This is a genomic window from Arthrobacter sp. 01T428 (assembly GCF_056398685.1).
Genome location: NZ_JBFTPW010000026.1, coordinates 1 through 55,811 on the forward strand (window position 1 = coordinate 1; position 55,811 = coordinate 55,811).

Genomic DNA, 55,811 nt, shown 5'->3' on the forward strand with positions numbered 1-55,811 from the left:
AAAAAAGAAGGCCTGCACACCGTCTGCGAGGAAGCCGGCTGCCCGAACATCTTCGAGTGCTGGGAAGACAAGGAAGCGACCTTCCTGATCGGCGGCTCCGAATGCACCCGCCGCTGCGACTTCTGCCAGATCGACACCGGCAAACCCTCTCCCGTTGACATGTTCGAACCCACCAAGGTCGCCCGCTCCGTCCAGGCCATGAACCTGCGCTACGCCACCGTGACCGGCGTCGCTCGCGACGACCTGGCAGACGAAGGCGTCTGGCTCTACGCCGAAACCGTCCGCAAGATCCACGAACTGAACCCCGGCACCGGCGTCGAACTGCTCATCCCCGACTTCTCCGGCAAACCCGACCACATCAGCGCGATCTGCGACTCCGCCCCCGAAGTCTTCGCGCACAACGTCGAAACCGTGCCCCGGATCTTCAAGCGCATCCGCCCCGCGTTCCGCTACGACCGCTCCCTGGACGTCATCACCCAGGGCCGGGCCCACGGCATGGTCACCAAATCCAACCTGATCCTGGGCATGGGCGAAACCCGGGAAGAGATCTCCGAAGCCCTGACCGACCTGCACGCCGCGGGCTGCGACCTGATCACCATCACCCAGTACCTGCGCCCCTCCGAACGGCACCTGCCCGTGGACCGCTGGGTCAAACCCCAGGAATTCGTCGAGCTCGCCACCGAAGCCGAGGAAATCGGCTTCCTCGGCGTCATGTCCGGCCCGCTGGTCCGCTCCTCCTACCGCGCCGGTCGCCTCTGGGCCACCGCGATGCGCAAAAAAGGCCGCGAGATCCCCGCTCATCTGGCCCACATCGCCGAAGGCATCCAGGACTCCGGCACCACCCGCCAGGAAGCCCGCACCCTCCTCGCACACCACGCCACGGCCTGATCGGCAAGGAGCCAGCATGTTCCCCACCCGGATTGAAATCATTCCCTCAGCCGGAATCGTTGAGAAAGTCCAGGCGGCGGTGCCGCTTTCCACAACGCTCACCGTTACCTGCCTGCCCCATCACGGCATCGAGCGGACCATGGAGGCTTCCGTCAAGCTCAGCCTCCTCGGCTACACCGTGATTCCGCACCTCTCGGCACGCGGGCTGGAGCACCGTGCGCAACTCTCCGGTATCCTCCGGGACTGCGAGGCCGCCGGGATTAGGGAGGTCTTCGCCATCGGTGGCGACGGGCCGCAAGGTTCCGGCCCCTACCGATCGAGCCTCCCCCTCTTGGCAGACATCGCCGAGTACTCCGGCGGAAGCATCACGGCGGGCATCGCAGGTTACCCCGAGGGACATCCTTCCATGAGCGGCCTCGACTTGCTGGATGCCCTGCTGGCCAAACAACATCTGGCCACGCACGTTGTCACGCAAATGTGCTTCTCCGCCCCGACGATCCTCGACTACGCAGCACTCCTGCGCCGGGAAGGCGTCGAGCTGCCGGTGTGGGCAGGCGTGGCCGGGGCCGTTCCCCGGACCAAACTGCTGGCCCTGGCAGCCCAGATCGGCGTCGGGACGTCCCTGAAGTTCCTCAGCAATAAAGGAACCCTTGCCCGGAAGCTTCTAGGCGGGGACAAGTACTCACCGGAAGGCCTCGTTTCCGAGATCATGGCGCACCCGGATGGCATCTCGGGAATCCATCTTTACAGCTTCAACCGACTGGACATGCCCATCTGGGAACGAAGCGACCTCCCCGATCCTGAGGCCAGCGAGGCAGCATCCGCGTAATCTGGCACCGCCTAGGTCCTGGGGACCCCTAGCTCCCCGGGACCGAAATCGCCGCGACCGTCTTTTGGTTGTCATCGCGCAGTTCCACGCCCGAAATCCCGGCGAGCTGGACCGGCGTCGCACCCGTGACCTTGATGTGGCCACTGGACGTCGCGGTCCATCCGCACGCCATTTCCTCCGTGCCGTCGCGGCCCTTGACCCACAGGTACATCGTGCCTTGCGCCGGCATGCTGCGGCCTTCCAGCTGAAGCTCGGTCCCCCACGCCTTCCTGACGAGCCCCACGGTGAGCTGCAGGCCATTGTCTGTCTGCACGGAGTAACTGGCGTCAGGCTTGGGTGGCTGGTTCAACACGGGCCCTGCCAGTATGCCCAAGCCAAGGCACGCCGCGGCGACGGCACCCACCAGGGCCGCCCACCGGCGTCGGGATTTCCGCCGCCGTGCCGCCATCTTCAGGAGGATCGGCTGCGGGAGCGTTTCCGCGAAAGCCCCTGTAAGTGGGCGGGCGTCGGAAGGGGCAGCGGTAGAGGGCTCGACGGCGGGGCGCCCGGCGGCGAGCGCGACGGCGTCGGGCACGGGGACGGCGTCGAGGAGGGCAGGGAGGCTCTCCAGCTCGCCCAACTCGAGCCGGCAGTCAGCGCAGCTCGCCAAGTGCTCCTCGAAAATCCGGGCCTCGGCAGGCTCGAGTCCGCCGAGCAAGTAGGCGCCCAGCAATTGGTGAAGTCCGGTTTCGTTCACCGCTGCACCCCCATTTCGTCGAGAATCGTGCGGAGCGCCCTCACGGCGTAGAAGGCCCGGGACTTCACTGTGCCGCTGGGGATGTTGAGCCTCAACGCGGCCTCGTTCACCGTGAAACGTTCATAATGCAGTGCTACCAGGACCTCCCGGTGTTCGGTGCTGAGCCTCAGGAGCGCCTCCTCCATGAGAACCCGGTTGAGGAGCTCGTCCACCCGTTCGGTGGCCTCCTCCGGATCCGCCATGTCGCGTTCGGCAGCCTCTGCCGGGCGCCGCTGGGCCTTGCGGTAGTTGTCGATGATGACGTTGCGGGCAGTGCGGAACAAATAGCTGCGCAGGCTGCCCGTGATCTGCGGGGCGTGCTGCCACACGCGAAGGATGGTTTCCTGGACTACGTCCTCAGCCAAGTGCGCGTCCGGCGTGCAGCTCAGCACGAAGCGGCGCAGGGCCGTGCCGTGGTCGCGGTAGATCGCGGCCACTACATCCTCGTCGAGCGGCATCGGCGCCTCCTTGGTGCTCGGCTTCCCCTTCTCCTGCGATACGACGTGCCCGCCACGAAAAAGGTTCAAGCCCCCTGAACCATTCTTCACCCGACGGCGTCGTACGGGTTAGCTTCCGGCACGTCCACGGCCGGTCGACCCGAAGGAGCAAACCATGAAGAAGCAACTCGGCACCGGGCTCGGCATCCTTGCTCTGGCCATCGCCCTCACTGGCTGTGGAGGAAGCCCCGGCGCGTCGTCATCTTCGAGCGCCACCAGTCCCAGCCCCGCGGCGTCGAGTTCAAGCGCTCCGGCGTCGAGCACTCCTGCTGGCGCGGCGGAACTGAAGACGGCGTCGTCGAGCGTCGGCGAGAGAGTGGTCGCGGCGAACGGCAAGAGCGTCTACGTCTTCGCGAAGGACGTCAAGGATTCCGGCAAGAGCGCCTGCACCGGCGGCTGTGCCACCAACTGGCCGGCAGTGACAACGACGTCGGCCAAACCGACGGTTGACGGGGTGACCGGAACCATCGGCACCATCCCCACGGCAGACGGCAAGATGCAGATCACCATCAACGGGATGCCCATCTACTTCTACTCCAAGGATGAAGACTCCAGTGACACCTACGGACAAGGCGTGGGTGGCGTGTGGTTCATGGTCAGCCCGTCCGGTTCCATGTTGACCCCGAGCAGCACCCCAAGCAGCACCCCAAGCAGCAGCACCCCAAGCGGGAGCAGCATGGGCTACTGAAACCGTCGCTCACGTTTGCACCCCAAACGGCAAACGCTCGCTCAGATCTTTCCGGACCGGCCGGAAGATCTGAGCGAGCGTTTGTCCAAAAGGCCTCAAAAGTGAGCGGGCGTCCGCCCCAGATGCCCTAAAAGTGAGCGGGCGTCTTAGGCGTCTTAGGCGTCTTAGGCGTCTTCGAACGCTTCAGCGTCCTCGAACTCCACCGCGGCGATGATTTCCTTCGTCTCGGGGTGGATCATGAAGGCTTCGTCGTCCTCTTCGATCATGATGTAGTTGCCGTGGTCCGTGGCAAAGTGCCAGGCGAGGATCGTCTCGCCGTCGTGCTCGTAGTTGGGATCGCCCATGGTGATCTTCTCCAGCCGGTAGCCGGCAACATCGCACAGTTCGCGGATGATGAGCTCGAATTCGGGGGCGTTCTCGAGTTCGGCTTCGGCCGCCTCGGCCTGGCGCTCTTCGAGGTTCGGGATGAGGGCTACACGGTCGGCGATGTGTGCCTCGAGCTGCTCCTCGTCGAGGTAGAGCACACCGTCCTGGCTGCGGAGCCACGCTGCGTTGAGTTCGATGATGTCTTCGGTCTCCAGGAGGGATTCGAATTCGCCGTCGAGGGCCTCGAGCTCGGCAACGGCTTCCGGTGCCACCTCGGACTCGTCAAGGTCGCCGTCCAGGTAGGCCTCGGCGTCCTCCTCGGACAGCGCGTCGAAAGCTGCTGCGGTGCGGTTGAACAGCTCGAGGTGGCCCTTGGCGCCCATTCCTTCAAGGCCTTCGCGGACAAACGCATCCACCTCTTCGCGCTCCGGGACCGTGAAGACGTACTGGGCGAAACCGCCCGCGAGTGCCTGTGTCAGGTAGTAGTCCACAAAGTAGCTGCGCAGGGCGTTGGTAGCGATTTCCTCGTGGTTGAGGAGCTCCTCGTACATCTCGTTGACCACGGTGACGTTCGCGTCCACAACTTCTGCGTTGTCGGCCTCGATGCTGTCCTTCGTCAGAACGACGGGGTTCTCATTGCTGGTCATGGGATTTCCTCACTGCTGGGAAGCTTGTGCTGCTCCGGACCCTTTCAACGTACGCGGGGGCGGTTGTCGGGCAAGCTAGGCAGAGGTGAACGTCGGGCAAAGTTTCAGGGCTGCTGCGTGGGCCCTAGGATTCATAGATAGCCTCCTGCCGAAAGTAGCCTTAACGAATGCCTTCCCACTCAGACGATTCCTGGGAACTGGCGATTCAGACACCCGCCATTAACGACCGCTCCCTCGCGGCCGGCCTCGCCTATGCCATGGGAAGCCGGGTCAGCGGCATCACCTTCGACTCCGCCACGGGCCTGATGATGGGCAAGGTCAGGGGCAGCGGCCCGTCACCGTATTCGACGTCGGCCAAGCTGGTCCGCAAGCCCGGAGGCTGGAGCTGCACCGTGGGCGTGTGCAGTTGCCCCGTCCGCAAGGACTGCAAACACGTGGCCGCCCTTCTCTTCGCCGCCGAAGACCATCCCGCAGTGCGGGCACAGCTGCTCAGCGCGCCCGCGTTCGGACAGACGGCCCAAACGGGGGGAATCGTGCAGCGGCCGGCCTGGGAACAGGCGCTCAGCAAGCTCATCGCCACCCCGGGGACCGCACCGCAAGGCCAGGGCCTCCCCTTGGCACTGGCCTTCGAAGTGGAAGAACCGGCCCCGCACTTCTCCTACACAGGCCGGCGCGATCCTCTCCGCAGCGTGCGCCAGCTCAAGGCCCGCCCAGTGATGATGGGAGCCAAGGGCAAGTGGATCCGGGGCGACGTCTCCTGGACCAACCTGAACTACCTCGGCTACAAGCGCGAATTCAACGAAGCCCATATCGACTGGATGCAGAACTTCCTCGCCGCGCATTCCACCGCGGACTACCGGCAGCTCACTTCCAGCATGTGGATGCTGCTCAACGAATTCGCCGGCAAGAACCTGTGGAGCCTGCTCGCCGAAGCCTCGAAGGTCGGGGTTTCGCTCATCCACTCCGGCGGGACCGAGCCGGTCCGCATTGCCGCGGAGCCCGCCGTCGTCGGGCTTGACCTTAGCCGGCCCGACGACGGACTGCAGCTGTCGCCGTCGGTGACCTTGGGCGGGGACGCCCTTGATCCGGCGGCCTTGGGCTTGATCGGCCGCCCGGCGCATGGATTGTTCTTCACGGGTCCCGGCGAGGGGCACTTGCCCGGCGTTTCGGCCCCCGCTAACCTCATCACGCTGGCCCCTTTGGAGGGCGGCGAGTCGCAGGAACTCCTCGATTTCGTCATGGGCGCGTCCCGGCTCCAGATCCCGGCGAAGGACGAAGAACGATTCCTCACGGCGTTCTATCCGAAACTCAAGCAGTCCACGCGGGTCACGGCAGCGGACCATTCCGTCGAGTTGCCGGTCCTCGCCGTGCCCACGCTGTCCTTGCTGGCGAACTACGGCTCCGACCACCGCGTGCGGCTGCACTGGGAATGGCACTATAAAGCCGGCAAGCTCGTGACTGCCCAACCCCTCTGGCGGCACCCTGACGACCACGGCTATCGCGACGACGCCGAAGAAGCCCGGATCCTGGAGACCCTGGGCCGGCCTTGGGAGGTGGTTGCCGCGCTGGGCGAATCGTCGAGCGGCGGATGGGGGGCTCCACGCCTCGCGGCCTCGGTGGCGCTGGATGGGCTGGACACCCTGGCCTTCACCGAGGAGGTGCTGCCCCGGCTCCGCGAGCTGCCCGACGTCGTCGTGGACACCTCCGGCGAGATCGCCGACTACCGCGAGGCCACCGAGGCTCCCGTCGTCTCCATTTCGACCAAGGCAACCGACAGCCGCGACTGGTTCGATCTTGGCATCGTCATCACGCTCGAGGGCGAACCCGTGTCCTTCGCGGCCGTGTTTTCCGCCCTCGCGGCCGGCCAGAGCCGGATGTTGCTGCCGAGCGGCGCCTACTTCTCGCTGGACCTGCCCGAACTGCACCAACTCCGCGCGCTGATCGACGAGGCCAGGTCCTTGCAGGACAACCCGGACCGGCACGGCACCCTGCAGATCAGCCGTTTCCAGGCCGGGCTCTGGGATGAGCTCGCGCAATTGGGGATCGTCGACGAGCAGGCGGCAGCATGGCGGGAGGCCGTGGGCGGATTGCTCGACGACGGCGTGACCGGGCTGCCGCTGCCGGGCTCGCTCGATGCCGAGCTGCGCCCGTACCAGTTGGAGGGATTCAACTGGCTGAGTTTCCTCTACCGCCACAGCCTGGGTGGCGTCCTGGCCGACGACATGGGCCTCGGCAAGACAGTGCAGGCGATTGCCTTGATGTGCGCGGCGAAGGAGCAGGCTGAGTCCGGCGCCGGAGGCACCGCGGGCGGCAGCGCCCCCTTCCTGGTGGTGGCGCCCACCAGCGTCGTGGGTAACTGGGCCGCGGAAGTGCAGCGCTTCGCGCCCGGTTTGAGCATAAAGACCGTGGGAGAGACCTTCGCCAAGAGCGGCGCGGATCCGCAGGAATCCATGGCGGGCATCGACGTCGTCATCACCTCGTACGCGCTGTTCCGGATCGACTACGAAGCCTACGCCGCCAAGGAATGGGCCGGACTGATGCTCGATGAAGCCCAGTTCGTCAAGAACCACCAGTCCAAGGCCTACCAGTGCGCCCGGAAACTCCCGGCATCCTTCAAGCTGGCCATCACGGGAACCCCGCTTGAGAACAACCTCATGGAGTTCTGGGCGCTGACCTCGATCGTCGCACCGGGACTTTTCTCCAGCCCGCGCCGCTTCGCGGAGTACTACCAAAAGCCGGTCGAAAAGAACGGCGACAAGGCCCAGCTCGCCAAGCTCCGCCGTCGGGTCCGTCCCCTGATGATGCGCCGCACCAAAGAGCAAGTCATCAAGGACCTGCCGCCCAAGCAGGAACAGGTGCTCGAAGTGGTGCTCAACCCGCGGCACCAGAAGGTGTACCAGACCCACTTGCAGCGGGAGCGTCAGAAGATCCTTGGGCTCATCGACGATGTCAATAAGAACCGCTTCACCATTTTCCAGTCGCTCACCCTGCTGAGGCAGCTGAGCCTGGACGTCTCCCTGGTGGACGAGTCCTTGTCAGCCGTGCGCTCGTCCAAGTTGGATGTGCTGTTCGAACAGCTGGAGGACATCGTCGCCGAGGGGCACCGGGCGCTCATCTTCAGCCAGTTCACGGGGTTCCTGGGCAAGGTCCGGGAGCGGCTCGACGCGGAGGACATCGAGTATTGCTACCTCGACGGCAGCACCCGGAACCGGGCCGACGTCGTGAGCGAATTCAAGAACGGCGCAGCGCCCGTGTTCCTCATTTCCTTGAAGGCCGGCGGGTTCGGCCTGAACCTGACCGAGGCCGACTACGTGTTCCTGCTGGACCCGTGGTGGAACCCAGCTTCCGAAGCACAGGCCGTGGACCGCACCCACAGGATCGGGCAGGCGAGGAACGTCATGGTCTACCGATTGGTGGCCAAGGACACCATCGAGGAAAAGGTCATGGCGCTCAAGACCAAGAAGTCGCAGCTGTTCGCGGATGTCATGGAAGGCGACGCCCTGGCCGGTGGCGCGCTGACGGCGGAGGACCTGGCCGGGCTATTTGCGGAGTAGGGCCGCGCCTGCGGCGGAGAAACGACCACGGCAAAATCGACGTCGCCGCTAGCATGTATTCAAATTTTGACGATCGTTACAAACACGGCATCCCACCGACTCTAGGTCATGAAACACGCTCAAGGCAATGACTTTCCGGATGTTTACGAAGTGCCCGCGCCGGCATCAAAACTTCTTTCTTGGTATGCCAAGTGGCGTCAATCCGCCATCCGCTGCCCATTTTGTGCCACGAAGACTCCTGTATTTAAAGGAAACTCTCCAAATCCCCGTTGACGGCAAATTCCAGCTTGGTATACCGTGAGCGAAATCGACGCCCGGTTGACGGGGCGCCATGACGAGGAGGGAAAATTCTCAATGGTTGAGCTGGAATCACATGCCACCCCCAAGGGCTTGGGCTGCGACGCCTGCGGCTACGATGGCGCGGTTGCGGAAGACTCAGGGCTCTTTGGCGGCAAGCGAAGCGTGCCGAAAGGACAGGCTGCAGGCCTCGCTGAACGGGTCCGGCACGACTCTGCCAGTGCGCAGCAACGAGGCCTCGGACCAGACGGACAGCGTGACCAGAACCGCCCGCTAGTCCTCGCGGCAAGTTGGGTTCTTGCCCATCAGCAAGGCGAGTTGGTCCTTCTGCGCGATCACGAAGTAGTTGTGCGCGGCGACCGCATCGAGGCGGTCCGCCCTTGGACCGGTACCACCGACGAGCGAATCGACCTGCAAGGGCAGCTTCTGGTCCCGGGCTTGATTTCAATGCACAGCCACGTGGCGGGCGGCGCCGCCACGCGTGGGTATGTCGAGGGCAACCTCACTCCCATGAGCAAAGGCGCCATTTTGCGCCAGGGCAGGCAATTCCTCAATGCCATGGTGTTGCTCGAGGATCTTCCGGACGAAGACCTCGACACCATGACTGCCCTGAACCTGGCAGAAATCCTCCGCGGTGGCTGCACCACCCAGGTTGAAATGTCCAAGGGCTTGAGATCGATGCAGTCCTACGTCCGCGTCGCACGGCAATTCGGAATCCGCGGCTACCCTTCCGGGGCCGTGCCGGGGATGAGGCGGATCCTACCGATCTGGAAACGCGGTGACGACGACCAAAAGTTGTTCAATTCGGTGCCCGAGACACTGGCCGAAATCCAGGAAAACCTCGCCTACGCTCGGACCATCAACGGCGTCGACGACGGCCGCATCCTGCCAATGATGGCGCCAGCGACAAACGCGGTGCACACCCCGGAAACGTTCGCCGCAATGAAGGCTGCAGCCGAAGAGCTGCACGGCCTCCACATTCACCTGCAGGCAGGGTACGGCCGGGCGCCGCAGCCGGACAAAGCTGCAATGAACCGCTTATGGGGCCAGGACGAGATCCCGTGGCTGCACAGCCTTGGCCTCTTCGACGGCTCGGTACGGGTTTTTGGAGCCCACCTTCTCGGAATCGACTTTGAGCGCGATCTTCCGCTGTTGGCCAATCCCAGTTTCACTTTCGCCAACTGTCCTTCAGGCACCGGCGCAGGTGTCACACCCGCACAGTGGCCCTGGCCGGAAGTTCTCGGAGCAGGCGTCAACTCCGGCATCGGCCTGGATACGCACTCGAACGACTACATCGAAAACCTCAAGATGGCTGTTATCTACGGTCGGATCAGGGCGGATTTCCTCGGCGATTCAACCCCGGTACCCATGGTCCGGCCGTCCATCTGGACAGCCGTGGAAGCCGCGACGCTGGGAGGCGCCCGGGGCCTGGGACGTGAAGACCTTGGCCGGATCGCAGTCGGCGCGAAAGCTGACCTGACCAGCATCGATGTCAGCGGTCTGTTGGTTGGGGTAGGGACGGTTCCGCGGGAACCGCTCAATCACCTGATGTACGCAAACGGACTCTCCGTCAAGAACGTCATGACGGACGGTCACTGGCAAGTCCGCAACGGCGCACTCGCGGTGGTTGACGAGGCCAGGCTTGTCCGCGAGGCAGGCAAGGTAGTCCAGCGCATCTGGGACCAGATGGCCGCCGACGGCGTCTTCGTCGAGGAACCTCGCAGCGACCTGATCCCAGCTGCCGCCTCGTAGCGTCTCCGGGCACCCCCAACGCATTTCTCCCCAGCCCGCTTGTCCGGGCTGATCTTCCTTTCATCTTTTGCCCGCGTTTGTTCCCGTTCATCACAAGTAGGAGAAAAATCAATGAAGAACTTTGCTCCCCGGGTACCAAGTCTCTGGAGAAAAGTCGCGATCGCCGCGGTTCTTGCCTCTACCCTCGCCGGCACTGCCGCCTGCGGAGGTTCAGGCCAGGCCTCATCGCCCCAAACGAACAGCGCCGATACTTCCCTCACGGCCCTGGTGCCAGCTGACATCAAGGCCAAAGGCACCATCACGGTCGGAACCCAGCCGGATTTCGAACCGGCCAACTTCACCCCCATCGGCGAAAACGGCGTCAAGGGGTTCAACATCGACCTCATGGATGCCATGGCCGCCAAGCTCGGCCTGAAGATCAGTTACCAGAAAGTGCCCTTCGACCAGCTGCTGGTCGGCGTCCAGACCGGCAAGTTCGATGCCTCCATCGCCGGAATGACCGACCGGAAGGCCCGGCAGGAGAATGTCGACTTTGTCGACTACCAGGTTGCGGGCACGGTCTTTATGGTGGCCAAGGGAAACCCGAAGAAGATCACGGGTGAGCCCGACGGCGGTTGCGGCATCAAGATCGGCGGAGTCAAGGGCAACGACGACGAGCGCTTGGTGGGGATCATGGCCAAAGCCTGCACTGCTGCAGGAAAGCCTGCACCCGAGCTCGTTACCTTCCCGACTGGCAGCGACAAGAACCTGGCGTTGACTTCAGGCCGCGTGGACGCCATGTTTTGGCCGGACATGGCCGTATCGGTCATCAACCGGGAAACCCAGGGGAAGCTCGAATCAGTGCCGGTGAACTTCGAGCCCAAGGTCTTCCTCGGCATGATCTTCAATAAGCAGAACCCGCAATTGCGGGATGCCTTCCTGAAGGCAACGGAGGCCATGCACGCTGACGGCAGCTACGACGCAATCCTGAAGAAGTGGGATGTCACTGTGATCGACCTGCCAAAGCCAGGCGTCAATCTCGCAACGTCTTAGTCATTACCGGAGTGCGGTCTTCCACGACGGACCGCACTCCGGATTCCAGTTCCGCAAAGAAGGACACCACATGCGTACGAAAACAACACTCCCGCCGTCGGGTGATCTCCGCCATGATCGTTGACGGCCAGGTGGCACCGACGCACGACAACGTCGGGAAGCCTCCCTTCACAGTTCTTGATCCAACACACGTGCAGGACGGCCAGGTGGCCGGAATCCAGGCCAAGCGCCGGAAGCCCTACGGGCAGATGGCGAGCGGGGCAGTCATTGTGGCGATTGCCGCGCTCTTCATCTGGTCCCAGGCGGCAAATGAGAATCTGGACTGGTCCAGCGTCGGCGAGTTCATGTTCCACCCTGTCATCTTCAAAGGCATCGCAGTCACGCTGGAACTTTCGGTCTTCAGCATGTTGATCTCGGTGGTCCTGGCTTTCGGCGTGGCCCTCATGTGCCAGAGCCGGAACCGGCTCGCGGCGATTGTTGGCCGGGTCTACGTGTGGTTCTTCCGCGGGGTGCCGCTCCTGGTCCAGATCCTCATCTGGTTCAACCTGGCGGTGCTCTTCCCGAAGATCCTCGGCGCCGACACCAACCAGCTGATCTCTGGATTCACCGCGGGTCTCTGCGCACTGTCCCTGGCCGAATCGGGCTACATGGCTGAAATCATCCGTGGCGGCATTCTGTCAGTCAGCAAGGGGCAGACGGACGCCGGCCTCAGCATCGGCTTGACTCGGGGACAGGCTTTGCGAAGGATCGTGCTACCGCAGACCATCCGGGTCATCATTCCTCCGACGGGAAATCAGTTCATCGGCCTCCTCAAGGCCAGCTCCTTGGTTTCTGCCATCGGGGGAAGCGATCTGTTGACGCAGACCCAGCTCATCTATGGCCAGAATTTCAAAATTGTGCCGCTGCTCATTGTGGCCACGGTCTGGTACCTCATCCTTGTCAGCGTCGCCAGCATCGGCCAGTATTTCCTGGAACAAAAGTTCAACCCCGACGGCGCCGCAGCCGGCGGGTCGTTCCGGGAACTCATCCGCAGGAATCTCCTGTTGCGAAACCGCTCCGATCTTTCCCGAAAGGCAGCCCAGCCATGACCATTGCTCCAGCACAGGTACCACTCATGGTGATCGACGGCGTCCACAAATGGCTTGGCAAGAACCACATCCTTCGCGGCGTGAACATCGCCGTGGCATCCGGTGAAATCGTTTGTGTCCTTGGCCCTTCAGGCTCCGGAAAGAGCACGCTACTTCGCTGCATCAACGGTCTGGAGGCCATTGAGTCCGGGACCGTTGAAATCGGCGGAGACCGCGTCGGATACAAGGTTCACAAAGGACAGTTGTTCGAACGCACCGAACGGGAATCGGCCAGAATGCGACGGCGGATAGGGATGGTGTTCCAGCACTTCAACCTTTTCACGCACATGACAGCACTGGAGAACGTCAGTTATGGCCCGCGACGGGTGCTCGGGCTGTCCAAAGCCGAGGCCAGGGAGCAAGGACTGGACGCCTTGGGGAAGGTCGGTCTGAAAGACAAGGCCGGGTCCTACCCGGCGCAACTTTCCGGCGGTCAGCAGCAGCGCGTTGCCATCGCCCGGTCCCTGGCCATGAAACCCGAGGTGATGCTCTTTGACGAACCCACCAGCGCACTGGACCCTGAGTTGGTCGGCGATGTCCTTCAGGTCATGAAACGCGTTGCCGAAGAGGGCATGACCATGGTTGTGGTCACCCACGAGATCGGGTTCGCCCGCGAAGTCGCCGACCGGGTGATATTCATGGACGAAGGACGGGTCATCGAATCCGGACCGGCAGCACATGTCCTGGACAATCCTTCCCACGAACGCACCGCCAATTTCCTGCGACACGTCAGATGACGCGGACTGCTTCCGCGTACATCCACATCCGGGACCGGATCATCAGCGGCGAGCTGACGCCGGGAACATGGCTTCGAGAACGGGAACTCTCTGCTGAATTGAATGTGTCACGGGTCCCAGTGCGGGAGGCGCTCCTGCAACTTGAGGCAGATGGCTTCACCACGACGGGTCCGCGTCACGGAGCGGTCGTCAGGCAAATGACGATCCAGGATGTCGATGAAGTCTTTGACATCCGGCTCAGCATCGAGGTTTCAGCCGCGAGCATTGCTGCCCACCAGGTGGGGGCGGGGGCCAGCCCCGATCGCCTGCTGTCGGTCCTCGCTGACGCTGAGGCTCTCGTATCCAACCACGACGAGGACCTCAGGGCCAGCACCAACGTGGCCATCCACGACGAGATCTTCAGCCTGACAGGCAACGAACTCCTGACCACCGTGATCCGCCCGGTCGCGAACCGCATGCGGTGGCTCTTCGGAAACGTCGTCCAGCAGGATCCCGAGCAACTTTGCCGGGAACACCGCGCACTGTGCCAGGCGATCTGCGCCGGGCAAGCCGAGCTCGCCTCCGCGCTGGCCATTGCCCACATCGAACACAGCCGCGGACCCGCCATTTCGCAGTTGGAGGGGAAGCTTCCCCTCCGCCGTTCTCCAGCTGTCGTGGACGGCCGGACGCCGGGCGGCCGCCGGGAGCGCTGAGGGCGTCCGGCGGTTTCCCGCTTCCTGTATCACCCCCTCGGCATATCGGGATCCTAACGGCCGTCATTTGATGTATACAATTGAACGCGGCCAGAGCAATACAGCGTCGCCGAAGGGGGAACCGTGGAGGGCACCGAAGCACAGTCAGAGACGCACGCAAGCATCGATAGAACTGTGGAATGGGTGGACACCGACGCGTCGGGCCATCAACACAACTCCGCAATCATGCGCTGGGTCGAGGCCGCCGAGGCAGAGCTTTTCCGCAACCTGGCGCTTCCGGAGTACTTCCCGAGTGCTCCTCGAGTGCAACAAGTGGTCAATTACACGGCCAAGCTGTGGTTTGGCCAACGAGTGACGGCAACCGTGAAGATCCAGAAGCTCGGGCGAACCTCCATGACCCTTGCCTTCGAGGTCTATGGCCACGCACATCCAAACTCGCCGGGCGGACTGGCTGCACATGGGACATCGACCACTGCCCACGTGCCAGCGGGCTCAGCTTCAGCCCAGCCGTGGCCGGAACGGATCCGGCAGGCGGCTGGCGTAGCGGTCCCGAACAGTCCGGGGCTCTGAACCATGATGGACATGCCCGCTCCCCCGGTACGTCACCAGCAGCTGATCGTCACGATCTATGGTCTTTATGGCCGCAGTTCGGGCGATGCCCTCCCCGTCTCTGTGCTGATTTCAATGCTGGGCGACCTGGGCTATGACGCGCCCGGGGTTCGTTCCTCCGTCTCGCGGCTGAAGGCCAAGGGTGTCCTGAAAAGTGTTCGCCTGGACGGCGTCGCCAAATACGAACTATCCGACACCGTCATTGACGTCTTCCGCGAGGGCGATCGAAGGATCTTCGCAGCCGATCGCTCCACCGAGCTGGAAGCCTGGGTCCTCGCGGTGTTTTCCGTCCCCGAATCAATGCGGAACCGTCGGCACCAACTACGCTCCGAGCTGTCCGGGCTCGGTTTTGGATCCGTGGCCTCAGGGGTATGGATCGCGCCGGCCCGAATCCTTGAACAGGCCCGTGAGCGGCTTGCATCGCGGGGTCTCATCCAGTTTGTGGACTTCTTCCGGGGCGACTATCTGTTTGAGGGCCCCATGCCCCCGAAGGTGGCCGAATGGTGGGATTTGAAGGCCATCGACGAGCAATTCGCCGAATTCCTGGACCTCTACGAAGGCGCCGGAAATCTTTGGGCCGGACTGGTCGGGGATGATCCCGAGGCCGCCTTGGCCAACTCGACCGCGGAACTGCGCCGGGATGCTTTCCGCTACTACATTCCCATGCTGACTCTGTGGCGCCGCTTCCCGTACCGGGACCCTAACCTGCCGCTGGAATTCCTCCCGAAGGACTGGCGCGGACCTGCGGTTCGCGAGACGTTCCAGGCGGTTCATCGCCTGGCCGCACCCCTAGCCGCGGCCCACGCGCACGAACTCATCCACGGCAATGCGGATCTGGTGGCACCCTAACGCGTTGCCCGGCCTACCAGGGAGCGATCGGATGGACCCCGATATGCCGCCCGTCCTTGTCGCACAGGTGACCCATCCGCTTTGGCGTATCCAGAGCGACCATCCGTTCGGTCACGTTCATGGTTGGCATCCGTGAACCCAAAGCCGTCTCCAAGCGCTGGATTTCTCCGAGGTTGCGTACCCAGAAAGTCGCATAGACATTGGCCTCGCCTGTCACTGCGGCGACCAGGCGGCATGCCGGCCAGGCCGCGAGCTGTTCACAGATGAAATCGACGTCCTTGGCCGGCGCCTTGGCGAGCAACGAGGCCTGGATGGGCCACCCGGCCAGCGACCGTGCAATATCGCAACGGAAAGTCACCCCACCCGAGGCCACCAGTCTTTCGACCCGCCGGCGCGCGGTTGCCGTGCTGCAATCCGTCGCCTACGCCAGCTCAATCCACGTAAGCCGGCCGTTTCTGACGAGCAGATCGAGCAAGCTGCGATCCAGCATGTCCAGTCGCGTCGTGTAGTTGGCCGGATTCGCTGACATGGTGCCGGTGTTGATAATCCTCGGACTGAAGACGCAGATGGTGCCCGCCACCTTCGACACCATCCTGCCCGGGCTCAGCAGCGGTAAGTATGACCTGGGAATCTCCGGATTCATAGAAACGACGGAACGCAAGAAGAACGCCGATTTTGTCAGCTACGAACAGGGCGGCACCTCGATCGCGGTTCCGCTCGGAAATCCAAAGAAACTGTCCACGGAGTGGACGACGCTCTGCGGGAAGAAGATCGCAGCCGGCAAGGGCACTATCCAGGGACTGACCATACTGCCCGACTTTGCCGCGAAGTGCGTGGCCGCGGGCCAGCCCGCCATCGACGCGCAGCTGTTCCCCTCCATGAATGACGCCAATCTCGCCCTGAGGTCCGGCCGCGTGGATGGCGTCATGTCGGAGAGCGCATCCATGAGCTGCCAGGCCAAGCTGGCCGGAGACCCCTTCGAGCTTGTTCCCGGCGCGAATCTTAGCCCGGGAATCGCCGGGGCCGCTCTGCCCAAGAATTCCCCGCTCACAGCCGCCGTGCGGGCCGCAATGACCAAGCTGGTCGACAGCCCGGCGTATAGCGCGATCACCAGCAAGTGGAGCTTGCCGGAAAACCACAAGGTCACGGCAGGCCAAGTTGCAGGCAACTAGTCGAAAAGGCCCGGATGCCATCATGATGGGCAATGCCGCACCGGTCCTGGACGAACCAAGAATCGTCAGGACGAAACACATCGGGCGTTGGACAGGGGCTTTGCTCTGTGCAACGCTGGCCGGCCTCCTTCTCCAGTCCGCCCTGACCAATCCACGCTTCGGCTGGGACCAGGTGGCCCTGTTCTTCCGCGACGGCGCGATTGTCCAGGGCATCGGCGTGACCTTGGAACTGACGGTAATCTGCATGGTCCTGGGCGTTGGACTCGGGATCGTGCTGGCCGTCATGCGGATCTCCTCAAACCCCGTGATCAGCTGGATCGCCAGGGCCTACCAGGGCTTCTTCCGTGGCACCCCGGTACTCGTGCAGCTGCTGTTCTGGTTCAACCTGGCCGCCCTGTACCCTTCCATTTCCTTTGGAATTCCAGGTGTTGCCCTGAACGCCAACGAACTAATCACCCCGATGGCGGCGGCGATCCTCGGGCTGGCCCTGAATGAAGCGGCCTACATGTCCGAAATCGTCAGGTCCGGCATCCTCTCCGTTGACCCCGGACAATCCGAAGCCGCGGGCGCCCTGGGCCTGACCCGTCTCCAGGCGATGCAACGCATCATCCTCCCCCAAGCCATGCGGGTCATCATCCCTCCGACAGGCAACGAGGCCATCGGAATGCTGAAGGCAACGTCCCTGGTAAGCGTCATTGCCGTGCCCGAGCTGCTCTACTCATCCCAGATCATCTACTCCAAGAACTTCCAAGTCATCCCGCTGCTCCTCGTGGCAAGCATTTGGTACATCATCATCACGACCATCTGCAACGTCGGCCAGGGCTACCTGGAACGCCGCTCTTCCAGAGGAGCAACCCGCACGGTCCATGTAGGGACACTCACCCGGATCCGCCGGCTCTTCCAGGGAACCCCGGCCCCCGCAGCTCAAAAGGAACCCCGACCATGACATCGCAGACATTGCACGCCCAGGCCGTTCCCATGGTCCGGGCAGAAGGACTCGTGAAGAACTTCGGTCATCTGGAAGTCCTCAAGGGCATCGACGTCGAGGTCCAGAAAGGCGAAATCGTCTGCCTTATCGGGGCCTCAGGCTCCGGGAAAAGCACCTTCCTACGTTGCATCAACCAGCTGGAAAAGGCCAACGGCGGCCGGCTGTGGGTCGAGGACCAGAGGGTCGGATACAAACTCAAGGGCAACAAGCTGCACGAGCAGACGGACGCCGAAGTCTGCCGGGACCGCGCCCACATCGGAATGGTCTTTCAACACTTCAACCTCTTCCCGCGCCTGACCGTGATGGAAAACCTGCTCGAAGCGCCGCGGAGAGTACTCAAACAACGCGACGCCGACATCAAGGAACGGGCCCTGGGGCTCCTTCGCCAGGTCGGCCTTGAAGACAAGGCCTCCTCCTACCCCCGGCAGCTCTCAGGCGGCCAGCAGCAACGCGTGGCGATCGCCAGGGCACTATGCATGGAACCCAAGCTCATGCTCTTTGACGAGCCGACCTCGGCCCTGGACCCGGAACTGGTCGGAGACGTCTTCATGCACCAAGGCCGGATCATCGAAGACGGCCCGGCCCGCGAAGTCCTCGGGAACCCCCGCCACGAACGTACCCAGGCGTTCCTCGCCTCGGTGCGCTGAGGAGCGGAACCAGCGATATCACTGGCCTACTTATAGGCCTGCCCACCACAAAAGCTCATCTCACGTCCAAGGGAATCACGTATCAATGCACACCAAAAACCACATTTCCGAGGGCAAGCTCGGCCCGTACAGCCATCAGGAGGCACCCCAAGCATACGGCGGGGAAACAGCGTCAATCGCGCTGAAAAGGACCGCAAGAGACGCACTACACCGGGCACAGCGCGACATCGTCGGACTAAGCCATCAGTTGCATGCGAACCCGGAGCTGGCGTTCGCTGAATACGAATCGGCGCGGGCCATCACGGATCTTCTTGAGCGGCACGGATTCGACATAGAACGCGGCATAGCGGATCTCGAAACCGCGTTCGTCGCAACCTCGGGTCATGGCGAATTGGTCGTGGCATTCTGCGCTGAGATGGATGCGCTGCCTGAAGTCGGCCATGCTTGCGGGCACAACGTGATTGCCGCCGCCTCCGTCGCGGCAGCAATCGCCCTAGCCGAGGTCGCTGACAGCGTTGGGGTGTGCGTGAAGGTTTTCGGCACTCCGGCGGAGGAAGCCGGAGGCGGAAAAATCATCATGCTGGAAGCCGGCGCGTTCGATGGCATACATGCGGCCATGATGGTCCATCCCGCTACCAAGGAGTACGCGGATCACCACACGCGGGCCGTAGTCGGGCTTCGCGCAAGCTACACGGGACGCACGGCTCATTCGGCTGCGGCACCCCACGAAGGAATCAACGCCGGCGATGCCGCCACCGTGGCCCAAGTTGCGATCGGTTTGCTCCGTCAGCAGCTTCTGCCGGGGGCGCTCGTGCACGGCATTGTGACCAAGGGAGGTGAAGCGGCCAACAGCATCCCGGGCGCCGCTGAATTGCTCTACGATGCGCGCGCCAACAGCGTCAAGGAGCTGGCCGAGGTCAAAAAGCAGCTCATTGTCTGTTTCGAAGCGGGAGCTGTCGCGACCGGCGCCAGCCTGCACATCACTGAGGAAACAAGGGAGTTTTCCGGGTTCCGGAACGATCAGCCGATGGTCGGTTTTTACCAAGCGAACGCGGAGTCCCTTGGACGCCGCTTTGATGACGAGCCCTTGGAAAAGCGCTTGTCGGAAGCCGCCTCGACCGACATGGCCAACGTCTCACTGGCAATACCGTCAATTCATCCAGTGATCAGGGTGGAAGCCCACGGAGCGTCAAATCACCAGCCGGAGTTTGCCCGCTGGTGCGCCAGCGAGGACGCCGACAAAGCAGCGTTGGAAGGCGGGGCAGCGATGGCGTGGACAGCGATAGACCTTGCCCTGGACACCACGGAACGACGACGGCTCATCACCGTCGGAGAATCTTCCGGTCCGGGCGCCGAAGCAGCGGACTTCTAGCGTTACCTGCCTGAAGGCGTCGGGATTGCCGTCCCGACGCCTTCTCGTCGGCCGATGTCGCCGTCGTCGGTGAACTCAATGACGACGGCCGGACACTCGCCGACACCGTCGCCTCGATCTTGGGCCCGGGCCCCATGGCATGCGTGGAGTTGCGGAGCTCCTGGGAATCAGTCAACAAACGGTCAAATCCCACCTGCACAGGGTCCGCCAGCGCTACGCCGCCTCGGGAATCGACGTGGGCAATGTCCTCAGCCTCCAGGACCGGCTCCGCAAAGACGGTTGGCTGGCCTAACGCCTAGCGCCCAGGGATGACGGCGATGCCTTGGATCTCAATGAGGGCTTCCTTCTGCCATAGCCGCGTGACGCCGATTCCGGCCATGGCGGGGTACTGGGATCCGGCCATTTCACGCCAGATCCTTCCGATCTCGCGGCCGTTGGCCGTGTAGTCGTCAACGTCGGTCAGGTAGATGGTCACGTTGACGAGGTCCTCGGGCTGGCCGCCGGCCTCGCGCAACGTAGTGAGGACGTTCGAAAACGCCTGGGTGAACTGCTCCACGATGCCGCCGGGAACGATGTTCATGTCTTTGTCCAGGGCGGTCTGCCCACCCAGGAACAAGGTGTTTCCGGCGAGCATGCCGTGCGCAAACCCGGATGGCTTGGGGAGCGACTCCGGGTTGATCGTCTTGTGGCTCATGCTGTTCCTCCTCGTTGTGGCAACTGCGAAAACTTTTGGAAAGCCTCTGTGCAGATCATTCCTGCCGTGCTACGTTGAGCATATGTGACGATCGTAAAAAAGTCGACATATGTATTTCGGGAAGCAGTATTTTGAGAAGCAGCAATGGAAGGACAAAAACGCATGAAACTCGCCACCCTGCGGACGGCCGGTGGAGGCACAACGGCGGCACTCGCCACGGGCGCCAACTCTTACCTCGCGCTGCCGGTCACCGACGTCGGGGCGCTTCTTGCCCAGCCGCAGTGGCGAACCATCGTGGAGAAAGCCGTGGCCGCCGGAGGCAACGCCATCGCTGACCCCGACTTCGCTCCGCTGCTTCCGCGGGCAGGCAAAGTCATCTGCTGCGGACTGAACTATGGCGACCACATCCAGGAGATGGGCCGCGATCTTCCCGAATACCCCACGCTCTTCGCCAAGTACGCGGACACCCTCACGGGCCCGGCCGACACCATCCACATCCACGGCAGCAGCCGCGTCGACTGGGAGGCCGAGTTGGCCGTCGTCGTCGGCTCCGAACTCTTCGGCGCGGACGAAGACGAAGCGCGGAAGGCTATTGCCGGATACACAATCGCCAACGACGTCTCCATGCGGGATTGGCAGAACCGCACGCTGCAGTGGTTCCAGGGCAAGGCGTTCGACCGAACGACACCGGTGGGGCCAGTCATGCTGACCGCGGACGAGGCCGACGGCGACTTCGAGGTCCGCGGCTACGTCAACGGCGAACTCGTGCAGCACGGCAACACCAGCACCTTGGTGTTCGGCCCGGCACGCCTGCTCTCCTACATTTCCCATTTCACTACCCTGCGCCCAGGCGACCTTGTCCTGACCGGTACGCCCGGCGGAGTGGGGATGGGTATGACACCGCCGCGCTTCCTGAACGACGGCGACGTCCTCACCACCGAAATCGACGGGATCGGACGGCTGGAAAACAATTTCCGGATCCACGCACCCGTCCCCGCCATCGCCTAGGCCAATACCAACCACTTCAAAGGAGTGACCACCATGAACCCAACCGCAACCGATTACCGCCTCGAAGGCGACAACTCCATCTACGCCCAGCCGGACGGCAAAGTGGTACCCGTCGTCACCCGCGCGGGTGAAGAGGACACCAACACCGCCCAGTCCGGCGACTGCATCCGCGTCTCCGGCGTCAGCATCCAGCACACGCCGGCCACCAAGATCTGGTTCGGGCAGGTCTCCAACGTTCCCGGCTACCGCTCCCTGCCGCACCACCACGGCGAAGCGGAAACCGGCGGCTACGTGCTCCGCGGCCACGGACGCATCTACTTCGGCGAAAACTACTCCGAGTTCCTAGACATGAAGACCGGCGACTGGGTATTCGTCCCGCCGTTCATGCCGCACGTCGAGGCCAACATGTCCATCACCGAAGAACTCGTATGGCTGACCGCGCGCACCCCGGAGAACCTCGTGGTCAACCTTGACGACGTTGCCGACGAGACCCTCGCAGACTTCCGCAGGGCCTGATGGACATGTCCACCGGAACCTTGACGTCGGAGACATTCCTCAAGGCCATCGAGCTGACGGCCGTCCACGCCCAGATCCACGACGAAGCCTACGAAGCCACCTCGCAGTACGTCCCGTGGCCCAAAGCCTACGGCGGAGACATGGTGGCCCAGGCCGCGGCAGCGATGATGCGCTCGGTCGACGACGACCGCTCGCTGCATTCCATGCACAGCTACTTCATGCGCCCCGTGGAGATCGGGGCCACCGTCCGCTACGAGGTCGAACGCCTCCGCGACGGCCGTGGATACTCGACCCGCAGCGTACGGGGCTACCAGAACGGCAAGACCGTTTACGCGGCGATGGGCTCCTTCCAAGTGCCCGAAGACGGCCCGGACTTCCAGCCTGAGGCGCCATCCGCCGTCGAGCCCGAATCCCTCCGCAGTGCCGCCGAGGTGCTCCAAGGGGTCGAGGGGCTGGCCGCCGAATACTGGTCTTCGAAGCGAAGCTTCGACATGCGGCATATTCCCAGCCCGGTATATCTGCAGGTGGAAGGCGATTCCGTGCCGCACCAGGCGATCTGGGTCAAGGCCTTCGAGCAATTGCCTGACGCCGGCAACGAACACGCGACCGCCGATCTGCACCGGGCGGCACTGGCATATGTCTGCGACTACACCATCCTGGAGCCCCTGCTCCGGGTGAACGGACTCCACTGGTCCAGTCCCGGACTCGCCACGGCCAGCCTGGACCACTCCATGTGGTTCCACCGGGCCGGCCGCGCCGACGGCTGGGTCCTTTACGCCCAGGAAGCAGTATCCGGGCAGAGCAACCGCGGGCTTGCCATGGGCCGCTTCTTCGACAGGCAAGGACGCCTGCTGGCGACGGTGGCCCAAGAGGGCATGATCCGCGCCGGCTCCTGAACACACCCGACTTATCCGCGTATTACTGAAAGGAGTGGCCATGACGATGTTGAGATCAGCCCACGTGGACACCTTCACCCACGACCATTTGCCACCGGCGGGCACATGGCCGACGCTCGAATTCACCCTGCCGGAACTCCAGTACCCCGAGCGGCTCAACGCCGCGGCGGTACTCATTGACCACGCCGTCGCAAACCACGGTGCCGCGCGGCCCGCCCTGCGTACCCCGGACGGTACGGTCTGGACTTACGGCGAATTGCAGCAGCGCGCCAACCAGGTGGCCCAGGTCCTTACCGAGGACCTCGGGGTGGTGCCCGGTAACCGCGTCATGCTTCGCGGACCGAACAACCCCTGGATCGTTGCTGCCTGGCTCGGCGTGCTCAAAGCCGGGGCCGTGGTGGTTACCACCATGCCGATGCTGCGCTCAAGCGAGGTCGGCACCCTCATCAGCCTCACGCGTCCGGCTGTGGCGATCTCCGACCACCGATTCATGGACGAACTGGCCGCGGCCGCAGGCGAGGACACCGTTGTCCTCTCCTACGGATCCGACGACGCCGGCGACCTCACGTCCCGCTGCGCCGCCAAGAGCGGCGAATTCACTGCCGTGCCCACGGCCGCCGACGACGTCGCGCTGCTCGGCCCGACGTCGGGCACCACGGGCACGCCCAAGATCACAATGCATTTCCACCGGGACATCCTCGCGAACGCCGACACTTTTGCCCGCCACATCCTGCAGCCAACCGCAGACGACGTGTTTGCCGGTTCGCCGCCCCTCGCCTTCACCTTCGGCCTCGGCGGGCTGGTGGTCTTCCCGCTGCGCTTCGGCGCATCGTCGTTGTTGACCGAACGGGCTACCCCGGTTGAACTTGCCGAGAGTGCAGCCGCTGCCGGCGCCACTATCCTTTTCACCGCGCCCACTGCGTACCGCGCCATCCTCAAGGAAAAGCGCGGCGAGCTGCTTAGCGGACTGCGCATTGCGGTTTCCGCCGGCGAACACCTACCCAAGGAAACGTGGGAGGCAGTTCGGGAGGCCACAGGCCTCCGGCTCATCAACGGCATCGGAGCCACGGAAATGCTCCACGTCTTCATCTCCGCCGCGGGCGATGACATCCGGCCCGGCACCACCGGACGGGCAGTGCCAGGGTACAGGGCAACCATCCTCGATGACGAGGGTCTGGAACTCGGACCCGGGCAGCTTGGCCGGCTCGCGGTCATCGGCCCCACTGGATGCCGCTACCTGGACGACCCCCGGCAAGCAAATTATGTGGTCAACGGCTGGAACGTCACCGGCGATACCTTCACGAAAGACGAGGACGGGTACTTCACCTACCAGGCCCGCTCGGACAACATGATCGTTTCCTCCGGCTACAACATCGGCGCGCCAGAGGTGGAGACAGCCATCGACCTGCACCCCGACGTGGTGGAGAACGCCGTCATCGGCCGCCCCGACGAAGCACGCGGCAGCGTCGTCTGCGCGTTCATCGTCCTGCGCGAAGGTGTCACAGGCGATGACGCGAAGCGCAAGGAAATCCAGGACTTCGTCAAACGGACGATCGCCCCCTACAAGTACCCGCGGGACATCCGGTTCGTCGACGAGCTTCCCCGCAACCCCAGCGGCAAACTGCAGCATTTCAAGCTGCGCGACCGCATCAACAACGACCCCGAACAACTTGCCGGCGCAGGCCTCGGCCAGGCCTGAAAAGGAGCAAAAGCATGAAAATCGCAATCGTAGGAGGCGGCCCCGGCGGCCTGTACTTCGCGGCCCTGATGAAGCAGCTCGACCCGTCACACGACATCACCCTTTGGGAACGCAACGCCGCCAGCGACACTTTCGGTTTCGGCGTCGTCTTTTCCGATGAGACGCTCGGCGGCATCGGCAACGCCGACCCCGTCGTGGCCGAGTACATGAGCCGTCGCTTCGCCCGCTGGTCCGACATCGACATCCACTTCGGCGGCGAAACGGTGACGGTGGGCGGCCAGGGCTTTGCGGCCATGAGCCGAAAGGAACTGCTGGAACTGCTTCAGCGCCGCTGCGCCGAACTCGGAGTCGACCTGCGTTTCCAGACCGTCGCGCCGCCCGTTGAAGAGCTTGAGGCCAGCCATGACCTGGTCCTCGCCGCAGATGGGATCAACTCCCAGATCCGCGCCAAATATGCGGACTCCTTCTCTCCAAGCCTGGACCCGCGGCCCAACAAGTTCATGTGGCTGGGCACAGACCAGGTATTCGAGGCATTCAAGTTCTTCGTCAAGGAAACCGAATGGGGAGTCATGCAGATCCATGGCTACCCGTACTCCGACGAAGGATCCACGTTCATTGTCGAAATGCACGAGGACGTGTGGCGGGCTGCCGGCTTCGACGAGACCGCAGCCGATGTCTTCCCGCCAGGCGTGTCCGACGAGAAGGCGATCAGCAAGATCCGTTCCATCTTCGCCGAGGAACTCGATGGCTACGAGGTCCTGTCCAACAACTCCAAGTGGATCAACTTCACCACCGTCCGCAATCAAAACTGGCGCCACGGCAACGTTGTGCTCCTCGGCGATGCCGCGCACACCGCACACTTCTCCATCGGCTCGGGCACGAAGCTCGCCATGGAGGACTCTCTGGCACTCGCCGCTTGCCTGCACGAGCACCCGGATGTGGAATCTGCACTCTCTGCCTATGAAACCGAGCGGCGTCCGGTTGTCGCCTCCACCCAGCGTGCAGCCCAGGCTTCGCTGGAATGGTTCGAGCGGATCGCCCAATACAAGGAGCAGGACCCGACGCAGTTCGCTTTCAACCTGCTCACGCGGAGCCGCCGCATCACCCAGGAGAACCTGCGCTTGCGCGACCCGGAATTCGCCGACGCCGTAGACCGCAACTTCGCCCAATCCCAAGGACTGGCGGAGACCGCCCCGGCCATGTTCCAACCGTTCCGGATCGGCGGACTCGAGCTCAAGAACCGCATCGTCGTGTCCCCCATGGACATGTACTCCGCAGTGGATGGCGTCCCCGGCGACTTCCACAAAGTCCACCTCGGCTCCAAGGCACTCGGCGGTGCCGGACTGGTCATGACCGAAATGGTGTGTGTTTCCGAGAGCGGGCGGATCACCCCCGGCTGCACCGGCCTGTACACGGACGGCCAGCGCGAGAGCTGGAAGGAAATCGTGGACTTCGTCCACGCTCGCTCGACAGCCAAGATCGGGGCCCAAATCGGACACTCCGGACGCAAGGGCTCCACCCGGCTGATGTGGGAAGGCATCGACGAACCGCTCGAATCCGGCAACTGGCAGGCCGTTGGCCCGTCGGCCCTGCCGTACGGTCCCGGCAACCAGACGCCCGTGGAACTCGACCTTGCAGGCATGAAAGCCATCAAAGCCCAGTTCGTGGAAGCTGCCCGTCGGGCCGATGAAGCAGGCTTCGACCTCCTCGAGCTCCACGCCGCGCACGGCTACCTGCTCTCCTCCTTCCTTTCGCCGGTGTCCAATCTCCGGAAGGACGAATACGGCGGTAGCGTGCAGAACCGGCTGCGGTTCCCCTTGGAAGTGTTCGACGCCGTCCGCGCGGCTTGGCCTGCCAGCAAGCCTGTGACGGTACGCATCTCCGCGACGGACTGGATCGAAGGCGGCAACACCTCGGACGACTCGCTCGACATCGCGCGGGCATTCGTGGCCCACGGCGCCGCGGGGATCGACGTCTCCACCGGCCAGGTCGCCAAGGAAGAACAACCGGCTTTCGGCCGCAGCTACCAGACTCCTTTCGCCGACCGCATCCGGCAGGAAGTTGCCGCGCCGGCGGGAGCAGCCGTCATCGCCGTCGGGGCCATCTCCAGCTACGACGACGTCAACTCCATCCTCCTTGCAGGACGGGCAGACCTCGTGGCGCTTGGCCGGACGCACCTGTTCGACCCCCAGTGGACACTCCACGCCGCAGCCGAGCAGGAATACCAGGGCCCCGGAGCGCAGTGGGTGCCTCAGTTCCGGGCGGGCCGGCGGAAACCGCCGAGCTCCCGCACGGATGCGGTGCGCCCCCGCCTGTCCCTCTTGAAAGAGCCGGAATCCGACGCCGGCAACACGCACCTACGCTGGACCCCGCAGTCTGTCTCCGCCCCCGCGCTGGCCAACTAGGCTGGACCGCATGGCTATTATCCATCGAGCAACCCTGAGTCCTAGCAAACTTGAGCTCATCGAAAAGTACTTGCCCGTCCAGCCGTGGTTCACCAAGGACGGCTCCGCGCCGCCCGAGCTGCTCGGTGCGTACCGCTTCGATGATCCGGACGGCGAAGTCGGCCTCGAAACCCACTTGGTCTCCCACGGCGGCAAGGTCTATCAGGTTCCCCTGAGCTACCGGGGTTCGGAATTGCCCGGTGCGGAGCACTCGCTGCTCGGCACCATGGAACACTCCGTGTTGGGCACGAGGTGGGTCTACGACGCCTGCACCGATCCCGTCTACGTCGCTGCCCTGGCCACCGCCATCCTCACTGGGCAGCGGGAAGCCGAACAGTTCGTGGACATGGACGGCGTGCTGGAGCCAAGGGCGAGTTCCGTCGAGGTCAAGGGCAGTGGAACCCCCGGCAGCGAAGTCCCCGCTCTGAGTCCCGCAGCGCCGATCACCGAAGGCGGCGTTACCAGCATCGACGCTGGTGAACTCACCGTCCAGGTGAACCGCGTCCTGGATCTGGGGATCCAGGGTTCGGAAGATTCGGCTGCCCTTCGGGGCACGTGGGCCGGGCAGGAGGCACCGGTGCTGCTGGCGTCCCTCTCGCGGCCCTAGAGGACTACTCCCCCGGTCGCGGTCTCCACACCACAACTGCCTGGGACCGCGCCCGGGGGCGCTGCCCGCGGGCCAGGCTGACGACGTCGCCGGCTGCTCCCGCCGCGAAAACGCGGGCCTCCATGGGGCTCCGCCGCCGCTGCAGTTCCTCGCTCAACTCGGCCACGCGGAATTGCAGCGCGGCCACCTGGTTTTCGAGCTCGAGAATGCGCTTGATGCCCTCAAGGGACACACCCTCGTGGGAGAGCCGCTGGACCTCGCGCAAGCGGTCGATGTCGCGCTGGGAGTAACGCCGGGACTTGCCCGGCGCACGGCTCGGCGACACGATGCCGAGCCGGTCGTACTGCCGCAGGGTCTGCGGGTGCATGTCAGCCAGTTCGGCCGCGACGGAGATGACGAAGATCGGCTGGTTGATGTCGATGCCCATGCCGACGTCCCCTCCCATGTCTTCTGCCGCTACAAGCGGGCCTTGGCGGCCAGGTCGTGGCGAGGATCGGCGTCGGCCGTGGCCGCGGCGAACGCCTTGACAGCTTCCTCGGCCTGTTTGTTGAGGTTCTGCGGGACGGAGACGTCGATCGTCACCAGCAGGTCTCCGGTGCCCTTCGAGGTCTTGACGCCTCGGCCTTTGACCCGGAGCGTCCGCCCGGAAGGCGTGCCGGCCGGGACGCGGACGGTGACAGTGTCGCCGTCGAGCGTCGGCACGTGGATGTTGGAACCCAAGGCCGCCTCGGCGAAGGTGACCGGCACATGGATCCGGATGTTGTCGCCGTCGCGATTGAAGAAATCGTGGGGCTTGACGTTCACCGTGATGATGAGGTCCCCGTTTCCGGCTGCGCCTGGGTTGCCCTTGCCACGCTGGCGGACCTTCTGGCCGTCCCTGATGCCCGCGGGAATCTTCACGTCGATGACGTTGCCGTTGCTTTCGCGGAGGCTCACCGTGGTGCCATGAATGGAGCCTGCAAAGGAAATCGAGGTGGACGCCGTGCGGTCGCTGCCCTTTTGCGGGGCCCGCTGGAAACCGGTCTGTCCACCGCCGAAGCCACCGCCGAAGAGGTCAGCGAACTCGGGCGGGATGCCCCCGGCACCGGCAGGCTGGCGTCCGCCGCCGAAAAGGCCGTCGAACAAGTCCTCGAAGCCGCCATTGGCCGGGCCGCCGCGAGCTGCGCCCGGCGCGAAGCGTGCCCCGCCCATGGCGCGAATGGCATCGTACTGCTGGCGCTCCTCGGCATCCGAGAGCACCGAATAGGCCTCCGAGATGTCCTTGAACTTCTTCTCCGCAGCAGCATCCCCGGAATTGGTATCCGGATGGTACTTCCGCGCAAGCTTGCGGTACGCCTTCTTGATGTCAGCGTCAGAGGCGTCCTTGGCGACACCAAGGATGGCGTAAAAATCCTTCTCAACCCAGTCCTGGCTGGCCAAGGGCGTTTCCTTTCGATTTTGGTTCAGTTTGCGCTCCGCTGGATAGGGGCCGTGCCCGCTCCGCGGTGCCCGCCACGCCGCGGCCCCCTATCCAGCTGCGCTGCGCTTATCCCACCTTAGGTGAGACGACCGCCTGAGCGGAGCGAGGCAAGGGGCCCGGGAGTGGCATCTAAGGATCTGGCCGAGGGCCCCGACACGAGCTTGCGAGTGTTGGGAAGGCCAATATCCGCTGCCGAAGCCGGATGGCCAAGGATCGCAGATCCTGGGCCACCCGGCGAAGGGGCGGGGCCCCTTGTCTCGTTTCGCGGTGCTGCCCCCTCATCCGCGAAGGCGCGGTGAGGCGGTAACTCCGTCTAGGCCGGCACAGCCACGATCACTTGGGCCGCGCGCAGCACTCGGCCGCCGGAGCGGTAGCCGGAGCGCAGCACTTGGCTGACGGTGTCAACTTCGATGTCCTCGCCCGGCTGCTGGATGAGTGCTTCGTGGATCGTGGGGTCGAATTCGACTCCGGTTTCCGCGATGCGCTCCAGGCCGTACGTCTTCAGCGCGTTCTCCAGCTTGGCGGCGATCGCGGCGAACGGGCCGTCCACGAGGTCGCCGTGCTGGCGGGCGGCGTCGACGTCGTCGAGCACCGGCAGCAGGGCGTTCAGGACGCCGATGACGGCCATTTCCCCTGCGACGGCGCGGTCGCGTTCGACGCGCTTGCGGTAGTTGACGTACTCGGCCTGCAGGCGCAAGAGGTCGTTGCGGAGTTCCGCGGCCTCTGCTTCCGCAGCGGCGCCGGGGGCTACCGACTCTTCAGCCGGAACCTCCATGCCGTTGAGGATTTCCTCAGCCTGGGACAGGGCGTCGCCCTCGGCAGCGGCGTTGGATTCAGCTGCCGATCCTTGGGTGTGGCGGGCGGCCCCGGTCTCCGGGTCAACCTTGCGGTTGTCCCGAATGACCGGCTTGTGCTGCTCGTTGCCCTCGTTGTTGGAAGGTGAGTGCTCTGCGTCGTTGCCGTGGTGAGGCATGCTTACTTCTTTTCGTCTTCGTCGATGATCTCGGCGTCGACGATGTCCTCGTCTGCCTTGGCGCCGGCGTGGGCGCCTTCAGCACCTGCGGCGCTGCTTGCGCCATCCGGGGAACCGGCCTGCGAGTAGATCGCTTCGCCCAGCTTCGACTGCGAGTGCTGCAGCTTCTCGAAAGCAGTCTTCACTGCTGCGTCGTCGGTGCCTTCGAGGGCCTTCTTGAGGGCGTCGACGTCGGCCTTGACCTCGGTCTTGACCTCTTCCGGCAGCTTCTCGTCGTTTTCGGCGATGAGCTTGTCTACGGAGTAGGCGAGCTGCTCGGCAGTGTTGCGGGTGTCGGTAGCTTCGCGGCGGGCCTTGTCCTCGGCTGCGTGTTCCTCGGCTTCACGGACCATGCGGTCGATGTCTTCCTTGGAGAGCGCGGTGCCGCCGGTGATGGTCATCGACTGCTCCTTGCCGGTGCCCTTGTCCTTGGCGGAGACGTGGACGATGCCGTTGGCGTCGATGTCGAAGGTGACCTCGACCTGGGGGACGCCGCGCGGTGCCGGAGCGATGCCGGTCAGTTCGAACGTGCCCAGCGGCTTGTTGTCGCGGGTGAATTCACGCTCGCCCTGGAAGACCTGGATGGCCACGGACGGCTGGTTGTCGTCAGCGGTGGTGAAGGTCTCGGAACGCTTGGTGGGGATGGCCGTGTTGCGCTCGATCAGGTGCGTCATGACGCCGCCCTTGGTTTCGATACCGAGGGAGAGCGGGGTGACGTCGATCAGGAGGACGTCCTTGCGCTCGCCCTTCAGCACACCGGCCTGGAGGGCTGCGCCAACGGCAACAACTTCGTCCGGGTTGACGCCCTTGTTGGGCTCCTTGCCACCGGCGAGTTCCTTGACGAGGTCGTAGACGGCAGGCATACGGGTGGAACCGCCCACGAGCACGATGTGGTCGATTTCGGAGAGCTTGATGCCGGTCTCGGCGATGACGTCGTGGAACGGCTTCTTGGTGCGCTCGAGCAGGTCCTTGGTGAGGTCCTGGAACTTGGCGCGGGTCAGCTGCTCGTCCAGGTGGACCGGGCCGTCGGGGGTGACGGACAGGTACTGGAGGGACACGTTGGTGCTGGTGGAGGAAGAGAGTTCCTTCTTGGCCTGCTCCGAAGCCTCGCGCAGACGCTGGAGGGCGATCTTGTCCTTGGAAAGGTCGATGCCCTTGATCTTGAGCTGGTTCAGCAGGTAGTCAACAACGCGCTGGTCCCAGTCGTCGCCGCCGAGGCGGTTGTCACCGGCCGTGGCGCGGACCTGGATGGTGGAGAAGCCGTCTTCGTCCTTGCCGACTTCCAGCAGGGAGACGTCGAACGTTCCGCCGCCGAGGTCGAAGACCAGGATGAGTTCGTCTTCCTTGCCCTTGTCCAGGCCGTAGGCAAGTGCAGCGGCGGTGGGCTCGTTGACAATGCGGAGGACGTTCATGCCGGCGATTTCGCCGGCTTCCTTGGTGGCCTGGCGCTCGGCGTCGTTGAAGTAGGCCGGGACGGTGATGACAGCGTCGGTGACCTTTTCGCCGAGGTAGCTCTCGGCGTCGTTCTTCAGCTTCATGAGGATACGCGCGGAGATTTCCTGCGGCGTGTACTTCTTGTCGTCAATGGCGACGGACCAATCGGTGCCCATGTGGCGCTTCACGGAAGCGATGGTGCGGTCGATGTTGTTGACGGCCTGGCGCTTGGCGATTTCGCCAACCAGGACTTCGCCGGACTTGGAGAATGCAACGACCGACGGCGTGGTGCGGCCACCTTCGGCGTTGGCGATGACGGTGGGCTCGCCACCTTCGAGAACAGAGACGACGGAGTTAGTGGTTCCGAGGTCGATACCTACAGCGCGTGACATATGTTGCTTCCTTTCAATGAAACCGGGTTGAGCGTTCTGCACTCAACTGTACTCAGGCCTCATTCAATGTCAATCCAAAGTTGAGTCGAGTACGCTCAACCCTGCTCACCGGAAGCCAAAAGACCGCGGAAACTCGGGGATTTACGCGCGATTTCGCCGTGGGAGAACGCGTGCCGCATCAGGCGGCATCGGCCTGTACACCCACGCCACCAACACCACGGAGATGATCATCAGGAGGAACCACGAGACAAGCTTGTCCGGGGACACCAAGTGCCAGCCGTCCAGTTGGCTCGGATACAACCAGGCGTGCGACCAGGTGGCGATGTTCTCGGCAATCCAGATAAAGAGCGCCACCAGCAGGAACGAGACGACCAGCGGCATCCGGAATCGACGCCGGAACACCCGAAAGTGCATGACGCACCGGCCAAAGATCACGACGACGGCGGCCAGCAGGACCCAGCGCGCATCAACGATGAAGTGGTGCGAAAAGAAGTTCACATAGATGGCCGCAGCCAGGACCGCAGTGATCCAACGCCGCGGATACCGGGCGAAGCGCAGATCGAAAACCCGGTAAACGCGCACCATGTACGAGCCGACCGCCGCGTACATGAAGCCACTGAAGAGCGGAACGGCGCCGGCCCGCAGGACACCTTCGGCTTCATAGGACCACGAGCCGACGTCGGTCTTGAACAACTCCATGGCCGTTCCCACCAAGTGGAAGAGCACGATCACCCTGAGCTCGCGCAAGGTTTCCAGCCTCGTGGCCACCATGAGGATTTGGATCACGACGGCGGCGATCGTCAGGAAATCATTCCGCGCGAGGCCGGCGTTGGCCGGATACCAGAGGTGAGCTGCGAAAATGACGGCAAGGAGCGAGGCGCCGAAGACGCACGCCCACGCCTGTTTGAGGCCGAAGACCGTGAACTCAGTGAGCCTGGATCGCAGCCCTTGGGCCGGGGCACTTCCCAGGAATCGGCTCGCGCTCCCGTCGATAAGTTCCTCTACCGCGGTGAGCTCACGCATGGGCGCCTACTTGCCAGGGCCCGGCTCGCCCGGTCCGAGCCGGCCAAGATAGTAGTTTTTCGGCCAATGCCTGATTTTTTCCGGCAGCCTTGGATAAGCCGCCGCCAAGAGCCGGATGGTGCCATCGAAGCTGCGTTGATGGCGGGCCTTCCACGGAAGTCCGAATCCCGCGCGAAGATGCTCCGGCAGCAAGCCCGCAGTCACCAGCCGGACCAACGGCATGCTCAAGCGCATCAAGAACGGCCCGCTCACGGGGTGCAGGAGTTCGTGTGCCACCCTCAAAGCGGCTGCATCCGGCTCGAGGTTCCGTAAGGATTCGTCCCAATAGCGCGCGAAGGCCGGGCGGTCGGCAGGCCAGAGCTCGGCGGGCAGCTGCAACGCTGTCCCGATCCGCGCGTACTCGCGGTAGATACGATCGGCCGTGTCGTCGTCGAGGGCTCCATGGACCTTTTCGTAAACGGTGACGGCGGTGTCGTAGAGGGTCGCAACCACCCAGAGCTGGGATTGCGCGTCGAAGGCGTTGTACCCCGCGGTGGAATCGTCCGCGGCCCGGCGAACCGGAGCGTGGGCACGATTCACGGCCCGGCGCACGGCGGCCAGTTGCTCTTCCGTGCCATAGACCACGGCGTAGACGTACGTCATGGTGGCACGCAGCCGGTCCAGCGGCCGTTCGTCGAAATTGCTGTGCTCGGCGACGCCGTGACCGACCGCGGGATTGGCAATCTGCATCAGGATGGCGCGGCCTGCCCCGGCGAGCAAGACGCCCTCCGCACCGATGTCAGCAAGTCCACGGGCCATGCAGTTACTGTACCTTCGCGACTACAGCCCCACGACCCCCCGCAGCACCTCGAGCTGGTGCTCAAACAGCTCGTCGCGCGCGGCAAAGGTGTCGGCGCCGTATTGGCCGAACACCTCGAAGCTGACCGCCCCAAAGACCGACGTCCACACCAGCACGCCCCTCGCCAACGCAGGTTCTGGAACGGCCACGCCCAGTTCGGCCCGGATAGCCGCGAGGTCCGCGGCAAGGGCGGGAGGAACGACGACGGCGGGCGCCACTTCGCCGGCCAAGGCGCCTGCGCGGTAGGCGGCGTCGAAGATCCCCACCATCCGGTAGATCACCCGCGTTCCGGGTTCCGTGGTGCGCTCTGCGGGCGCTTGGTATCCGGGAACCGGACTGCCGAACAGGAGGGCATACCGTGCCGGCTCGCGCAGTGCCCACTGGCGAACGGCCCGCCCGAGCGCCAGGAACCTGCCGCGGTAGTCGTCCTCCGGGAGGGCGTCGACGGCGGTGTCCACTTCGTCGCCCAACTCGCCGTAAGCGTCAATCAGCAGGAGGGTCAGGAGTTCGTCGCGGCTCTCCACATAGCGGTACACGGCAGAGGACACCACGCCGAGATCGCGTGCGACCGCCCTCAGGGACAATCCCGCAGCGCCGTGCAAGGCAAGGTGCCGGCGACCCAGCCGGATGATGTCCGCCACGGTCTGGGCCCGGGCCCGCTCGCGGGGCGTCGAGTGCTTGGCCGCTGCGGCGGAAGGGAGGTCCATGCATCCAGCATGCCACAAAGGAGAGCACTGACAACAAATGTGAGCAGTGCTCTTGACAGGCAATTCGAATGGGTCCATCCTGAATTCAGAGAGCACTGCTCTCGAAATAGAGCTTCACCCGAGAAATGGATCCCCAACCAGAGAGTGAGCAACACCATGTACGTCGTCACAGGAGCAGGCCCCGTCGGATGGACCATTGCCGAGCAACTCGCGGACCGCGGAGAACAGGTGCGCGTCCTGACCCGCTCAGGCAGCGGCCCGGACCACCCGCTGGTCGAAAAGCTCCGGGTGGACGTCTCGGATCCGGGCAAGTTGGCGCAAGCCTTCGACGGCGCCACGGCCGTCTTCCACTGCATCCACGGTTCTGCCTACCGGGCCAAAGCCTGGGCGGCCGAGCTTCCTGGAGCAGAGCAAGTGGTGATGGACGCCGCGGGGGCAGCGGGCGCCGTCGTCGTCTTCCCTGAGAGCCTCTACTCCTACAGCGAGCCGGACAAGACCATCACCGAAAGCAGCCCGCGCGAGGCGACCGGCGGGAAGCGCGGGATCCGCTCTGCCCTGCTGAAGGCCCGCCAAGCCCACCCGGCGAATACCGTCAGCGTGGTGGCGGGCGATTTCTTCGGGCCGCGGGCCCGCATGGCGCATGCCGGCGAGCGCATGGTGCCCCTGGTCCTCAAGGGCAAGACGGTCCAGGTTCTCGGAAGCGCCGGGCAGCCGCACTCTTTCACGTACGTCCCGGATCTTGCCGCAGCCATGATCGCCGCCGCTCAACGGCCCGAACTCTGGAACTCGGTACTGCACGCCCCCACGGGTCCGGCAATGACGATGCGGGAAATCGCCGGAAACTTCGCACGCTCGGCTGGCGTTCCCGAACCGAAGCTGAGCGTGGTTCCGGGCTGGCTGCTCCGAACCCTCGGCCTGTTTTCCACCGACATGAGGGAGCTGGCCGAAATGCTGTACCAGTTCGAGCGGCCGTTCGTCATGGACTCCACAGCAAGCCAGGCCAAGCTCGGGCTGGAACCGACGCCGCTTGCGGACGCGATGGCAGCGACAGTGGCCTGGTGGCGGGATCAGGAAGCCGTGGCCGCCCGCTGACCCGCTTTCGACGCCGGATCGCGAGCCAAGCGGCCCGGCCACCAAATCCGCCCGCCAATGTCGTAAGCCAGGGCAGGCACCAACAGCGAGCGCACGATCGTGGTGTCGAGCAGCACCCCGAACGCCACGATAAAGGAGATCTGCGCAAGGAAGAGGATCGGAATAACCCCAAGCGCGGCAAAGGTTGCGGCAAGAACCACTCCGGCGGAGGTGATCACCCCGCCGGTGGCGCCGAGCCCCTTCAAGATACCGGCCCGGGTTCCGTTGAGCGTCGACTCTTCCCGGACGCGGGTCATGAGGAAGATGTTGTAGTCAACGCCGAGGGCCACGAGGAAGACAAACCCGAAGAGCGGAACCGAGGCATCCGCTCCAGGGAATCCAAACACGTGGTTGAACACCCAGGCCGAGACGCCCAACGCGGCCGCATAGGACAGCACCACAGTCCCGATCAGCAATAGCGGCGCCAGGACGGAGCGCAGCAGTGCCATGAGCACCAACAGGATGACGGCCAAAACGATCGGGATGATGCGCCACAAATCAGATTGCGCGCTCGCGTTAGTGTCCGCGGCTGTGGCTGTGGTTCCTCCCACCAGGGTTCCTGGGGCCTTTTCATGGAGCTTCTGCCGGAGCGTGGCGATGGTCTGTTCGGCCTTCGCCGAGTCGGCTTCCGAAGACAAGGTGGCATTGATCAACACCCGGCCGTCCCGCACCAAGGGGGCTGGTTCCGTCGCAGCTTTCGCGAGCGGGCGGACGCCGGAATCCAGTTGGGCCGAAACCACCGATGCATCCGAGATGCCTTCCTGGGCCTTGACTTCCGCAAGTACCGCGACTGCCGCCATTTCGTCGGCCACAACCACCACCGGGCTTCCTGCACCGGCGGGATAATGCCGGCCCAGTGCCGATTGGCCATCCACCGCCTCGGATTTGCTCAGGATGAGTGCCGACTGCGGAACTCCGCTGGCTTGGAGCTGGAGCAGGCCCAGCGCGCAGACCACCAAAACGGCGGCTGCGCCCAGCCAAACGGCCCTGGGCCGCTTGGCGATGATTCCAGCCAAAAGCCTCCAGACCCGTGGAATGTCGGAGTTTGCCGAGCCTGCGACCCCGGCGACTCCGGCGCTCGGTCCGGCGCTCGCGGCCGGGTCCGTCCTCGGCGCACGCGGCCAAAATGCGGACTTGCCGAGCAAGCCGAGGGCCGCAGGAAGCAGCGTCAGGCTGGCCACCATTGAAAAGACGATTCCGATTGCGCCGATGGGCCCCAATCCGCGGTTTGAATTCAGTTCCGAGAAGAGCAGGCAAAGCAACGCCAAGGCGACCGTTGTCCCGGATGCCAGGATGGCGCCAAAACTCCCCTTGTATGCGCGTCCCACAGCCGACCATTTGTTCGACGCCTGACCCAGGGCCTCACGGTAACGGGCCACAAAGAGGAGGGCATAGTCGGTGGCTGAGCCGACTACCAGGATGGACAGGATCCCCTGGCTTTGTCCCGTCAATTGGATCGCGCCCGCCTTCGCCAAGGCAAAGACCACCAGGATGGAGCCGCAAAGCGCGAAGACAGCGGTAAGCAACACCACAAAGGGCAGCACCACGGATCGGTAGACGGCCAGCAGGATGACCAAAACGGCCCCCAGCGCAGCGAAGAGCAATATCCCGTCGATCCCGCCAAAGGCGTTGACCAAGTCGGCAAGGAAGCCCGCCGGTCCCGTCACGTAGGTGGTTGTTCCAGCGGGAAGCCCTGCCCCCACTGCATACCCCGCAGCCTTCTCGCGAAGCGCTTGGATGCTCCCCTTGACCCCGTTTCCTTCTTCCACCGGGACGATGAACTGCGCAGCTTTGCCGTCCGTGGACGGAATCGGCCCGACCGTCGACGTCGAATGGCTGACCCCGACGGCGGCGGACAGTTGGGTGCCGAGGGGCGCCAATCCGGCCAGTTGAGCGGGTGAAAGTTTCTCAGGAGACTCGATCAGCACCACTGCGGGAACGCTGCCGCTGGAAGTGAACTTGCTTTGCCATTCGCGGGCTTCGGTGGATTCGGCGCTCGCTGGCAGGAAGGATGCTTGGTCGTTGCTGGATACCTCGCTGAGCTTCCCAAAGGTCGGGCCGCCGATTCCGCCGATCGCCATCCACGCCACCAGCGATAGCACTGCCCCCGCCAACCACCACCGCGAACTGCTGCGTCGCCCGGTTCCAATCCGTTTGTCCATCATGCCCGCACCCTCCGTAATTACTTCCATGGCAAAATATATCTATCATGGAGATAATTGGTCAATGACATCTCGGTGGGATAATTTGAGGCTGAAGGAGGCCTCATGGATGACAATCAGCACGTCCGGTCCGCAGCCGTACTCCTTGGGCTACTCCAGCAGTTCACGCTCGAGACGGAGCGGTATGTGGAGGCCGTCAGCAACCGCCACCACCTCCATCGGACGGACCTGAATGCCTTGGCAGCCATGGTGGCTGCCGCACGGGAGGGCAAGACGATGACTCCCGGAGCGCTCAGGGCGGCACTCAACCTGAGTTCGCCGGCTACAACAGCCCTTGTGGACAGGCTCGACCGGGCAGGCCACTTGGCACGACGCCGCAGCGAGAAGGACCGCCGTCAGGTACATCTGGAGATGACCGATTCCGCGCGTGCCACCGGCAGCGAATTGTTTTCTCCCCTGGCGAGCGCCATCGCCCCGGTCATCGACGCGCTTTCGCCGGACGAACTCCACATAGTGATGGCTTTCATGCAAGGCGTCATCGAAGCCACCATGACTGCCCGGAACGATGTCACGCCAAACAGCTAGCCATCGAATGGAGTTATGCCTGAACCCCGGTGACTCGTGGACCGGTGCGGGAGTAACGTAGAGCACAACGGCTAGCTGGACCACTTTGTGGACTGGAGTGTCACCGTGGGTGTTGTGCGATCATCCCTGACCGAGCTCCTCGGGATACTTTCCGACGCCGTCTCGCCCGTGCGCGTGCGCTTCGATGACGGTTCCGAACCACCCATAGGCCAATCCCCCGATGCCCCCGTGACGGTGCACGCCGTCGCCATGAACAGGGTGGGCCGTTCCAGGCGTGAGGGGCCGCTGCTGGACCTTGAGCTCAAAGTGGCCGTGGAATGCCATGGTCCCATGCAACTGGACAACATGGAGAAGCTCCTCGTTGCCATCGAACAAAACACCCAATACTCAGTGGTCTCCAGCGGCGAGTTCCAGCCCGACGAATACGACGCCGGCATCCGCCAAGGCCTCGGCTTCCTGGTCCGCGTCCCCATTGGCATAAGCCTCGACGAGCCTTCCGAGCAGCCGGCCGCTGAACCCCGGCTTGCCGCCACCACGGTGGCCCGGCTCATCCACGGCAGGTTGGTCGACATCCACAACAAGGGCATCCCTGAGGCTTATATCCGCCCGCATTCCTCCGCAGCCGCCGTCGTGAGCGATCCCACCGGCCATTTCGAAGTCCTGGCCTCGGCGGACGATCTCCAGCACTTTGTCGTGGCGGTCCGCGGCACTGAACGCGAAGTCTCAGCCAACACGAGCAGCCTGCCGGTCATCATCCGATGGGAGTGAGTGCCCGGACGTGAAATGATCAACCATGCGTCCGATGCAGCACTCCAGCAAACTACAAAACGTCCGTTATGAACTCCGTGGGCCCATCCTCCAAGCGGCCAAGACCATGGAGGCCGAAGGGCACCGAATCCTCAAGATGAATCTTGGGGACACCGCGCCGTTTGGACTGGAAGCTCCGGAGTCCGTGGTGGTGGACATGATCCACCATCTCCGCGGAGCCCAGGGGTACAGCGACTCCAAGGGCATCTTCACGGCGCGGACTGCGATTTCGCAGTACTACCAGACCAAGAACCTGATGAATATCGGCGTCGAGGATATCTTCATCGGCAACGGCGTCAGCGAACTGATCTCCATGACGCTGCAGGCCTTCCTGGAAAACGGCGACGAGGTCCTCATCCCCGCGCCGGACTATCCGCTGTGGACGGCCACCGTGACCCTCACGGGCGGCACACCGGTGCACTATCTCTGCGACGAGGGCCAGAACTGGTGGCCGGACATGTCCGACGTCGAGGCCAAGATCACCAAGCGCACCAAGGCAATCGTCATCATCAACCCGAACAACCCGACAGGCGCGGTATACCCCCGCCACATCCTGGAACAGTTCACGGCGCTTGCACGCAAGCACGATCTTGTCCTCTTCTCGGACGAGATCTACGAGAAGATCCGCTACGAGGACGCGCAGCACATCCACATGGCATCCGTGGCGGACGACATCTGCGTCCTGACCTTCAGCGGCCTTTCCAAGGCTTATCGCATGCCCGGCTACCGGGCCGGTTGGGTCGCGGTGACCGGCCCGCATGCGGCAACCGCCGAATATCGTGAGGCGCTCGAGCTTCTGGCGTCCCTCCGGTTGTGCTCCAACGTCCCGGCGCAGCACGCCATCCAGACCTGCCTGGGCGGTTACCAGAGCATCGAGGAGCTCATCAGGCCAGGTGGCCGGCTCCGCGAACAACGGGATCTGGCTTTGAAGCTCCTGACTGCGATCCCCGGAGTGACTTGCGTTCCGGCGGCCGGAGCAATGTACTTATTCCCGCGGCTGGACCCTGACGTCTATCCGATCGAGAGCGACGAGAAGTTCGTCCTCGACTTGCTGCAGGACCAGAAAATCCTTGTCTCCCACGGCTCGGCCTTCAACTGGCCAACCCCGGACCATTTCCGCTTCGTCATCCTGCCCTCTGTCCGGGAGATCGAGGAGGCCGTGCGCAGGATCGCCACGTTCCTGGCGGCGTATCGGAACCGACCCCAGGAGTAAGGCCACGCCGAGTTCCGCCCGCTTTCCACTCCATCGGGGTAGCGTTTCCCTATGAACGAGCAGAAGCCTGAAGACGTCTACACACACGGCCATCACGAGTCCGTCGTACGCGCCCATGCCTCCCGCACAGCCGAGAACTCTGCCGCGTTTGTCATCCCGCATCTCACCGCCGGGACATCAGTGCTCGACGTCGGATGCGGGCCTGGGAGCATCACCTGCGACTTCGCGGAACTGGTGGCTCCGGCGAAGGTCGTCGGGCTCGACCGTTCCGCCGAGATCGTGGCGCAGGCTGCCACGCTTGCGGACGAGCGTGGCGTGGAAAACGTGGAGTTCGTGACGGGCAACATCTACGATCTGGACTTCGAGGACGAGACCTTCGACCTCGTCCATGCCCACCAAGTCCTGCAGCACCTGACCGACCCCGTGGCCGCGCTGCGCGAGATGCGGCGCGTGGCCAAGCCCGGCGCCATCGTGGCAGTACGCGACGCCGACTTCCACGGCATGAGCTGGTACCCGGAAGTCCGTGAGCTCGACGACTGGATGGAGCTATACCAGAAGATCGCCCGACGGAACGGAGCAGAGCCCGACGCCGGGCGGCGGCTTGTGTCGTGGGCGCAGCAGGCGGGCTTCACCGACGTCGCGCCCTCCAGCAGCAACTGGCTGTACGCCACGGCGCAGCAGCGCCGTTGGCAGTCGCGGGTGTGGAGCGAGCGCGTCCTGCACTCCGCCTTTGCAGAGCAGGCCCTGGAATACGGGCTGGCCAACGAGGCTGACCTGGCCCGGATCGCCGCCGGATGGCACCGTTGGGGCTCCACGGATGATGGATTTTTCCTGATCCCGAACGGGGAAGTGATCGCACGGGCGTAACGGCCCGCGGACAGCCCGCCAAACATTTTCCGGGAATTTCCATCAACCATGTCGAAAACCGTCCGGTGGTTCCGACCCATGAACGAAAGCGCCCACACGGAGCGCCCTGATAAGGAGTTCGAGATGAAATACATGATCATGATGTTTGGTTCGGCCGAGGGCATGATGGAGACCGCGGATCCCGAATGGATCAGGGAAATGATCGGGTTCATGATCCAGATCGACAAAGATCTCACCGATTCCGGCGAGATGGTATTCAACGCCGGACTGGCCGACCCCGGCACCGCCAAGCTGGTCAAGCAGACGGACACCGGGATCATCACCACCGATGGGCCCTTCGCCGAGGCCAAGGAATCACTCATCGGCTACTGGGTAGTGGATGTCGCCAGCGAGGAACGGGCCGTGGAAATCTGCTCCAGCATCGTGAAGTACGCGCCGGTTGTGGAGTTGCGCCGCATCCAGGACGCGCCGCCGGAGGTCTAGCGCTTGGCCGAACCTTCCCGGGAATCCACGTTCGAGGACCTGCTGCGCACGCTGGCGCCGCAGGTCCTTGGCGTGCTCGTCCGCAGGCACGGCCAATTTGCCGAGTGCGAGGATGCCGTCCAGGAAGCCCTGCTCGAGGCAGCATTGCAATGGCCGGCCTCCGGTGTCCCGGACAACCCGAGATCGTGGCTGCTCACGGTGGCCACGCGGCGTTTGGTTGACTACTGGCGTAGCGAAAGTGCCCGGCAGGCTCGAGAACAACGCGCGGCGGCCATGGAACCGCCGCCCGGCGAGGACCCCTCCTCAACAAGTGAGCCGGAAGGGTTAGCGGAAGACACCCTCACCCTCCTGTTCCTGTGCTGCCACCCCGCCCTCTCGGCACCTTCGCAACTGGCACTGACCTTGCGGGCAGTCGGAGGGCTCACGACGGCGGAAATCGCCAGCGCGTTCTTCGTCCCTGAGGCCACCATGGGCCAGAGGATCAGCCGGGCCAAGCAGAGCATCAAGAAGGCCGGAGCCCATTTCGAGCTCCCGGAAACGGGCGAGCGACAGGCGCGGCTCGGCGTCGTACTCCATGTCCTATACCTGATCTTCAACGAGGGCTACGCGGCCAGTTCAGGCCCGTCCATGCAGCGCGAAGACCTCACTGCCGAGGCCATCCGCCTTGCCCGGCTCCTTCGGGGGCTGCTTCCGAGCGAGCTCGAAGTGGGCGGGTTGCTGGCCCTCATGCTGCTCACCGACGCACGACGACGGGCGAGGTCCCTCCCGGACGGGATGTTGGTGCCGCTCGCGGAACAGGATCGCCGGCTGTGGGACACGACCCAGATCGCCGAGGGCCTTGAACTCTTGTCAACAGTGCTCGGGGTCGGCCGTCCGGGCCCCTACCAGCTGCAGGCCGCCATCGCCGCAGTCCATGCCGAGGCATCCTCCGCGGACCAGACCGACTGGCCACAGATCCTGGCGTTGTACACGGTCCTCGAAGCCATGGCCCCGAGTCCGGTTGTGGCGCTCAACCGGGCAGTTGCCGTGGCCATGGTTGAAGGGCCGCGGGCGGCCCTTCAACTGTTGGATGGGCTTGGGGCCGGGCTGGGAGACTGGCACAGGCTCGACGCCGTTCGCGGGCACTTGCTCGAAATGGCCGGCGAGCTTGCGGGCGCCCGGGAGTGCTTTCTTGCCGCGGCGAAGAAGACGGGGAGTCTGCAGGAGCGGCAGTATCTCCTGGTGAAGGCGGCCAAACTGGGGCAGTTGTCCACATAGGCAAAGTGGTCTCTGTCTGTGGGCCGCGGCCGCGAATAGCCTCAACACATGATCATTCAAGCAGGCTTTGACCTCCAGATTCTTGCCCGCCCGCTCATAGTCCAAGATGAAAAACTCTACCCAAGACTCGTCGTGATTGGCCTCGACGCCGAGATGCAGCTGGAAAGCATCCGGGTTGTCACGGAGTCCTTTGAAGGCAGCTTGAATCCATTCCGGGACGCCATCCTGGAAGATCTGGATATCGAGGGCTCGACGTATTTTGCGATCGCGCACGCCGGAATTTGGGCCGAGGACGACTACTTCAATGAACAGCCAATCCTCGCGGAGGCGAAGCACTTGTCAGAGGCAGCGGCACGGCAAGGGCTTCACATGATCGGCCATTTTGGGCTCGACGAAAACGGGTACATGTCCAACGGCCCGCACTCCTACTTCGACCAATATGTACTTGGCGACGATCTCCCGGAAACGATGCTTCACTGGGTGCATTCGAGGTTTGGCAAGTGTGCCTGAGCGCCGTCGGCTGTGGCCCAGAAGCATCCACCGTGCCACCGAGCCTTACGTCGGCTGGGTTGACCAACTAGACTTGGTCAACATGGCACAGTACAACGTTCAGGAGGCAAAGACCCGCCTTTCTGAGCTCCTCAACATGGTTGAACGGGGCGAGGAAGTGGTTATCGCCAAGGCCGGCAAGCCCGTCGCACGGCTCGTGAAGATTGAGCGGCCCACCAAGCGCCGCCTTGGATTCGTCAAGGGACAACTTCCCGACAATTTCCTAGAGCCCATGGATGAGGAGGAACTTACGCTGTGGGAAGCACCCCTTATCTCCTCGATACGCATGCCCTGATTTGGGCCCTGACGGAACCCAGGAAGCTCTCATCCAAGGCGAGACGCGCAATCCAGTCATTCGACAACCGCCTCGTGGCATCATCCGCCAGCGCATACGAGATCGGCTACAAGCACAAGCTGGGTAAGCTCCCCGGCTTGGACGGACTGTTTCTGGGTTATGCGCGGCATGTCGCCGAGCTGTGCAACGAGGAGCTGTCCATTCGGAGTGTCCATGCGCTTGCGGCCGCGCACCTCGATTGGGAGCATCGAGACCCGTTCGACAGGCTGATCGCTGCGCAAGCCATCGTGGAATCGATGGTGGTTATCACGGCCGATCAGGAATTCCATAGCTTCCCGTTGGTGGAGACGCTCTGGTAACCGCTCGTCCGTGTAGGCTCATCAGCTCGTCCGGGCGGCGCGCCCCGCGGGCATAAGCTGGATTGGTGCAAATTTCGCTTTGGCTGGCCCTGGTAGGCGCCGGCACCCTGATCAGTTTCACTCCCGGCGCGGGCGCCATCTCCACCATGAGCAATTCGCTCAACTCCGGATTCCGCCGCTCCATCTGGGGAGTGCTGGGCCAACAGGCGGCACTGATCATGCACATCCTGATCGTTGCGCTCGGGGTAGGTGTTCTGGTCTCCAGCTCGCCTGTGGTCTTCAACGTGATCCGCTACACGGGGGCGGCATATCTCGTGTACATGGGCATCCGACAATTCCTGCACCGGCCGGACCTGGACAAGGAAAAAGTAGAGGCCCGGCGGAACGAGCCGGCCTGGTCCATGTTCCAGCGAGGCGTTTGGGTCAACCTGCTCAACCCCAAGGCGATCGTTTTCTTCCTGGCCTTCATGCCCCAATTCATCCGTCCCGAGCAGCCGCTGATACCGCAGTATCTGATCCTCAGCACCACGATCGTTTTCATCGACATCTGCGTCATGTGGTTCTTCTTCGCCTTGGCGGCCCGTTCATTCCAACGGTTCACGCACAACGAGCACGGCCAAAAAGTCCTCAACCGCACGTTTGGAGTGCTTTTCATGTCCGTGGGTGTGCTGCTCGCCGCCATCCACTAGAAACTAATCGATTGCTCCCCACCGGCTCCCAGCCTTCGCAAGCTCAGGCCGGGGCCCTCGCCGGCGTGGGACCAAACTGTCGTATTGAACCTTCAGAACGACAGTTACGGAGCAATCGATTTTAAGATCGGGCAGGCCGCCAGCCGGCCTGGACCAGCGCGCCTCGGACCTTGGCTATCGCAGCTTTCGCATCGTTCACCATGTGGCGCTTTGAGATCCGGACCTCCGTCCAACCCAGCGCCTCATACCGTTCCGATCGGCTGATGTCCCGCACCACTTGTGATCGCCAGGCGGAGCAATGACTCCTGCGGCGAATCCGAGCCTATCCGGATCAGTTGGATGGCTACTCTTGCTTTGCGCAGCCCTCTCTTTCCCTTATGGCGATCGATCACTCGCTGAAGATCCCCAAGAGTGCACAGCGGCGTGTCCCGCCCTTCGAATTCAACCCGCGGTATCCGCACACAGCTGTCCCCCATGACCACCAATTCGTCCACGGTCAGTATCTCGGCCATGTCGAACCAGGTACGCTCCACAGTGGTGACGGGGACGCCATCAACCGTAGTGACCTCGTCCTCATAGAGCTTCATGCGGTGCACGACGACGTGCGGCCGGTTGAGGTGGGCAGCACCCTCGGGGCGGATCACATGGAACATTTGCGCTGGCTCCTTCTGGCGACGTCGCGGCAGGTCAAGGAGTTCCGCCGCTGTGAGGTGGGATGCGGCGCGTCGCTCATTGACCTCGACGAAAGGGCGCACGCGGATGCACAAGGGGAGCTCCGCCGTCGGGCTTTCCGAACGAATCCCCCTGCCAAGTCTCTTCAGAGAGCCGTGCCGAAGACGCCCAGGGCTGACGCCCTCGTGGAGCCGCGCACCACCAGCGAGCTCTCGAGGGTCAGTTGCGGCTGGTCTAGTTCACGGCCTTCCATCAGCCCCCGAAGTTGTTCGCCGGCCTTGAGTCCCAGTGGAGTGGCCGGCAAGTGCACACTGGTCAGGCTCGGGTTGCTCGTGGCCGAATACGGCAGGTCGTCGAAGCCGGCAACCGCCAGTTCCTCCGGAATCCGGACCCCGGCCACGCGGGCTTCCTGAAGCACGCCGTACGCGTGGGTGTCCGTTCCGCAGACGACGGCGGTGACCCCGGCTCGCTGCCAGTCCGGCCAGGCGGCAGCGAAGGCAGCCGCGGCAGCGCCGACGTCGATGGTGGTGCTGATGATGTGCGCGTCGGCAACGGAAATGCCGCAGGAATGTGCCTCATCCAAGAATGCCGCCCGGCGCACTTCGAACGTGGCCGTGCCGGTCACGCTGTCCACATAGGCAACGCGCTTGTGCCCGGAGGCCGCAAGGTGCGCGGCCAATTCACGGGCGCCGTGGGCAACATCGAGGTTCACGGACGGAGCGTAGGCCTCAAGGCCGGGCGCATCGAGAAGGACCAGCGGCCCGGCGACGGAAAGGTCTTCCAGGAAGGCCGCATTGGGCGCATCCACCAGCAGGCCGGCAGGGCGAAGGGCCAGGAGCTTCCGGACGTCCTCCGCACGGGGGAACTCACCGGCGTCGGTCACGGAAAGCAGCAGCTGGTACTCGGAGCCGAGCGATTCCCGGACGCCGGCAATGACCTTGGCGAAAAAGGGGTTGGAAATGTCCGGCGCCACAAGGATCACAATCGAGCTCACGCCCTTGGCCAACGAACTGCCGATGCCATCCACCACGTAGCCTAGCTCGGCGATGGCCTGGCGGACCCGCGAAATGTTGTCCTCGGAGACCCTGCCCTGCGTTTTGCCGTTGGCAACCAGGGACACGGTGGCAGTCGAGACCCCTGCCAGGGAGGCCACCATCGCCGCGGTGACGCGCTGCGTACGGCCTAAGGCCCGATGCACTGGTTCCGCGGATTCCATACAACGATCGTAGCCGGGAATCGGCCCCTTCCCACGCCGCAAGGCATCAAGCGCTTGACGCCATCAGCGTTAAGCGCTTGACGTGACCGGCAAGCCAGTGCCAGAATTCCCCTGAATGCTTTAGCGCCCTGCCTCGGCAGGCCCCAATGACGTGGAGATGAACATGGATCCCAACACCATGACCCGTGAACGCAAGAAGATCATCCTGGATTGCGATCCCGGGCATGACGACGCCGTTGCCCTGCTGCTGGCCCATGGCAACCCGGACATCGAACTGCTCGCCGTCACCACGGTGGTCGGCAACCAGACCCTCGAGAAGGTCACCCGCAACGCCCTGTCCGTGGGCACCATCGCAGGCATCACGGGTGTTCCCTTTGCCGCCGGCTGCGACCGTCCGCTGGTCCGCTGCATCGAAACCGCACCGGACATCCACGGCGAAACCGGTATGGACGGCCCCGAGCAGCCCCAGTCCACCATCGAGCTGGACCCGCGCCACGCCGTCGACCTCATCATCGAGACGATCATGGCGCACGAGCCGGGCACCGTGACCCTGGTCCCCACGGCGGGACTCACCAACATCGCCATGGCCGCCCGCAAGGAGCCGCGCATCGTTGAACGCGTCAAGGAAGTCGTCCTCATGGGCGGCGGCTACCACGTAGGAAACTGGAGCGCCGTGGCGGAATTCAACATCATCATCGACCCCGAGGCCGCGCACATCGTCTTCAACGAAAAATGGCCCGTAGTGATGGTCGGTTTGGACCTCACACACCAGGCCCTGGCCACCCCGGAAGTAGTCGAGAAGATCGCCGCTGTGGGCACCAAGCCTGCCAAGTTCGTCATGGAACTGATGGAGTTCTTCACCAAGACCTATAAGGACGCCCAGGGCTTTGACTATCCCCCGGTACACGATCCCTGCGCCGTGGCCTACGTCATCGACCCCACCGTGATGACCACCCGCAAGGTACCCGTTGACATCGAACTGCAGGGCAAGCTCACCCTTGGAATGACTGTGGCCGATTTCCGCGCCCCCGCACCGGCCGACTGCAACACCTCCGTCGCGGTCGACCTCGACCACGAGAAGTTCTGGAACCTCGTCACCGACGCGATCGTCCGCATCGGCGATCCCGCAACCGGCGCTGCCGCCACCACCGCCGCCACGCCCGCCGCCGCCGGCATCGCAGGAGAGGCCAAGTAAATGACCACCCTCATCAACGAAACCAAGACCAACCGCGGCAACGTCACCGCCCTCATGGTTGCCCTGCTGGCGGCCTGCGTGGCGTTCCAGCTCAACGCATCGATGCTCAGTCCGGCCCTGGTCACCATGGGCAACGAGCTCCACACGGACCAGGCGGTCATCGGCCTCTCCCAAACCTGGTTCTTCACGGCCGCAGCCCTGTTCTCGCTCTTCCTGCCGCGCCTGAGCGACATCGTCGGCCGTAAGAAGATCCTCCTCGGCATGATGCTGCTCATGGCCGTCGGCTCGGTCATCGCGGCCATGGCGCCCGACGTTACCTGGCTCTTCGTGGGCCGCATCATCCAGGGCGTCAGCGGTCCCACCGTGCCGCTGTGCCTCATCATGCTGCGCTCCGCGGTCAACAACCCGCGCAAGTACGGAGCCCTCATGGGCCTCATCACAGCGGTCAATGGCGGCGTCGCCGGCGTCGACTCCTTCGTGGGCGGCTACTTCGCCGAGCACTTCGGATTCCGGAGCATCTTCTGGCTCATGGTTGGCCTTGCTATCGTGGCCACGGCGTTGATCGCCATCCTTGCAGGGGAAAGCAAGCCCGCCGCCGGTACCGGAATGGACTGGCTTGGCGTGTTCTTCATTGTCATCGCTGTGGGCGCACTCCTGACAGCCCTGAACGAGGGATCCAAGCTGGTCGGCGCTTTCTCTTCCGGAACGCTCATGCTGGCCATCGGGCTGATCGTGGTCGCCGCAGCCGCGTTCGCCGCCTTCTGGACAGTCGAGAAGCGCTCCAAGAAGCCCATGGTGGAAACGATCCACCTTCGCCAGCGTTCCACCTGGGCACCACTGCTGACCACCACGCTCGCCATGACCGGTATCTTCGCAGTCATCAACGGCATCGTCCCTGCCTACGTCCAGGCTGCGGCCCCGGGATTCGGGGTTGGACCCACCGAGATGTCGCTCATGATCCTCACGCCGTACGCCCTCCTCGGCTGGGTGTTCGGACCGATCAGCGGCCGGCTCGCTCCCGTGCTCGGCTACACCAAAGTCCTGCGCATCGGCATGCTGGGAAGCATCGTGGCCCTTGCAGTCATCGCGTTCCTCGGACTCAGCAGCCTGCCCCTCATGATCGTGGGAACGGCCTTGCTCGGCATCATGTACGCCGGTACGGTCAACATCATGCTCAACGGACTCGGAGTTGTCCTCTCCCCCGCCGGCAACCCCGGCTTCCTGCCCGGCATGAACGCCGGAGCCTTCAACCTCGGCGCCGGCCTGAGCTTCCTCGTGTTGCCGGCCGTCCTTGTGGCCACCTCGGCGCTCGGCGACGCCAAGGCCTCGTACTTGACGGTCGTTGTCGTCGGCCTGGCCATCACGGTTGCCGCCTTCGCGGCGTCGCTGCTCATCCCCAAGCCGCTCGAAGCCGAGGTTGAAAAGTGAACCGCAGGATCGTGGTCGTCGGGTCCTTGAACGCGGACCTGACCATCTATTGCGAGCGGCTCCCGCTCCCGGGCGAAACCGTCCACGGCAACGGCTTCGCGGTCAATCCCGGCGGCAAGAGCGCCAACCAGGCCGTCGCGGCGAGCAAGCTGGGCGGCACGGTGACCCTGATCGGCGCTGTTGGAAACGACTCCAACGGCGACATGCTGCTCACCTCCACGGAAGGGGCCGGCGTGGACGTTTCCCGCGTCCGCCGTTCCGCGGATGATGCCACCGGCGTCGCGGTCATCGCGGTGGACGCGAATGGTGAGAACAACATCATCATTTCGGCCGGCGCCAACGGAACGCTCGCCCCGGCGGACGTGCCGGCGGACGCCTTCGACGACGCCGCGGTGCTCTGCCTCTGCCTGGAAGTCAGCCTTGAGACCGTGGAGGCTGCCGCCAAAACAGCGCACGACGCCGGCGCAACAGTCCTGTTGAACCTCTCGCCGTACGCCGAGATCCCGCAGAGCCTGGCCGCCTTGAGCGATGTCCTGCTGGTCAACGCCCACGAAGCCTCGATGTTCCTGGGCGACGCCGAGATGCCCCATCCGGGCGCGCACGCGAGCGCGTGGGAGCCGGTCCGGAGCCAGTTCGCGGAGCGGGGGCTGGAGCGGGTGCTCGTTACCCTTGGCTCGCATGGCTCGGTGGTGTTGGATTCACTCGCCGCGTCCGGGGAACAGATCTCGCGCATCGCACCCACCAAGGTCAGTGCCGTGGATACGACCGGTGCGGGGGACGCCTTCACCGGCGCCGTGGCTGCCCGCCTCGCCGCAGGTGTCACCTTGGCGGAAGCCGCGGCGTTCGCATCGGTTGCCGCAGCGCTCGCCACTACCAAGAAGGGCACCCAGGCCGCCTACCCCGGCGCCGAGGAAGTCCTGGAGCACTTGCGGATTTCGTGACTCATTACGCCTCCACCAGCGACTTTACAAATCCTGTAATCTCACCCTCCTTTTGACTAGCCAAGACGGGGTGGCATCCCCCATGCTTGCTCCATGTACTCAGCGTCGAGCCCATACCGCATCATCACCGTCTGCACGGGAAACATCTGCCGCTCACCCATGGCGCAACTGATGTTGACTGAAGCGTTCGACGCCGGAGGGCTTGGTGGAGCGGTTGTTGTGGACTCCGCGGGGACTACATCCTATGAGGCCGGACATCCCATCGATCCACGCGCAGCCCGCGTCCTTTCGGCCCACCGCATCCGCTCCGAAGGCCACATTGCCAGGAGTTGGCGCCAGGAGTGGTTCCGGGAGCGGGACCTGATTTTGGCGCTCGACGTGGATCACTATGGCTGGCTGCACGAGGCCGCGCCGGATTCGGAAACCCTCGCCAAGATCCGGATGCTGCGCAGTTTCGACCCAGCCGTTGCCGGCCGGAGCACCCTGGACCTGGGCATCGAGGATCCTTGGTATGGGGGCCACCACGATTTCGACGTGACCTGGGACCTCATCCGCGCGGCCGTCCCCGGGATCGTCGCGCACACCCGGGACGCCCTCGCCGCCAGGCAGCACGGACAGCACCACGACCCGCAGCAGGTACGCTCTATTTCATGACCCCAGCACCCGTGATCATCGCCATCGATGGCCGGTCCGGCGCGGGAAAGACCACTCTCGCCGTCGAACTAGCCGCCCGCCTCCGCATGCATCACAAGGTGTCGTTGTTCCATCTCGAAGATATCTATCCGGGCTGGAACGGCCTCGCCGCGGGTATCGAGCGGTACGTCACCACGGTCTTGGCACCGTTGCGGCGCGGCGACGCCGCCGAGTGGGTCAGTTGGGACTGGGAGAAACATTACGACGGCCGCAGCCACGTCACCCTGCCTGCCGAAATCGTCATCGTCGAGGGCGTCGGTGCAGCCGCGAGTGCCGCCCGGCCCATGCTGGACGCCGTGGTCTGGGTGGACGCTCCCGACGACGACCGCCGGCACCGTGCCATGGCCCGGGACGGCAGCAGCTACGAACCGTTCTGGGACAGCTGGGCAGCGCAGGAGGACGAATGGCTGGAGACCGACCAGGTCCTCGACCACATTGACGTCAGGGTACTGAATCGGGCAGACGGCAATGCCCCGGACGATGCCCTGCAGGCGCTGAACTACCTCCCTGCGCTCTCCCCCGTGCTGGCTCCCGAGCTCTCGGCACGCCGCGGATTGCAGCTCAAGGCCGAACGGATCGATGCCACGCCGGACGCCGCAGCCCTGTTCCAAGCGCTCTACGCCCGGTCCGCCAACGCCGTCTGGCTCGATTCCTCCAATGCGGCCTCCAACAGGGGCACAGTCGACGACGCCGGTTCCTCCAACGCCGCCGAACGCAGCCGCTTCAGTATCCTCGCGGACGACGGCGGCTCCTTCGGTCAGTCTGTGATGCACAGCTCCGGAACCACCCGCCTCAGCGCCGGATGCGCCACCGCGGTGACCACAGGTCCCTTCTTCCGCTGGCTGGACACCGTGTGGGGCCGCAAGGCTTTGCGGGCACCGGAAGGCTATGACTGCGAATTCACGCTCGGTTGGCTGGGGTACCTCGGCTACGAACTGAAGCGGGAGACCGGTGGCAGCGATGTCCAAGCCGGCACTCCCGATGCGGCGTTGCTTTTCGCCGGACGGGCCGTGGTGATCGACCACCGTGAGGCTGCGGTCTGGCTGCTCGCCATCGACGCTCCCGACGCCGGTGATTGGCTCGGGCTTGCCCGTGAGTCCGTGCTGTCCGCGGCGTCGGCACCCGAAAGTGCGCCGAGGCACTCGGCCGGGGATCCCGCCGTCGGGAGTTCCGCCATGGCGCTTGAGTTCTCCAGCCGCGACACCGAGGACGAGTACAAAAGCAAAATCACCGAGGCCCAGCACCAGATTGCCGAGGGCAACACGTACGAAGTCTGCCTGACCACCACGGTGACCGCCCCGGATCCCGGGCTGGACCCGTGGGAGAGCTACCTCGCGCTGCGCAAGCGCAACCCGGCGCCGTTCGCGAGCTACTTGCGGTTCGGTGACCTGACGGTTGCGAGTACCTCGCCGGAACGCTTCCTGCGGATTACTTCCGACGGCGGCATGCGGGCCGAGCCGATCAAGGGCACCAGGGCGCGGGCCAACGATCCGGTCATCGACGAAATGCTGCGGCGTGGCCTTGAATCCTCGCTCAAGGACCGTGCCGAGAACATCATGATCGTGGACTTGCTCCGCAACGACCTCAGCCACTTCGCCGTGCCGGGGTCGGTGACCGTCAGCCGGTTGTGCGCGGTGGAAAGCTACGCGACGGTGCACCAGATGGTGAGCACCATCGACGCCCGGCTGCGGCCTGGAGCACCGCGGGCCGAGGCCGTGGCGGCCGCGTTCCCTGCCGGCTCCATGACGGGCGCCCCGAAGATCAGCACCATGGACATCCTTGACGGCTTGGAGTCCGGACCGCGCGGGGTCTACTCCGGCGCGATCGGGTACTTTTCGCTCAATGCGGCGACCGATCTCGCCGTCGTGATCCGGACCCTGGTGATGTGTCCCGACGGCAACGGCGGACGCACGCTCAGTCTCGGCGTCGGGGGCGCCATCACGGCGGACTCGACGCCCCAGGACGAATACGAGGAAATCCGGACCAAGGCGTTCGGCGTGCTCTCCGCCCTGGGCGCGGAGTTTCCCGCTATCTGAGCGTCAGTCGTGTTCCTCCGTACGGGCGCGGACCGTCCGGGGATCGTTGCGGGTGATCGTGTAGTAAATCAGGCTGGCCAGGATGGCCCCCACGAACCATGAATACGGGCCCAGGCCCGAGCCTCCCGGCAGGAATGTCTGCAGGGCCGGGACCAGGGCCAAAACACCTGCGACGGCGGCGGCAGGGACCAGCGCCGCAATGGCCTTGAGGTTCCAGCCCTTGGTGTAGAAATAGAGGCCTTTCTCGTCCTCGTGGTACAGGTCCGAGACCTTGCACCGCTGGTGCCGGATGCGGAAGAAGTCCGTGAAGATGACCCCGAACAGCGGACCGAGAAGCGCGCCGAGTCCGCCCAGGAAGTACACGATCACTACGGGACTGCTGAAGAGGTTCCAGGGCAGGATCACGATTGCGAGCACAGCGCTGATGAGGCCGCCGCGGCGGAAGTCGATCCTGTGCGGGGCCACGTTGGCGAGGTCGTAGGAGGCCGAAACGAAGTTGGCCACCACATTGATGCCGATCGTGGCCACCACGAACGTCACGGCGGCGATGATGGTGATCCACGGATTCTTGATCGCCTGGACGATCGCCACGGGATCGGTGATGACCTTGAACATGTCCTGCCCGCGGTACTGGTCTGCGGTGAAGTAGGACGCCGCACCGGCTGTGACCACCACTGTGACCAGGGCGAACGCGATGAAGTTCACGGGCAGGCCCCAGAAGTTGCCGCGCAGGATGGTCTTCCGGTCTGGTGCGAACCGGGAGAAATCGCAAAAGTTCAGGAGAAGCGCGGCAAAGTAGGTGACTGTGAGGGCGATGGCAGAGAAGAACTGGGTCAGGGCTGCCGGGCCGTCCAAGGGCGCGACGCCGGGGATCGAGAGGCTGAACTTGTTGCCCGCTTGCGTCAGGATATAGATCGCGAGCGCGAACATGGCCACCCAGATTGCAGGGCCCGCCCAATCCTGGAACTTCCGGACCGTCTCCATGCCGCGCCGGATGACCAGCAGCTGGACCGCCCAGAGGACCAGGAAAGCCGCCCAGCCCACGGGCGTCAGGCCAAGGATGCGCGGCACGTCCGGACCGTCGAGCGACGTCAACTGGGGCCATACGGAAAACAGCAGCACCAGCACGGCTTCCGAAGCGAGCCAGGTCTGGATGCCGTACCAGGCGATGGCGATGAGTGCCCGGATCAGGGCAGCCAGGTTGGCGCCGAACAGGCCGAAGGACATCCGAGCCAAGACCGGATACGGTACGCCCGTTTTCTGCCCGGCCGTCCCGGCGAAGTTCATGAGGAAGTAGACCAGCGTAATGCCGAGGACCAGGGCCAGGAAGACTTGCCAGCCCACCAGTCCCGTGATGAACAGGCCGGCCGCGAAAGTGTAACCGGCGATGCTGTGGACGTCGCACATCCACAGGGCGAAGAGGCTGCGGACCCTCCAGTTGCGTTGCCGGGCCGGTGCGAGGTCCGCGTTCCACAGCCTGTCGCTGACCAATCGGCCTTCGGCGAGGATCCGGACTTTCTCAGGGTATTCGTCTCCCGGCTCGGGCGGTGCCTGCACAGCCGGTGACTCGTTTTTCCGCGCCATGACGCCTCCGAAGAACGCTTCCAAACATGCTTGGAATTCCAGAATCGCCCCATTGCGGCGCGAAGGAAAGCCCCCTTGGGAGTGCCCGCACGCCAAGCGCTAGCATTGGTCCCACTACGTCTTACCAGGAGGGTGCATGCCGTACATCGTTGACTTCGAGAATGTCTCTACCATCGGACTGGAATCGTCTCCCGTTGCCGAGGCGCTTGCCGGGTTGCGCGCCAACGAGGGCCGCTACTACCGGAACAAGTACGGCCACGTCTTCACAGTGAGCCCTGCCGGCGAGGTTCCGGAAGTCGTCGAGCGCGTGAGCCGCATCCTGAAGGAGGAGCGTGACATCGTCATCAGCTCCCGCCCGCTGGAAGCAACCGCCTTCGACGTCGACGGTTTGCGGATGGCCTACGTCTTCTACGAGTCCGGGTTGTCGGTCAACGTTATGTACGGCATCGAGGCCGACGGGAAGCGGGCTGTCGGATTCAAGCTCTCGGACGGCATGGAGATTCCGGAAGAACTGGCGTCACGCTTCAAATTCGCTCGCCAGAAGTCGAAGCTGGCAGGCGTCATCCGCGGCTCCTACTTCGTGATCAAGGGCGAGTACTGAACCGGCTCACGGCATCCAAGTAGGGCACACTCTATTTAGGAAGCCTACTGATTGTGTACCGTGGCAACCATCCTATTCATTGCCGCTTGTTACCGGTGCGGTGAAAGACCGGCCGGGCGGTTGAGGCAAGGCCGTGCCGGTTATCCCCGGGAAGGTTCGTGCCGCCACAAAAATTGGGGTCTACACATGAAAAAAATGCTCGCACCGCTCGGGATTCTCTTTGCTGGCGTACTGGCGTTGACCGGCTGCGGAGGTCCCGCAAATCCGGGCAACGCCGCCGCTTCCTCCTCGACACCGACACCAACTCCTACACCGAAGGCGTACACCAACGAGGAACTTGCGTCGATCGTCGCGCAGTTGAAGGATGACCAGGGCAAGCCCTTGACCGTGGAGCCTGCCGCGCAGCTCGATCAAGGCATCATCGCGGCGAAGCAGATGCTCGCGTCCGCCGTCATCACACCCCCGGCGTGCGCAGCGTTGGCGAACACCAACGCGCAAGTCCCGGACGGTGCGACGTATGCGGCAGGGGAGAGCATTTCGGCGGCGGATAAGTCCGTCACAGTGATCACCGCCCTGGCGGTGAAGGACCCCGCCGTCCTGGCCGGCCAGACGAAGAAATCCGCTGATGCCCTGGCGCAGTGTTCCACCTTCACGATCGAGGTGGGCGGGCAGAAGGTCACTACCCAGACCCAGCCGTTGCCGCAGAAGACCAGCGGGGACCAGTCAACGGGAGCATTGAGCACCCAGGTCCTGCCGTCGGGCCAGAAGGTGACCACACTGACCGTGACCGGTGTGAAAGGC

The 55,811-nt window shown here is 64.0% G+C and carries 56 protein-coding genes (1 of these 56 running past the window's edge); 40 read left to right on the forward strand and 16 right to left on the reverse strand.

Annotation, left to right across the window (positions count from 1 at the left end; genetic code table 11):
• Window positions 1–888, forward strand: an 888-nt coding sequence (locus AC1DJB_RS20660; protein WP_476910783.1) for a lipoyl synthase, incomplete at its 5' end; no start/stop codon positions are given.
• A gap of 16 nt (window positions 889–904) precedes the next feature.
• Window positions 905–1,717 (forward strand): methylenetetrahydrofolate reductase, encoded by an 813-nt coding sequence (locus AC1DJB_RS20665; protein WP_441432934.1) that lies wholly within the window; start codon window positions 905–907, stop codon window positions 1,715–1,717.
• Between the two features lie 28 nt (window positions 1,718–1,745).
• Here the strand turns inward: AC1DJB_RS20665 and AC1DJB_RS20670 are convergent, their stop codons facing one another.
• Together AC1DJB_RS20670 and AC1DJB_RS20675 are read right to left on the reverse strand one after the other, a co-directional pair.
• Window positions 1,746–2,453 carry an anti-sigma factor family protein gene (locus AC1DJB_RS20670; protein WP_441432935.1) on the reverse strand — a complete coding sequence of 236 codons (708 nt, stop codon included), beginning with the start codon at window positions 2,451–2,453 and terminating at the stop codon, window positions 1,746–1,748.
• Entirely contained in the window at window positions 2,450–2,950 is a 501-nt protein-coding gene (locus tag AC1DJB_RS20675) for a sigma-70 family RNA polymerase sigma factor (protein ID WP_059389901.1), read from the reverse strand. The genes AC1DJB_RS20670 and AC1DJB_RS20675 overlap by 4 nt, the downstream gene beginning before the upstream one ends.
• Before the next feature lie 154 nt (window positions 2,951–3,104).
• On the opposite strand from AC1DJB_RS20675, the gene AC1DJB_RS20680 reads away from it, so the two are divergent.
• Window positions 3,105–3,677, forward strand: a complete 573-nt coding sequence (locus AC1DJB_RS20680) for a COG4315 family predicted lipoprotein (RefSeq protein ID WP_441432936.1) — start codon at window positions 3,105–3,107, stop codon at window positions 3,675–3,677.
• Window positions 3,678–3,841: 164 nt separating this feature from the next.
• Here AC1DJB_RS20680 and AC1DJB_RS20685 read toward each other — a convergent pair whose 3' ends face one another.
• Window positions 3,842–4,690, reverse strand: a complete 849-nt coding sequence (locus AC1DJB_RS20685) for a DMP19 family protein (protein ID WP_307054931.1) — start codon at window positions 4,688–4,690, stop codon at window positions 3,842–3,844.
• A 167-nt stretch (window positions 4,691–4,857) separates the two neighbouring features.
• On the opposite strand from AC1DJB_RS20685, the gene AC1DJB_RS20690 reads away from it, so the two are divergent.
• The 8 genes from AC1DJB_RS20690 to AC1DJB_RS20725 all read left to right on the forward strand — a co-directional run bounded on the left by AC1DJB_RS20690 (window position 4,858) and on the right by AC1DJB_RS20725 (window position 15,339).
• On the forward strand, window positions 4,858–8,244 hold the full coding sequence (locus tag AC1DJB_RS20690; RefSeq protein WP_284991299.1) for a DEAD/DEAH box helicase: 3,387 nt from the start codon (window positions 4,858–4,860) through the stop codon (window positions 8,242–8,244).
• Window positions 8,245–8,598: 354 nt separating this feature from the next.
• Window positions 8,599–10,293 carry an amidohydrolase family protein gene (locus AC1DJB_RS20695; RefSeq protein ID WP_441432937.1) on the forward strand — a complete coding sequence of 565 codons (1,695 nt, stop codon included), beginning with the start codon at window positions 8,599–8,601 and terminating at the stop codon, window positions 10,291–10,293.
• A gap of 111 nt (window positions 10,294–10,404) precedes the next feature.
• Complete coding sequence (locus AC1DJB_RS20700) at window positions 10,405–11,325, forward strand: ABC transporter substrate-binding protein (protein ID WP_284991296.1); 921 nt, start codon at window positions 10,405–10,407, stop codon at window positions 11,323–11,325.
• A 101-nt stretch (window positions 11,326–11,426) separates the two neighbouring features.
• Complete coding sequence (locus AC1DJB_RS20705; RefSeq protein ID WP_441432938.1) at window positions 11,427–12,413, forward strand: amino acid ABC transporter permease; 987 nt, start codon at window positions 11,427–11,429, stop codon at window positions 12,411–12,413.
• Window positions 12,410–13,189, forward strand: a complete 780-nt coding sequence (locus tag AC1DJB_RS20710; RefSeq protein WP_059389894.1) for an amino acid ABC transporter ATP-binding protein — start codon at window positions 12,410–12,412, stop codon at window positions 13,187–13,189. The genes AC1DJB_RS20705 and AC1DJB_RS20710 overlap by 4 nt, the downstream gene beginning before the upstream one ends.
• The gene (locus AC1DJB_RS20715) at window positions 13,186–13,881 is read left to right on the forward strand and encodes a GntR family transcriptional regulator (RefSeq protein ID WP_059389893.1); all 696 of its coding nucleotides are present in this window, start codon (window positions 13,186–13,188) and stop codon (window positions 13,879–13,881) included. The genes AC1DJB_RS20710 and AC1DJB_RS20715 overlap by 4 nt, the downstream gene beginning before the upstream one ends.
• Before the next feature lie 123 nt (window positions 13,882–14,004).
• Complete coding sequence (locus AC1DJB_RS20720; protein ID WP_441432939.1) at window positions 14,005–14,451, forward strand: acyl-CoA thioesterase; 447 nt, start codon at window positions 14,005–14,007, stop codon at window positions 14,449–14,451.
• A 12-nt stretch (window positions 14,452–14,463) separates the two neighbouring features.
• On the forward strand, window positions 14,464–15,339 hold the full coding sequence (locus tag AC1DJB_RS20725; RefSeq protein ID WP_476910784.1) for a PaaX family transcriptional regulator: 876 nt from the start codon (window positions 14,464–14,466) through the stop codon (window positions 15,337–15,339).
• A gap of 13 nt (window positions 15,340–15,352) precedes the next feature.
• On the opposite strand, the gene AC1DJB_RS20730 is transcribed toward AC1DJB_RS20725, so the two are convergent.
• Window positions 15,353–15,697, reverse strand: coding sequence for a hypothetical protein (locus AC1DJB_RS20730; protein ID WP_059389890.1), 345 nt, complete (start codon window positions 15,695–15,697; stop codon window positions 15,353–15,355).
• Between the two features lie 151 nt (window positions 15,698–15,848).
• On the opposite strand from AC1DJB_RS20730, the gene AC1DJB_RS20735 reads away from it, so the two are divergent.
• From AC1DJB_RS20735 to AC1DJB_RS20755, 5 genes are all read left to right on the forward strand, one after another.
• Complete coding sequence (locus tag AC1DJB_RS20735) at window positions 15,849–16,511, forward strand: transporter substrate-binding domain-containing protein (protein WP_476910785.1); 663 nt, start codon at window positions 15,849–15,851, stop codon at window positions 16,509–16,511.
• A 22-nt stretch (window positions 16,512–16,533) separates the two neighbouring features.
• Window positions 16,534–17,457: an amino acid ABC transporter permease gene (locus tag AC1DJB_RS20740; protein ID WP_441432941.1), complete on the forward strand. Its 924-nt coding sequence runs from the start codon at window positions 16,534–16,536 to the stop codon at window positions 17,455–17,457.
• Window positions 17,454–18,146 carry an amino acid ABC transporter ATP-binding protein gene (locus AC1DJB_RS20745; RefSeq protein WP_441432942.1) on the forward strand — a complete coding sequence of 231 codons (693 nt, stop codon included), beginning with the start codon at window positions 17,454–17,456 and terminating at the stop codon, window positions 18,144–18,146. The genes AC1DJB_RS20740 and AC1DJB_RS20745 overlap by 4 nt, the downstream gene beginning before the upstream one ends.
• Window positions 18,147–18,231: 85 nt before the next feature.
• Entirely contained in the window at window positions 18,232–19,518 is a 1,287-nt protein-coding gene (locus AC1DJB_RS20750; RefSeq protein ID WP_441432943.1) for an amidohydrolase, read from the forward strand.
• A 139-nt stretch (window positions 19,519–19,657) separates the two neighbouring features.
• A complete protein-coding gene (locus AC1DJB_RS20755) occupies window positions 19,658–19,810 on the forward strand; it encodes a sigma factor-like helix-turn-helix DNA-binding protein (protein WP_172465689.1) in 153 nt (50 codons plus the stop codon).
• Between the two features lie 3 nt (window positions 19,811–19,813).
• Here AC1DJB_RS20755 and AC1DJB_RS20760 read toward each other — a convergent pair whose 3' ends face one another.
• On the reverse strand, window positions 19,814–20,212 hold the full coding sequence (locus tag AC1DJB_RS20760) for a RidA family protein (RefSeq protein WP_059389887.1): 399 nt from the start codon (window positions 20,210–20,212) through the stop codon (window positions 19,814–19,816).
• A gap of 162 nt (window positions 20,213–20,374) precedes the next feature.
• On the opposite strand from AC1DJB_RS20760, the gene AC1DJB_RS20765 reads away from it, so the two are divergent.
• Genes AC1DJB_RS20765 through AC1DJB_RS20790 form a run of 6 tightly spaced genes read left to right on the forward strand, consistent with a single transcriptional unit; the run spans window position 20,375 to window position 27,382 of the window.
• Complete coding sequence (locus AC1DJB_RS20765; protein ID WP_441432944.1) at window positions 20,375–21,220, forward strand: fumarylacetoacetate hydrolase family protein; 846 nt, start codon at window positions 20,375–20,377, stop codon at window positions 21,218–21,220.
• A 33-nt stretch (window positions 21,221–21,253) separates the two neighbouring features.
• On the forward strand, window positions 21,254–21,736 hold the full coding sequence (locus AC1DJB_RS20770; protein WP_284991290.1) for a cupin domain-containing protein: 483 nt from the start codon (window positions 21,254–21,256) through the stop codon (window positions 21,734–21,736).
• A gap of 5 nt (window positions 21,737–21,741) precedes the next feature.
• Window positions 21,742–22,632 (forward strand): acyl-CoA thioesterase, encoded by an 891-nt coding sequence (locus AC1DJB_RS20775; protein WP_059389899.1) that lies wholly within the window; start codon window positions 21,742–21,744, stop codon window positions 22,630–22,632.
• 40 nt (window positions 22,633–22,672) lie between these two features.
• Window positions 22,673–24,331 carry an AMP-binding protein gene (locus AC1DJB_RS20780; protein ID WP_441432945.1) on the forward strand — a complete coding sequence of 553 codons (1,659 nt, stop codon included), beginning with the start codon at window positions 22,673–22,675 and terminating at the stop codon, window positions 24,329–24,331.
• A 14-nt stretch (window positions 24,332–24,345) separates the two neighbouring features.
• Complete coding sequence (locus AC1DJB_RS20785) at window positions 24,346–26,736, forward strand: bifunctional salicylyl-CoA 5-hydroxylase/oxidoreductase (protein ID WP_284991287.1); 2,391 nt, start codon at window positions 24,346–24,348, stop codon at window positions 26,734–26,736.
• Between the two features lie 10 nt (window positions 26,737–26,746).
• The gene (locus AC1DJB_RS20790; protein ID WP_307054927.1) at window positions 26,747–27,382 is read left to right on the forward strand and encodes a CG0192-related protein; all 636 of its coding nucleotides are present in this window, start codon (window positions 26,747–26,749) and stop codon (window positions 27,380–27,382) included.
• 4 nt (window positions 27,383–27,386) lie between these two features.
• Here the strand turns inward: AC1DJB_RS20790 and AC1DJB_RS20795 are convergent, their stop codons facing one another.
• The 7 genes from AC1DJB_RS20795 to AC1DJB_RS20825 form a co-directional block, all read right to left on the reverse strand.
• Window positions 27,387–27,809 carry a heat shock protein transcriptional repressor HspR gene (locus AC1DJB_RS20795; protein ID WP_269995195.1) on the reverse strand — a complete coding sequence of 141 codons (423 nt, stop codon included), beginning with the start codon at window positions 27,807–27,809 and terminating at the stop codon, window positions 27,387–27,389.
• A gap of 29 nt (window positions 27,810–27,838) precedes the next feature.
• Entirely contained in the window at window positions 27,839–28,801 is a 963-nt protein-coding gene (locus AC1DJB_RS20800; RefSeq protein WP_476910786.1) for a DnaJ C-terminal domain-containing protein, read from the reverse strand.
• Between the two features lie 353 nt (window positions 28,802–29,154).
• Entirely contained in the window at window positions 29,155–29,814 is a 660-nt protein-coding gene (locus tag AC1DJB_RS20805) for a nucleotide exchange factor GrpE (RefSeq protein ID WP_306963090.1), read from the reverse strand.
• A gap of 2 nt (window positions 29,815–29,816) precedes the next feature.
• Window positions 29,817–31,679: a molecular chaperone DnaK gene (dnaK, locus tag AC1DJB_RS20810; protein ID WP_306963091.1), complete on the reverse strand. Its 1,863-nt coding sequence runs from the start codon at window positions 31,677–31,679 to the stop codon at window positions 29,817–29,819.
• A gap of 141 nt (window positions 31,680–31,820) precedes the next feature.
• Entirely contained in the window at window positions 31,821–32,702 is an 882-nt protein-coding gene (locus AC1DJB_RS20815; protein ID WP_441432946.1) for a DUF817 domain-containing protein, read from the reverse strand.
• A gap of 6 nt (window positions 32,703–32,708) precedes the next feature.
• Window positions 32,709–33,500, reverse strand: a complete 792-nt coding sequence (locus AC1DJB_RS20820; RefSeq protein ID WP_441432947.1) for an oxygenase MpaB family protein — start codon at window positions 33,498–33,500, stop codon at window positions 32,709–32,711.
• A 21-nt stretch (window positions 33,501–33,521) separates the two neighbouring features.
• Window positions 33,522–34,247: a TetR/AcrR family transcriptional regulator gene (locus AC1DJB_RS20825; protein ID WP_476910787.1), complete on the reverse strand. Its 726-nt coding sequence runs from the start codon at window positions 34,245–34,247 to the stop codon at window positions 33,522–33,524.
• Between the two features lie 156 nt (window positions 34,248–34,403).
• Here AC1DJB_RS20825 and AC1DJB_RS20830 point away from each other — a divergent pair, with 156 nt between their 5' ends.
• On the forward strand, window positions 34,404–35,339 hold the full coding sequence (locus AC1DJB_RS20830; RefSeq protein ID WP_441432994.1) for an NAD-dependent epimerase/dehydratase family protein: 936 nt from the start codon (window positions 34,404–34,406) through the stop codon (window positions 35,337–35,339).
• Here AC1DJB_RS20830 and AC1DJB_RS20835 read toward each other — a convergent pair.
• Window positions 35,315–37,543, reverse strand: coding sequence for an MMPL family transporter (locus AC1DJB_RS20835; RefSeq protein WP_441432995.1), 2,229 nt, complete (start codon window positions 37,541–37,543; stop codon window positions 35,315–35,317). The genes AC1DJB_RS20830 and AC1DJB_RS20835 overlap by 25 nt on opposite strands.
• 102 nt (window positions 37,544–37,645) lie before the next feature.
• Between AC1DJB_RS20835 and AC1DJB_RS20840 the strand changes: the two genes are divergently transcribed.
• The 10 genes from AC1DJB_RS20840 to AC1DJB_RS20885 all read left to right on the forward strand — a co-directional run bounded on the left by AC1DJB_RS20840 (window position 37,646) and on the right by AC1DJB_RS20885 (window position 44,644).
• Window positions 37,646–38,125, forward strand: a complete 480-nt coding sequence (locus AC1DJB_RS20840) for a MarR family winged helix-turn-helix transcriptional regulator (protein ID WP_306963099.1) — start codon at window positions 37,646–37,648, stop codon at window positions 38,123–38,125.
• A 105-nt stretch (window positions 38,126–38,230) separates the two neighbouring features.
• Window positions 38,231–38,893, forward strand: coding sequence for a hypothetical protein (locus AC1DJB_RS20845; RefSeq protein WP_306963100.1), 663 nt, complete (start codon window positions 38,231–38,233; stop codon window positions 38,891–38,893).
• A 25-nt stretch (window positions 38,894–38,918) separates the two neighbouring features.
• Window positions 38,919–40,145 (forward strand): pyridoxal phosphate-dependent aminotransferase, encoded by a 1,227-nt coding sequence (locus AC1DJB_RS20850; RefSeq protein WP_441432948.1) that lies wholly within the window; start codon window positions 38,919–38,921, stop codon window positions 40,143–40,145.
• Between the two features lie 51 nt (window positions 40,146–40,196).
• Window positions 40,197–41,012: a methyltransferase domain-containing protein gene (locus AC1DJB_RS20855; RefSeq protein ID WP_306963105.1), complete on the forward strand. Its 816-nt coding sequence runs from the start codon at window positions 40,197–40,199 to the stop codon at window positions 41,010–41,012.
• A gap of 123 nt (window positions 41,013–41,135) precedes the next feature.
• On the forward strand, window positions 41,136–41,495 hold the full coding sequence (locus tag AC1DJB_RS20860) for a YciI family protein (protein ID WP_306963107.1): 360 nt from the start codon (window positions 41,136–41,138) through the stop codon (window positions 41,493–41,495).
• Window positions 41,496–41,498: 3 nt separating this feature from the next.
• On the forward strand, window positions 41,499–42,752 hold the full coding sequence (locus AC1DJB_RS20865) for an RNA polymerase sigma factor (protein ID WP_441432949.1): 1,254 nt from the start codon (window positions 41,499–41,501) through the stop codon (window positions 42,750–42,752).
• A 48-nt stretch (window positions 42,753–42,800) separates the two neighbouring features.
• Window positions 42,801–43,262, forward strand: coding sequence for a hypothetical protein (locus AC1DJB_RS20870; RefSeq protein WP_059389869.1), 462 nt, complete (start codon window positions 42,801–42,803; stop codon window positions 43,260–43,262).
• Window positions 43,263–43,344: 82 nt separating this feature from the next.
• Complete coding sequence (locus tag AC1DJB_RS20875; protein WP_059389870.1) at window positions 43,345–43,596, forward strand: type II toxin-antitoxin system Phd/YefM family antitoxin; 252 nt, start codon at window positions 43,345–43,347, stop codon at window positions 43,594–43,596.
• The gene (locus tag AC1DJB_RS20880) at window positions 43,557–43,955 is read left to right on the forward strand and encodes a type II toxin-antitoxin system VapC family toxin (RefSeq protein WP_441432950.1); all 399 of its coding nucleotides are present in this window, start codon (window positions 43,557–43,559) and stop codon (window positions 43,953–43,955) included. The genes AC1DJB_RS20875 and AC1DJB_RS20880 overlap by 40 nt, the downstream gene beginning before the upstream one ends.
• 65 nt (window positions 43,956–44,020) lie before the next feature.
• Entirely contained in the window at window positions 44,021–44,644 is a 624-nt protein-coding gene (locus AC1DJB_RS20885; RefSeq protein WP_306963113.1) for a LysE family transporter, read from the forward strand.
• A gap of 242 nt (window positions 44,645–44,886) precedes the next feature.
• Here the strand turns inward: AC1DJB_RS20885 and AC1DJB_RS20890 are convergent, their stop codons facing one another.
• Both AC1DJB_RS20890 and AC1DJB_RS20895 read right to left on the reverse strand, forming a co-directional pair.
• Window positions 44,887–45,297 (reverse strand): hypothetical protein, encoded by a 411-nt coding sequence (locus tag AC1DJB_RS20890; protein WP_441432951.1) that lies wholly within the window; start codon window positions 45,295–45,297, stop codon window positions 44,887–44,889.
• Between the two features lie 164 nt (window positions 45,298–45,461).
• Window positions 45,462–46,472 (reverse strand): LacI family DNA-binding transcriptional regulator, encoded by a 1,011-nt coding sequence (locus AC1DJB_RS20895; RefSeq protein ID WP_284991307.1) that lies wholly within the window; start codon window positions 46,470–46,472, stop codon window positions 45,462–45,464.
• A gap of 223 nt (window positions 46,473–46,695) precedes the next feature.
• Here AC1DJB_RS20895 and uriH point away from each other — a divergent pair, with 223 nt between their 5' ends.
• The 5 genes from uriH to pabB all read left to right on the forward strand — a co-directional run bounded on the left by uriH (window position 46,696) and on the right by pabB (window position 52,825).
• Window positions 46,696–47,727 (forward strand): uridine-preferring nucleoside hydrolase UriH, encoded by a 1,032-nt coding sequence (uriH, locus tag AC1DJB_RS20900; protein ID WP_441432952.1) that lies wholly within the window; start codon window positions 46,696–46,698, stop codon window positions 47,725–47,727.
• Window positions 47,728–49,155 carry a uridine transporter UriT gene (uriT, locus tag AC1DJB_RS20905; RefSeq protein ID WP_307054908.1) on the forward strand — a complete coding sequence of 476 codons (1,428 nt, stop codon included), beginning with the start codon at window positions 47,728–47,730 and terminating at the stop codon, window positions 49,153–49,155.
• Window positions 49,152–50,096, forward strand: coding sequence for a ribokinase (locus tag AC1DJB_RS20910; protein ID WP_441432953.1), 945 nt, complete (start codon window positions 49,152–49,154; stop codon window positions 50,094–50,096). The genes uriT and AC1DJB_RS20910 overlap by 4 nt, the downstream gene beginning before the upstream one ends.
• Window positions 50,097–50,189: 93 nt before the next feature.
• Window positions 50,190–50,750 carry a low molecular weight protein-tyrosine-phosphatase gene (locus tag AC1DJB_RS20915; RefSeq protein ID WP_059389864.1) on the forward strand — a complete coding sequence of 187 codons (561 nt, stop codon included), beginning with the start codon at window positions 50,190–50,192 and terminating at the stop codon, window positions 50,748–50,750.
• Window positions 50,747–52,825, forward strand: a complete 2,079-nt coding sequence (gene pabB / locus AC1DJB_RS20920) for an aminodeoxychorismate synthase component I (RefSeq protein ID WP_441432954.1) — start codon at window positions 50,747–50,749, stop codon at window positions 52,823–52,825. Before AC1DJB_RS20915 ends, pabB begins: the two co-directional genes overlap by 4 nt.
• Window positions 52,826–52,828: 3 nt before the next feature.
• Here the strand turns inward: pabB and AC1DJB_RS20925 are convergent, their stop codons facing one another.
• A complete protein-coding gene (locus AC1DJB_RS20925) occupies window positions 52,829–54,409 on the reverse strand; it encodes an NCS1 family nucleobase:cation symporter-1 (protein ID WP_441432955.1) in 1,581 nt (526 codons plus the stop codon).
• A 136-nt stretch (window positions 54,410–54,545) separates the two neighbouring features.
• Here AC1DJB_RS20925 and AC1DJB_RS20930 point away from each other — a divergent pair, with 136 nt between their 5' ends.
• Together AC1DJB_RS20930 and AC1DJB_RS20935 are read left to right on the forward strand one after the other, a co-directional pair.
• Complete coding sequence (locus AC1DJB_RS20930; protein WP_441432956.1) at window positions 54,546–55,010, forward strand: phage tail protein; 465 nt, start codon at window positions 54,546–54,548, stop codon at window positions 55,008–55,010.
• 186 nt (window positions 55,011–55,196) lie between these two features.
• Window positions 55,197–55,811: the 5' portion of a hypothetical protein gene (locus AC1DJB_RS20935; RefSeq protein WP_476910788.1), read on the forward strand. The gene runs 93 nt beyond the window's last position; 615 of the gene's 708 nt are visible here — the first part of the coding sequence; it begins with the start codon at window positions 55,197–55,199; its stop codon lies off the right edge, out of view.

Excerpts from the sequence above, each read along its gene's own strand:
- AC1DJB_RS20665 (WP_441432934.1), top strand. The coding sequence starts at position 905 with ATGTTCCCCACCCGGATTGAAATCATTCCCTCAGCCGGAATCGTTGAG.
- AC1DJB_RS20675 (WP_059389901.1), bottom strand. The coding sequence starts at position 2,950 with ATGCCGCTCGACGAGGATGTAGTGGCCGCGATCTACCGCGACCACGGC.
- AC1DJB_RS20680 (WP_441432936.1), top strand. The coding sequence starts at position 3,105 with ATGAAGAAGCAACTCGGCACCGGGCTCGGCATCCTTGCTCTGGCCATC.
- AC1DJB_RS20685 (WP_307054931.1), bottom strand. The coding sequence starts at position 4,690 with ATGACCAGCAATGAGAACCCCGTCGTTCTGACGAAGGACAGCATCGAG.
- AC1DJB_RS20690 (WP_284991299.1), top strand. The coding sequence starts at position 4,858 with ATGCCTTCCCACTCAGACGATTCCTGGGAACTGGCGATTCAGACACCC.
- AC1DJB_RS20695 (WP_441432937.1), top strand. The coding sequence starts at position 8,599 with ATGGTTGAGCTGGAATCACATGCCACCCCCAAGGGCTTGGGCTGCGAC.
- AC1DJB_RS20700 (WP_284991296.1), top strand. The coding sequence starts at position 10,405 with ATGAAGAACTTTGCTCCCCGGGTACCAAGTCTCTGGAGAAAAGTCGCG.
- AC1DJB_RS20710 (WP_059389894.1), top strand. The coding sequence starts at position 12,410 with ATGACCATTGCTCCAGCACAGGTACCACTCATGGTGATCGACGGCGTC.
- AC1DJB_RS20715 (WP_059389893.1), top strand. The coding sequence starts at position 13,186 with ATGACGCGGACTGCTTCCGCGTACATCCACATCCGGGACCGGATCATC.
- AC1DJB_RS20725 (WP_476910784.1), top strand. The coding sequence starts at position 14,464 with ATGCCCGCTCCCCCGGTACGTCACCAGCAGCTGATCGTCACGATCTAT.
- AC1DJB_RS20740 (WP_441432941.1), top strand. The coding sequence starts at position 16,534 with ATGATGGGCAATGCCGCACCGGTCCTGGACGAACCAAGAATCGTCAGG.
- AC1DJB_RS20745 (WP_441432942.1), top strand. The coding sequence starts at position 17,454 with ATGACATCGCAGACATTGCACGCCCAGGCCGTTCCCATGGTCCGGGCA.
- AC1DJB_RS20750 (WP_441432943.1), top strand. The coding sequence starts at position 18,232 with ATGCACACCAAAAACCACATTTCCGAGGGCAAGCTCGGCCCGTACAGC.
- AC1DJB_RS20755 (WP_172465689.1), top strand. The coding sequence starts at position 19,658 with ATGCGTGGAGTTGCGGAGCTCCTGGGAATCAGTCAACAAACGGTCAAA.
- AC1DJB_RS20760 (WP_059389887.1), bottom strand. The coding sequence starts at position 20,212 with ATGAGCCACAAGACGATCAACCCGGAGTCGCTCCCCAAGCCATCCGGG.
- AC1DJB_RS20765 (WP_441432944.1), top strand. The coding sequence starts at position 20,375 with ATGAAACTCGCCACCCTGCGGACGGCCGGTGGAGGCACAACGGCGGCA.
- AC1DJB_RS20770 (WP_284991290.1), top strand. The coding sequence starts at position 21,254 with ATGAACCCAACCGCAACCGATTACCGCCTCGAAGGCGACAACTCCATC.
- AC1DJB_RS20775 (WP_059389899.1), top strand. The coding sequence starts at position 21,742 with ATGTCCACCGGAACCTTGACGTCGGAGACATTCCTCAAGGCCATCGAG.
- AC1DJB_RS20780 (WP_441432945.1), top strand. The coding sequence starts at position 22,673 with ATGACGATGTTGAGATCAGCCCACGTGGACACCTTCACCCACGACCAT.
- AC1DJB_RS20785 (WP_284991287.1), top strand. The coding sequence starts at position 24,346 with ATGAAAATCGCAATCGTAGGAGGCGGCCCCGGCGGCCTGTACTTCGCG.
- AC1DJB_RS20790 (WP_307054927.1), top strand. The coding sequence starts at position 26,747 with ATGGCTATTATCCATCGAGCAACCCTGAGTCCTAGCAAACTTGAGCTC.
- AC1DJB_RS20795 (WP_269995195.1), bottom strand. The coding sequence starts at position 27,809 with ATGGGCATCGACATCAACCAGCCGATCTTCGTCATCTCCGTCGCGGCC.
- AC1DJB_RS20805 (WP_306963090.1), bottom strand. The coding sequence starts at position 29,814 with ATGCCTCACCACGGCAACGACGCAGAGCACTCACCTTCCAACAACGAG.
- dnaK (WP_306963091.1), bottom strand. The coding sequence starts at position 31,679 with ATGTCACGCGCTGTAGGTATCGACCTCGGAACCACTAACTCCGTCGTC.
- AC1DJB_RS20815 (WP_441432946.1), bottom strand. The coding sequence starts at position 32,702 with ATGCGTGAGCTCACCGCGGTAGAGGAACTTATCGACGGGAGCGCGAGC.
- AC1DJB_RS20820 (WP_441432947.1), bottom strand. The coding sequence starts at position 33,500 with ATGGCCCGTGGACTTGCTGACATCGGTGCGGAGGGCGTCTTGCTCGCC.
- AC1DJB_RS20825 (WP_476910787.1), bottom strand. The coding sequence starts at position 34,247 with ATGGACCTCCCTTCCGCCGCAGCGGCCAAGCACTCGACGCCCCGCGAG.
- AC1DJB_RS20830 (WP_441432994.1), top strand. The coding sequence starts at position 34,404 with ATGTACGTCGTCACAGGAGCAGGCCCCGTCGGATGGACCATTGCCGAG.
- AC1DJB_RS20835 (WP_441432995.1), bottom strand. The coding sequence starts at position 37,543 with ATGATGGACAAACGGATTGGAACCGGGCGACGCAGCAGTTCGCGGTGG.
- AC1DJB_RS20840 (WP_306963099.1), top strand. The coding sequence starts at position 37,646 with ATGGATGACAATCAGCACGTCCGGTCCGCAGCCGTACTCCTTGGGCTA.
- AC1DJB_RS20850 (WP_441432948.1), top strand. The coding sequence starts at position 38,919 with ATGCGTCCGATGCAGCACTCCAGCAAACTACAAAACGTCCGTTATGAA.
- AC1DJB_RS20855 (WP_306963105.1), top strand. The coding sequence starts at position 40,197 with ATGAACGAGCAGAAGCCTGAAGACGTCTACACACACGGCCATCACGAG.
- AC1DJB_RS20860 (WP_306963107.1), top strand. The coding sequence starts at position 41,136 with ATGAAATACATGATCATGATGTTTGGTTCGGCCGAGGGCATGATGGAG.
- AC1DJB_RS20870 (WP_059389869.1), top strand. The coding sequence starts at position 42,801 with ATGATCATTCAAGCAGGCTTTGACCTCCAGATTCTTGCCCGCCCGCTC.
- AC1DJB_RS20875 (WP_059389870.1), top strand. The coding sequence starts at position 43,345 with ATGGCACAGTACAACGTTCAGGAGGCAAAGACCCGCCTTTCTGAGCTC.
- AC1DJB_RS20890 (WP_441432951.1), bottom strand. The coding sequence starts at position 45,297 with ATGTTCCATGTGATCCGCCCCGAGGGTGCTGCCCACCTCAACCGGCCG.
- AC1DJB_RS20895 (WP_284991307.1), bottom strand. The coding sequence starts at position 46,472 with ATGGTGGCCTCCCTGGCAGGGGTCTCGACTGCCACCGTGTCCCTGGTT.
- uriH (WP_441432952.1), top strand. The coding sequence starts at position 46,696 with ATGGATCCCAACACCATGACCCGTGAACGCAAGAAGATCATCCTGGAT.
- uriT (WP_307054908.1), top strand. The coding sequence starts at position 47,728 with ATGACCACCCTCATCAACGAAACCAAGACCAACCGCGGCAACGTCACC.
- AC1DJB_RS20915 (WP_059389864.1), top strand. The coding sequence starts at position 50,190 with ATGTACTCAGCGTCGAGCCCATACCGCATCATCACCGTCTGCACGGGA.
- pabB (WP_441432954.1), top strand. The coding sequence starts at position 50,747 with ATGACCCCAGCACCCGTGATCATCGCCATCGATGGCCGGTCCGGCGCG.
- AC1DJB_RS20925 (WP_441432955.1), bottom strand. The coding sequence starts at position 54,409 with ATGGCGCGGAAAAACGAGTCACCGGCTGTGCAGGCACCGCCCGAGCCG.
- AC1DJB_RS20930 (WP_441432956.1), top strand. The coding sequence starts at position 54,546 with ATGCCGTACATCGTTGACTTCGAGAATGTCTCTACCATCGGACTGGAA.